General features: G+C 38.9%; 63 protein-coding genes, 2 pseudogenes and 1 riboswitch (2 of these 66 only partly in view). Of the genes and pseudogenes, 55 read left to right on the top strand and 10 right to left on the bottom strand.

The window, feature by feature from the left end; translation table 11 throughout:
* From LJY09_RS22275 to LJY09_RS22250, 6 genes are all read left to right on the top strand, one after another.
* Positions 1-657, top strand: partial view of a DUF92 domain-containing protein gene (locus LJY09_RS22275; RefSeq protein WP_028411619.1) — the 3' portion only. The gene continues 141 nt to the left of window position 1, outside the view; only the last 657 of its 798 coding nucleotides appear in the window; its start codon lies beyond the left edge, outside the window; its stop codon occupies positions 655-657.
* A gap of 51 nt (positions 658-708) precedes the next feature.
* On the top strand, positions 709-885 hold the full coding sequence (locus LJY09_RS22270; RefSeq protein WP_013059186.1) for a hypothetical protein: 177 nt from the start codon (positions 709-711) through the stop codon (positions 883-885).
* A 134-nt stretch (positions 886-1019) separates the two neighbouring features.
* Positions 1020-2540: a rhomboid family protein gene (locus LJY09_RS22265; RefSeq protein WP_028411618.1), complete on the top strand. Its 1521-nt coding sequence runs from the start codon at positions 1020-1022 to the stop codon at positions 2538-2540.
* 181 nt (positions 2541-2721) lie between these two features.
* Positions 2722-2928 carry a YqgQ family protein gene (locus LJY09_RS22260; RefSeq protein WP_028411617.1) on the top strand — a complete coding sequence of 69 codons (207 nt, stop codon included), beginning with the start codon at positions 2722-2724 and terminating at the stop codon, positions 2926-2928.
* Between the two features lie 2 nt (positions 2929-2930).
* Positions 2931-3899, top strand: coding sequence for an ROK family glucokinase (locus LJY09_RS22255; protein ID WP_098112947.1), 969 nt, complete (start codon positions 2931-2933; stop codon positions 3897-3899).
* Positions 3900-4010: 111 nt separating this feature from the next.
* Positions 4011-4913: a M14 family metallopeptidase gene (locus tag LJY09_RS22250; protein WP_028411615.1), complete on the top strand. Its 903-nt coding sequence runs from the start codon at positions 4011-4013 to the stop codon at positions 4911-4913.
* A gap of 35 nt (positions 4914-4948) precedes the next feature.
* On the opposite strand, the gene LJY09_RS22245 is transcribed toward LJY09_RS22250, so the two are convergent.
* Positions 4949-5125, bottom strand: a complete 177-nt coding sequence (locus tag LJY09_RS22245; protein WP_028411614.1) for a DUF2759 domain-containing protein — start codon at positions 5123-5125, stop codon at positions 4949-4951.
* Between the two features lie 209 nt (positions 5126-5334).
* Between LJY09_RS22245 and LJY09_RS22240 the strand changes: the two genes are divergently transcribed.
* A complete protein-coding gene (locus LJY09_RS22240) occupies positions 5335-5967 on the top strand; it encodes an MBL fold metallo-hydrolase (RefSeq protein WP_028411613.1) in 633 nt (210 codons plus the stop codon).
* Positions 5968-6004: 37 nt separating this feature from the next.
* On the opposite strand, the gene LJY09_RS22235 is transcribed toward LJY09_RS22240, so the two are convergent.
* Positions 6005-6241, bottom strand: coding sequence for a DUF2626 domain-containing protein (locus tag LJY09_RS22235; RefSeq protein WP_013059179.1), 237 nt, complete (start codon positions 6239-6241; stop codon positions 6005-6007).
* A 261-nt stretch (positions 6242-6502) separates the two neighbouring features.
* On the opposite strand from LJY09_RS22235, the gene LJY09_RS22230 reads away from it, so the two are divergent.
* The 9 genes from LJY09_RS22230 to LJY09_RS22190 all read left to right on the top strand — a co-directional run bounded on the left by LJY09_RS22230 (position 6503) and on the right by LJY09_RS22190 (position 11344).
* Positions 6503-6886, top strand: coding sequence for a Spx/MgsR family RNA polymerase-binding regulatory protein (locus tag LJY09_RS22230; protein WP_028411612.1), 384 nt, complete (start codon positions 6503-6505; stop codon positions 6884-6886).
* 269 nt (positions 6887-7155) lie between these two features.
* On the top strand, positions 7156-8208 hold the full coding sequence (gene comGA, locus LJY09_RS22225) for a competence type IV pilus ATPase ComGA (RefSeq protein WP_028411611.1): 1053 nt from the start codon (positions 7156-7158) through the stop codon (positions 8206-8208).
* Positions 8199-9245 carry a competence type IV pilus assembly protein ComGB gene (gene comGB, locus LJY09_RS22220; RefSeq protein WP_014458228.1) on the top strand — a complete coding sequence of 349 codons (1047 nt, stop codon included), beginning with the start codon at positions 8199-8201 and terminating at the stop codon, positions 9243-9245. The genes comGA and comGB overlap by 10 nt, the downstream gene beginning before the upstream one ends.
* 14 nt (positions 9246-9259) lie before the next feature.
* Positions 9260-9571 carry a competence type IV pilus major pilin ComGC gene (gene comGC / locus LJY09_RS22215; protein WP_013059175.1) on the top strand — a complete coding sequence of 104 codons (312 nt, stop codon included), beginning with the start codon at positions 9260-9262 and terminating at the stop codon, positions 9569-9571.
* Positions 9513-9995, top strand: a complete 483-nt coding sequence (gene comGD / locus LJY09_RS22210) for a competence type IV pilus minor pilin ComGD (protein ID WP_226554895.1) — start codon at positions 9513-9515, stop codon at positions 9993-9995. The genes comGC and comGD overlap by 59 nt, the downstream gene beginning before the upstream one ends.
* The gene (locus LJY09_RS22205) at positions 9979-10317 is read left to right on the top strand and encodes a type II secretion system protein (protein ID WP_028411610.1); all 339 of its coding nucleotides are present in this window, start codon (positions 9979-9981) and stop codon (positions 10315-10317) included. Before comGD ends, LJY09_RS22205 begins: the two co-directional genes overlap by 17 nt.
* On the top strand, positions 10314-10751 hold the full coding sequence (gene comGF, locus LJY09_RS22200) for a competence type IV pilus minor pilin ComGF (RefSeq protein ID WP_014458231.1): 438 nt from the start codon (positions 10314-10316) through the stop codon (positions 10749-10751). The genes LJY09_RS22205 and comGF overlap by 4 nt, the downstream gene beginning before the upstream one ends.
* Complete coding sequence (gene comGG, locus LJY09_RS22195; RefSeq protein ID WP_013059171.1) at positions 10741-11115, top strand: competence type IV pilus minor pilin ComGG; 375 nt, start codon at positions 10741-10743, stop codon at positions 11113-11115. The genes comGF and comGG overlap by 11 nt, the downstream gene beginning before the upstream one ends.
* A 43-nt stretch (positions 11116-11158) precedes the next feature.
* Entirely contained in the window at positions 11159-11344 is a 186-nt protein-coding gene (locus LJY09_RS22190) for a YqzE family protein (RefSeq protein WP_013059170.1), read from the top strand.
* A 23-nt stretch (positions 11345-11367) separates the two neighbouring features.
* On the opposite strand, the gene LJY09_RS22185 is transcribed toward LJY09_RS22190, so the two are convergent.
* Together LJY09_RS22185 and LJY09_RS22180 are read right to left on the bottom strand one after the other, a co-directional pair.
* Complete coding sequence (locus LJY09_RS22185) at positions 11368-12192, bottom strand: YqhG family protein (RefSeq protein ID WP_014458232.1); 825 nt, start codon at positions 12190-12192, stop codon at positions 11368-11370.
* Positions 12179-13852 carry a DEAD/DEAH box helicase gene (locus LJY09_RS22180; RefSeq protein WP_014458233.1) on the bottom strand — a complete coding sequence of 558 codons (1674 nt, stop codon included), beginning with the start codon at positions 13850-13852 and terminating at the stop codon, positions 12179-12181. The genes LJY09_RS22185 and LJY09_RS22180 overlap by 14 nt, the downstream gene beginning before the upstream one ends.
* Before the next feature lie 180 nt (positions 13853-14032).
* Positions 14033-14125: riboswitch (glycine riboswitch) on the top strand.
* A gap of 212 nt (positions 14126-14337) precedes the next feature.
* On the opposite strand from LJY09_RS22180, the gene gcvT reads away from it, so the two are divergent.
* From gcvT to gcvPB, 3 genes are read left to right on the top strand one after another with little or no spacing between them, the layout of a single operon-like run.
* Complete coding sequence (gene gcvT / locus LJY09_RS22175; RefSeq protein WP_154989694.1) at positions 14338-15438, top strand: glycine cleavage system aminomethyltransferase GcvT; 1101 nt, start codon at positions 14338-14340, stop codon at positions 15436-15438.
* A gap of 20 nt (positions 15439-15458) precedes the next feature.
* Positions 15459-16805 carry an aminomethyl-transferring glycine dehydrogenase subunit GcvPA gene (gene gcvPA, locus LJY09_RS22170; RefSeq protein ID WP_042991888.1) on the top strand — a complete coding sequence of 449 codons (1347 nt, stop codon included), beginning with the start codon at positions 15459-15461 and terminating at the stop codon, positions 16803-16805.
* Positions 16798-18276 (top strand): aminomethyl-transferring glycine dehydrogenase subunit GcvPB, encoded by a 1479-nt coding sequence (gene gcvPB, locus LJY09_RS22165; RefSeq protein WP_028411605.1) that lies wholly within the window; start codon positions 16798-16800, stop codon positions 18274-18276. Before gcvPA ends, gcvPB begins: the two co-directional genes overlap by 8 nt.
* A gap of 44 nt (positions 18277-18320) precedes the next feature.
* On the opposite strand, the gene LJY09_RS22160 is transcribed toward gcvPB, so the two are convergent.
* A complete protein-coding gene (locus LJY09_RS22160) occupies positions 18321-18704 on the bottom strand; it encodes a rhodanese-like domain-containing protein (RefSeq protein ID WP_098112941.1) in 384 nt (127 codons plus the stop codon).
* A gap of 229 nt (positions 18705-18933) precedes the next feature.
* Between LJY09_RS22160 and LJY09_RS22155 the strand changes: the two genes are divergently transcribed.
* The 5 genes and pseudogenes from LJY09_RS22155 to LJY09_RS22135 all read left to right on the top strand — a co-directional run bounded on the left by LJY09_RS22155 (position 18934) and on the right by LJY09_RS22135 (position 24720).
* Positions 18934-19767 (top strand): lipoate--protein ligase family protein, encoded by an 834-nt coding sequence (locus LJY09_RS22155; protein WP_013085005.1) that lies wholly within the window; start codon positions 18934-18936, stop codon positions 19765-19767.
* Between the two features lie 312 nt (positions 19768-20079).
* Positions 20080-20868 (top strand): annotated as a pseudogene (locus LJY09_RS22150) (ribonucleotide reductase N-terminal alpha domain-containing protein); the annotation flags it as partial.
* A gap of 381 nt (positions 20869-21249) precedes the next feature.
* Positions 21250-23019, top strand: a pseudogene (locus LJY09_RS22145) (vitamin B12-dependent ribonucleotide reductase); the annotation flags it as partial.
* 285 nt (positions 23020-23304) lie between these two features.
* Positions 23305-23736: a transcriptional regulator MntR gene (mntR, locus tag LJY09_RS22140; protein WP_013085004.1), complete on the top strand. Its 432-nt coding sequence runs from the start codon at positions 23305-23307 to the stop codon at positions 23734-23736.
* 102 nt (positions 23737-23838) lie between these two features.
* Positions 23839-24720: a patatin-like phospholipase family protein gene (locus LJY09_RS22135; RefSeq protein WP_028411603.1), complete on the top strand. Its 882-nt coding sequence runs from the start codon at positions 23839-23841 to the stop codon at positions 24718-24720.
* Positions 24721-24750: 30 nt separating this feature from the next.
* On the opposite strand, the gene LJY09_RS22130 is transcribed toward LJY09_RS22135, so the two are convergent.
* Together LJY09_RS22130 and LJY09_RS22125 are read right to left on the bottom strand one after the other, a co-directional pair.
* Entirely contained in the window at positions 24751-25149 is a 399-nt protein-coding gene (locus tag LJY09_RS22130) for an SA1362 family protein (RefSeq protein ID WP_013059160.1), read from the bottom strand.
* 48 nt (positions 25150-25197) lie between these two features.
* Positions 25198-26154 (bottom strand): DUF1385 domain-containing protein, encoded by a 957-nt coding sequence (locus LJY09_RS22125; protein WP_014458240.1) that lies wholly within the window; start codon positions 26152-26154, stop codon positions 25198-25200.
* A 313-nt stretch (positions 26155-26467) separates the two neighbouring features.
* Here LJY09_RS22125 and LJY09_RS22120 point away from each other — a divergent pair, with 313 nt between their 5' ends.
* The 26 genes from LJY09_RS22120 to spo0A all read left to right on the top strand — a co-directional run bounded on the left by LJY09_RS22120 (position 26468) and on the right by spo0A (position 48641).
* A complete protein-coding gene (locus LJY09_RS22120) occupies positions 26468-27004 on the top strand; it encodes a YqhR family membrane protein (protein ID WP_028411601.1) in 537 nt (178 codons plus the stop codon).
* Between the two features lie 121 nt (positions 27005-27125).
* Entirely contained in the window at positions 27126-27563 is a 438-nt protein-coding gene (aroQ, locus tag LJY09_RS22115) for a type II 3-dehydroquinate dehydratase (protein WP_013059157.1), read from the top strand.
* A gap of 1 nt (position 27564) precedes the next feature.
* Positions 27565-28623 (top strand): M24 family metallopeptidase, encoded by a 1059-nt coding sequence (locus tag LJY09_RS22110; RefSeq protein WP_155010548.1) that lies wholly within the window; start codon positions 27565-27567, stop codon positions 28621-28623.
* Between the two features lie 19 nt (positions 28624-28642).
* The gene (gene efp, locus LJY09_RS22105) at positions 28643-29200 is read left to right on the top strand and encodes an elongation factor P (RefSeq protein ID WP_013059155.1); all 558 of its coding nucleotides are present in this window, start codon (positions 28643-28645) and stop codon (positions 29198-29200) included.
* Between the two features lie 138 nt (positions 29201-29338).
* The gene (locus LJY09_RS22100; RefSeq protein ID WP_028411599.1) at positions 29339-29620 is read left to right on the top strand and encodes a YqhV family protein; all 282 of its coding nucleotides are present in this window, start codon (positions 29339-29341) and stop codon (positions 29618-29620) included.
* 65 nt (positions 29621-29685) lie between these two features.
* Complete coding sequence (gene spoIIIAA / locus LJY09_RS22095; RefSeq protein WP_028411598.1) at positions 29686-30633, top strand: stage III sporulation protein AA; 948 nt, start codon at positions 29686-29688, stop codon at positions 30631-30633.
* Positions 30634-30639: 6 nt separating this feature from the next.
* Positions 30640-31152 (top strand): stage III sporulation protein SpoIIIAB, encoded by a 513-nt coding sequence (spoIIIAB, locus tag LJY09_RS22090; RefSeq protein ID WP_028411597.1) that lies wholly within the window; start codon positions 30640-30642, stop codon positions 31150-31152.
* Between the two features lie 19 nt (positions 31153-31171).
* Positions 31172-31378: a stage III sporulation protein AC gene (spoIIIAC, locus tag LJY09_RS22085; RefSeq protein ID WP_013059151.1), complete on the top strand. Its 207-nt coding sequence runs from the start codon at positions 31172-31174 to the stop codon at positions 31376-31378.
* Between the two features lie 20 nt (positions 31379-31398).
* On the top strand, positions 31399-31782 hold the full coding sequence (gene spoIIIAD, locus LJY09_RS22080; protein WP_013059150.1) for a stage III sporulation protein AD: 384 nt from the start codon (positions 31399-31401) through the stop codon (positions 31780-31782).
* 24 nt (positions 31783-31806) lie between these two features.
* Positions 31807-32991 (top strand): stage III sporulation protein AE, encoded by a 1185-nt coding sequence (spoIIIAE, locus tag LJY09_RS22075; protein ID WP_013059149.1) that lies wholly within the window; start codon positions 31807-31809, stop codon positions 32989-32991.
* The gene (gene spoIIIAF / locus LJY09_RS22070) at positions 32988-33617 is read left to right on the top strand and encodes a stage III sporulation protein AF (protein WP_224980536.1); all 630 of its coding nucleotides are present in this window, start codon (positions 32988-32990) and stop codon (positions 33615-33617) included. The genes spoIIIAE and spoIIIAF overlap by 4 nt, the downstream gene beginning before the upstream one ends.
* Positions 33614-34276, top strand: coding sequence for a stage III sporulation protein AG (gene spoIIIAG / locus LJY09_RS22065; protein WP_028411595.1), 663 nt, complete (start codon positions 33614-33616; stop codon positions 34274-34276). Before spoIIIAF ends, spoIIIAG begins: the two co-directional genes overlap by 4 nt.
* Positions 34277-34283: 7 nt before the next feature.
* Complete coding sequence (locus LJY09_RS22060; RefSeq protein ID WP_223268967.1) at positions 34284-34934, top strand: SpoIIIAH-like family protein; 651 nt, start codon at positions 34284-34286, stop codon at positions 34932-34934.
* A gap of 352 nt (positions 34935-35286) precedes the next feature.
* The gene (gene accB / locus LJY09_RS22055) at positions 35287-35793 is read left to right on the top strand and encodes an acetyl-CoA carboxylase biotin carboxyl carrier protein (protein ID WP_098112938.1); all 507 of its coding nucleotides are present in this window, start codon (positions 35287-35289) and stop codon (positions 35791-35793) included.
* A 12-nt stretch (positions 35794-35805) separates the two neighbouring features.
* Positions 35806-37158 (top strand): acetyl-CoA carboxylase biotin carboxylase subunit, encoded by a 1353-nt coding sequence (gene accC, locus LJY09_RS22050; protein ID WP_028411593.1) that lies wholly within the window; start codon positions 35806-35808, stop codon positions 37156-37158.
* Between the two features lie 29 nt (positions 37159-37187).
* On the top strand, positions 37188-37589 hold the full coding sequence (locus LJY09_RS22045) for an Asp23/Gls24 family envelope stress response protein (protein WP_013059143.1): 402 nt from the start codon (positions 37188-37190) through the stop codon (positions 37587-37589).
* 221 nt (positions 37590-37810) lie between these two features.
* Positions 37811-38203: a transcription antitermination factor NusB gene (nusB, locus tag LJY09_RS22040; protein WP_013059142.1), complete on the top strand. Its 393-nt coding sequence runs from the start codon at positions 37811-37813 to the stop codon at positions 38201-38203.
* Positions 38204-38287: 84 nt separating this feature from the next.
* Complete coding sequence (xseA, locus tag LJY09_RS22035) at positions 38288-39628, top strand: exodeoxyribonuclease VII large subunit (RefSeq protein WP_034271010.1); 1341 nt, start codon at positions 38288-38290, stop codon at positions 39626-39628.
* A gap of 3 nt (positions 39629-39631) precedes the next feature.
* Complete coding sequence (locus LJY09_RS22030) at positions 39632-39865, top strand: exodeoxyribonuclease VII small subunit (RefSeq protein WP_013059140.1); 234 nt, start codon at positions 39632-39634, stop codon at positions 39863-39865.
* The gene (locus LJY09_RS22025) at positions 39865-40761 is read left to right on the top strand and encodes a polyprenyl synthetase family protein (protein ID WP_028411591.1); all 897 of its coding nucleotides are present in this window, start codon (positions 39865-39867) and stop codon (positions 40759-40761) included. The genes LJY09_RS22030 and LJY09_RS22025 overlap by 1 nt, the downstream gene beginning before the upstream one ends.
* A 320-nt stretch (positions 40762-41081) precedes the next feature.
* Positions 41082-42983, top strand: a complete 1902-nt coding sequence (gene dxs / locus LJY09_RS22020) for a 1-deoxy-D-xylulose-5-phosphate synthase (RefSeq protein WP_028411590.1) — start codon at positions 41082-41084, stop codon at positions 42981-42983.
* Entirely contained in the window at positions 42980-43807 is an 828-nt protein-coding gene (locus LJY09_RS22015; RefSeq protein ID WP_028411589.1) for a TlyA family RNA methyltransferase, read from the top strand. Before dxs ends, LJY09_RS22015 begins: the two co-directional genes overlap by 4 nt.
* Before the next feature lie 161 nt (positions 43808-43968).
* Positions 43969-44418, top strand: coding sequence for a transcriptional regulator AhrC/ArgR (gene ahrC, locus LJY09_RS22010; protein ID WP_013059136.1), 450 nt, complete (start codon positions 43969-43971; stop codon positions 44416-44418).
* Positions 44419-44434: 16 nt separating this feature from the next.
* Complete coding sequence (recN, locus tag LJY09_RS22005) at positions 44435-46162, top strand: DNA repair protein RecN (RefSeq protein WP_028411588.1); 1728 nt, start codon at positions 44435-44437, stop codon at positions 46160-46162.
* 182 nt (positions 46163-46344) lie between these two features.
* On the top strand, positions 46345-47625 hold the full coding sequence (gene spoIVB / locus LJY09_RS22000; protein ID WP_028411587.1) for a SpoIVB peptidase: 1281 nt from the start codon (positions 46345-46347) through the stop codon (positions 47623-47625).
* A gap of 227 nt (positions 47626-47852) precedes the next feature.
* The gene (spo0A, locus tag LJY09_RS21995) at positions 47853-48641 is read left to right on the top strand and encodes a sporulation transcription factor Spo0A (protein ID WP_013084985.1); all 789 of its coding nucleotides are present in this window, start codon (positions 47853-47855) and stop codon (positions 48639-48641) included.
* A 370-nt stretch (positions 48642-49011) separates the two neighbouring features.
* On the opposite strand, the gene LJY09_RS21990 is transcribed toward spo0A, so the two are convergent.
* Positions 49012-50343 (bottom strand): peptide MFS transporter, encoded by a 1332-nt coding sequence (locus LJY09_RS21990; protein WP_098112935.1) that lies wholly within the window; start codon positions 50341-50343, stop codon positions 49012-49014.
* Between the two features lie 313 nt (positions 50344-50656).
* Positions 50657-50809 (bottom strand): YycC family protein, encoded by a 153-nt coding sequence (locus LJY09_RS21985; protein ID WP_013059130.1) that lies wholly within the window; start codon positions 50807-50809, stop codon positions 50657-50659.
* Between the two features lie 124 nt (positions 50810-50933).
* Between LJY09_RS21985 and LJY09_RS21980 the strand changes: the two genes are divergently transcribed.
* The gene (locus LJY09_RS21980) at positions 50934-51662 is read left to right on the top strand and encodes a glycerophosphodiester phosphodiesterase (RefSeq protein ID WP_228307427.1); all 729 of its coding nucleotides are present in this window, start codon (positions 50934-50936) and stop codon (positions 51660-51662) included.
* A 12-nt stretch (positions 51663-51674) separates the two neighbouring features.
* Here the strand turns inward: LJY09_RS21980 and LJY09_RS21975 are convergent, their stop codons facing one another.
* Complete coding sequence (locus LJY09_RS21975) at positions 51675-51926, bottom strand: DUF2627 domain-containing protein (RefSeq protein ID WP_028411584.1); 252 nt, start codon at positions 51924-51926, stop codon at positions 51675-51677.
* 175 nt (positions 51927-52101) lie between these two features.
* Between LJY09_RS21975 and LJY09_RS21970 the strand changes: the two genes are divergently transcribed.
* The 4 genes from LJY09_RS21970 to buk form a co-directional block, all read left to right on the top strand.
* Positions 52102-54171: a sigma-54 interaction domain-containing protein gene (locus LJY09_RS21970; protein WP_028411583.1), complete on the top strand. Its 2070-nt coding sequence runs from the start codon at positions 52102-52104 to the stop codon at positions 54169-54171.
* Positions 54172-54409: 238 nt separating this feature from the next.
* Positions 54410-55321: a phosphate butyryltransferase gene (gene yqiS, locus LJY09_RS21965; RefSeq protein WP_416339290.1), complete on the top strand. Its 912-nt coding sequence runs from the start codon at positions 54410-54412 to the stop codon at positions 55319-55321.
* A 12-nt stretch (positions 55322-55333) separates the two neighbouring features.
* A complete protein-coding gene (gene bcd, locus LJY09_RS21960; protein ID WP_013059125.1) occupies positions 55334-56437 on the top strand; it encodes a branched-chain amino acid dehydrogenase in 1104 nt (367 codons plus the stop codon).
* A 96-nt stretch (positions 56438-56533) separates the two neighbouring features.
* On the top strand, positions 56534-57340 hold the 5' portion of the coding sequence (buk, locus tag LJY09_RS21955) for a butyrate kinase (protein WP_390896062.1). It continues 273 nt past the right edge of the window; only the first 807 of its 1080 coding nucleotides appear in the window; the start codon lies at positions 56534-56536; the stop codon falls past the right edge of the window.

The raw sequence follows: 57340 nt of genomic DNA, 5'->3' as shown, positions 1-57340 counted from the left end.
GGTTTTTTACTCTTACTCTTATTTTTTAGCACTTCTACGTTGTGTAGTAAGTATAAAAAAGAAAAAAAACGCGCATTAGAAGAAAAGCTAGAGAAGCACGACAGGCGAGATTACATTCAAGTCCTTGCTAATGGAGGTGTAGCTGCTGCTTGCGGTTTGTTATATGCTGCAACAGCTTTGCCTGTTTACATGTGGATGTTTATGATTAGTATCTCAGCTGCTAATGCTGACACATGGGCATCTGAAATAGGGTCTCTTAGTAAGAAGCCGCCGTTTTACATTTGGACGTTAAAGAGAGTAGAAGCGGGTACTTCAGGAGCCGTTTCACTTTTAGGTACAGCAGCCGGAGCAGCCGGAACTTTTCTTATTGCTGCCGCTTGTTATTTTGCTTTTCCATCCGTATCGCTGAGTAGTATATTGCTAGTTGGGTGCTTTGGTTTTATTGGAAACGCTATAGACACTCTTCTTGGAGCAAGTGTGCAAGTTCGCTTTCGCTGTCAAAGCTGCGGTATTGAAACGGAACGGAAAGATCATTGCGGCAAGCCAACCGTAAAAGAAAAAGGAATAACGTTCTTTAACAATGATGTTGTGAATCTTGCCGCTATTTTGCTTGCTGCTTTTACAGGCGGAATCCTTATCCTGCTTTTACCTATATAAGAGCATAAAATGTTCGTCATAGGAGCAAAGTAAACGTAAGGAGGCTTGAAAATGAGACATATTGTATTAGTACTTACGCTTTTAGTTGTTGGAACGCTGGGCTACCAAATGAGATACCGTGTTTTAAATTCGCTGTTTGGAAATTCATTTATCCGCAGTCTAGCTGTTCGTTCATTTTTTAATTTGCCGTTTGTTCGGGATCGTTTAATGAAGCAGGTCTTCCGCTAAGAGCGAAAGATACATAAAAAACACCTTACAGACATGTAAGGTGTTTTTTCGTAGAAAAAGAAAAAGGGAAAATCGTTGCTTTTTTCCTGGCTTTCTGCCATCTTTACATATAGAGAGTGTGAGGAGGTGACTATTTGTCTAGGCAAGATTTTTATTATTTGCAGGTGGCACAGCAATTGCTTGGCCATTCTTCATATGAGCTGATTTCGATGAAAGCTGATGCTTCAGAGCTATGGTTTCAATCTCACTATCGCAAAGATAAGTCAATAATCCGCATAGTCCGCCGTAATTTCAAATCAGTCGTTGAGCAGCAAAAAGATGTACTGTATGCATTACAAAGAGCTGAGAATGTGCGAAAGCAGAGCGGTAAATCAACGCTTACTCTTAACACAATTTACTTTGCTGATTTTGATCCTTTTTATACAGAGCAGTCCTTAGAGAGTGCGCCGAGTCCCTCTAAAGTGAATAGTTATGTTGAACAACTAACGGCAGAGAAAGCAAGCGCTTATGAACCTCTATTCGAACGGCTGGGTCTTACATTAGAAAGCGCAGACAATTTCTCTTCCGAAGAAGAAGCTCAGCGGATAGAACAGTGGAAACATAAAATTGTGCTTTTTGTGCAGAAAAAACAAAGCGAAGAACAGCAAATAGCTGGATACGGAAAGCCTATTTTTACATATATATTTTTAGCGATGCAAATCTTAATGTTTCTATTTCTGGAGTGGAAAAGCAGTACGCAAAATACGCTCACTCTGATTCAATACGGAGCTAAATATAACCCCTTAATTATAGAAGGCGAATGGTGGCGTTTTTTTACACCTATAATTTTGCATATAGGACTTCTGCATTTGCTTATGAATAGTGTAGCCCTGTATTATTTAGGAACGCTTGTAGAGAGGATATATGGCAGCGGGCGTTTTGTCTTTATTTATATATTTGCCGGGTTTGCAGGATCTCTAGGAAGTTTTATATGGAATACGTCTATTTCCGCAGGAGCCTCAGGGGCCATTTTCGGTTGCTTTGGAGCTTTACTGTTTTTAGCAAGAACAAATCCACGCTTCTTTTTTCGAACAATGGGATCGAGTTTCATTGTCATCATTGTGATTAACTTGATTTTTGGATTTGTTGCGCCGAACGTCGATAATGCAGGGCATATTGGCGGTTTGGTTGGCGGATTTTTAGCTGCAAGCATCGTCAGTTTACCGAAACAAAAAAAGCTGTATATTCAGATTCCGGCTTTCATTTGCACGCTTTTATTAGTAGGAAGTCTGCTTTTTTATGGATATCATGAGCGTTCTGTTTATCAAGATGAGCCATATGCACTCAGCGTAGCGGCTACGTATCTTCAGCAGAAGCAGTATGAAGAAGCAAAAGACGCCATCAAGCTTTTTATTGAAAAAGGGACAAGCAATAGTGACATATATTTTATCAGTGCTAGCGCAGAACTTTATCTTGAAAATTATAAAGAAGCTAAACAGCAATTGAATCAGGCTGTAAAGTATGATTCAACTTTTCATGAGGCGTATTACTATTTAGCTTTGGTGAATATAAAACTGAACGATATTTCAGCGGCCACACAAAATATCGACAAAGCAATTGCGCTTGAACCACAAAGTAAAAAATATGAAAAGCTGAAGCAACAGCTAGAAAATTAAAACTGTTGAATGACGAATTTAATATTTTATACTTTACTATTGTGAGAACGTTTACTAGAATATTAATATGTAGACCTAGCAGTGGGCGTTAAATACGGCCGCTGTTTATGACTGAATGACTGTTGAGTTATCTCAAAATAAATGAATCATATCACCTAGAAAATAGGATAAAGGTGACAGAATGAATACGTTATATGATGTACAACAATTATTAAAGTCCTTCGGCATTTTTATATACGTAGGCGATCGTACTGCTGATTTAGAGCTGATGGAAGCGGAAGTAAAAGAATTATATCAGTCTAATTTGATTGATGTACGTGATTACCAAATGGCAATTCTTTTGCTTCGTCGAGAGTTAAAACAACAAAAAGAGAAAAAGGATGAATGAACATGGATGACAAATGGTTAGTTGGAGTTGATTTAGGCGGTACAACAATAAAAATGGCCTTTATTAATCATTATGGAGAAATCATTCACAAGTGGGAAATTAATACGGATGTGAGCGAGCAAGGCCGTAAAATTCCAACAGATATTGCAAAAGCAATTGATAAAAAGTTAAACGATCTTGGAGAAGTAAAGTCAAGGTTGGTAGGAATTGGTATTGGTGCACCGGGGCCTGTCAACTTTGCAAACGGTTCGATTGAAGTAGCTGTCAATTTAGGTTGGGAAAAATTCCCTATCAAAGATATCTTGGAAGTAGAAACTTCTCTTCCTGTTGTAGTAGACAATGATGCAAACATTGCAGCCATTGGAGAAATGTGGAAAGGTGCTGGAGACGGAGCAAAAGATTTGCTGTGCGTTACGCTTGGCACAGGTGTTGGCGGCGGTGTCATTGCCAACGGTGAAATTGTACAAGGCGTAAATGGAGCCGCTGGTGAGATCGGGCACATTACTTCTATTCCTGAAGGCGGAGCACCGTGTAACTGCGGCAAAACCGGCTGTTTAGAAACAATCGCTTCAGCAACTGGAATTGTACGTTTAACAATGGAAGAATTAACGGAAACGGACAAACCAAGTGAGCTTCGCACAGTGTTAGAACAAAATGGACAAGTTACATCTAAAGATGTATTTGATGCAGCTCGTTCAAAAGACGAGTTAGCGATGCATGTTGTAGATAAAGTTGCCTTTCATTTAGGTCTAGCACTAGCAAACTCTGCTAATGCATTAAACCCTGAGAAAATCGTTCTAGGCGGCGGTGTGTCTCGTGCAGGCGAGGTATTACTTGCACCGGTAAGAGGTTATTTCAAACGTTTTGCATTTCCTCGCGTAGCACAAGGTGCTGAACTAGCAATCGCTACTTTAGGAAACGATGCGGGAATTATTGGAGGAGCTTGGTTAGTTAAATCTTATTTTGAATAATAAGCAAGAATCTAACTGAGATAAAAAAGCGCTTTGACTAAATGTCAAAGCGCTTTTTTATCATGCATCTTTTCAATCTTTACATATACATAGTGTAAAGGAGTGAAGATTATGCGAATTATAGATATCCAAAAGCCTTACGATTACAAGCGAACCATAAAAGACATACAAACACTTTTGACTTATTATCCCTATGGTTCTCTTGAATGGATAGGGTGCAGCGTGCTTGGAAAGCCGATTCCTCATATTTTAATTGGAAACGGAAAGAGAAAGGTTCATATCAATGCGTCGTTTCATGCTAATGAATGGATTACGACAAATGTTCTTCTACAGTTTATGGAAGATTATTTAGCTGCTCTTCATTATGATCAGGCGTTGAACGGGCAAGATTCAAGAGCTCTTTTTAATCAAATTACGCTTTCTGCAGTTCCAATTGTTAACCCAGACGGAGTAGATCTGGTCTTAAAAGGTCCTGGTGTAGGCGAACCTTATGCGTCTTTTCTTTCTAAAATAGGGAGAGATTTTCCGGATTTTCAAAGCTGGAAAGCAAATATCCGAGGGGTGGACTTAAACAATCAGTTTCCGGCTTATTGGGAAATCGAAAAAAAGCGTAAAGAACCTAAAGCGCCGCATTATCGAGATTTTCCAGGCTATGAATCTCTCTCTGAACCTGAAGCTCAGGCAATGGTAAAACTCGTTGAGCGTCATGATTTTGATTGTGTGATTGCTTTACATACCCAAGGAGAAGAATTTTATTGGGGGTATATGAATGAAGAGCCTGAGGAAGCAGAGGAAATAGCAAGCTATTTTGAAAGGGTAAGCGGTTATAAAGCTGTCAAAACGATTGATAGTCACGCGGGATTTAAGGATTGGTTTATTTTAGAAAAGAAAAAGCTGGGGTTCACCCTAGAATTGGGAAAAGGGATTAATCCGCTGCCTTTATCTCAAATATCGCGCGTATATAATCCGACTAAAGCTATTTTAGTTGCGGCAATGGATTATCTGTCTATTTAAAAAGCCACGCAAAGCATATGCTTTGCATGGCTTTTTTAATGATGTACCGCCGGATAACCGTGATGTATGATGGTCATCACGGTAAACCATCCGAATACACCGAATGTTAGTACCGAAAAACCAATGCCTAATATGTTTTTATTTCTCAAAGATGAAATAGCTGCAAATACGCCTAGCAATGTTGTTAGTGCAAAAATAATCATAAGACCCACTCGAAGAAACCTCCTTTAGGTAACTTAAAATTAAAGCGCTATCATTAGCTTATCCCTTCAATTGTAAAACTTTTCTAACCGTTTGTCGAGATGAAAACCAATCTTTCTTTTGCTTCTTTGGCTTAGAAAGGTCCTTACTTTCATTTATAAGATGATGTGTGTATGATAATGCATATAACGGAAATAAATTTACACAAGGAGGACACATTATGAACTATCATCGTATACCGCTAGGACCTATTCAAACGAATTGTTATGTCGTTGCTAACGAAAAAAAAGAATGTTTAATTTTTGATCCGGGAGCTCAGGGAAAACAGCTCGTTGAATTTCTCGAAAAACAAACGTATAAACCATTAGCTATTTTGCTGACACACGCTCATTTCGATCACATTGGAGGAGTAGATGAGGTGATGAATCACTACTCTATCCCGCTTTATGTACATAAAAACGAAAAAGAATGGCTTCATAATAGTGACTTAAACGGGTCGAAATTTTTTGACCTAGGAGAAATTACAGCTCCAGATGCAACCGATATTATTTCATCAGAAGGCAATTTAACAATCGGTTCATTCCAATTTGAGGTGTATGAAACGCCTGGTCATTCTCCTGGCAGCGTTTCATATTATTTCAAACCGGGTAACTTTGTAGTATCTGGTGACGCGCTTTTTGCAGGCGGCATCGGGCGCACAGATTTACCTGGAGGTAATCAAGCTCAGCTGTTAGAAAGCATCGAATCGAAATTGCTGTCCCTTCCAGAAGATACGCTTGTACTAAGCGGTCACGGACCTGAAACAACTGTGGGACACGAAATGGATCAAAATCCTTTTCTAAATGGGTTTTAAGAATACAAAAAGCGATGGAAGCCCATCGCTTTTCTCTTTACTGTCCTGGTGTCATCATAAAAGTTGACCAGTACGTGAACCCCACAAAAAAGACGGTCAAATATGCTCCAAAAACGTAAATGTACATTCTTTCAGACAGCTTTAAATAACTAAGAATTACAAAAAAACCTGTTTGAGCTAAAAAGAGTAAAGAAGTCTTATGCATGTGACCGAGGTAAAACATTACAGTGAAAATTGCTGTCCAGAACCCCATTACACGGTACATTCGTTCCACGTCCATTTCCTCCTTTATCAAACTTAGTTAGTGTCATGATGAATGTCATCGCTGTGTAAGCACTAGAAAGCACTTATGAAACTATATCGATACTTTTCCATTATAATACATCCTTTCTTTCCTGAAAACGCTATCTTTTCCTTGAAATACGACAGAAGAAAAAAAGTTATACAAAACGTATGCAAAATACTATACAAAGGTTATACAAAACGTGTACAATGTATATAAACAATCTATAACTAAAAAACGGGAGGGTTTCATATGGAAGAAATTAAATTTTATACGTACCCGAGCTGTACATCATGTCGTAAAACGAAAAAGTGGCTAGTGAAGGAAGATGTAAATTTTAAAGAGCGTCATTTATTTAGAGAAACACCTACTCATAAAGAAATGCTTGAACTTCTTTCTATGACAACAGAAGGGATGGATGAACTTCTTGCTAAAAGAAGTCAGGAATATAAAAAGTTAAATGTTGATGTGGACAGCATGACGTTATCACAAGTAGTCAATCTATTAATTGAACATCCTCGTTTGCTTCGCCGCCCCATTTTAACGGATGGCAAAAAGCTTGTAGTAGGTTATAACGAATCTGCACTTAAAAATTTGGTCAAGAAAAAAACAAGTCTTGCGTCTCTAGTTGTGTAAGCATACATGATGAAGAAGCTCAATTCAGTAAATAACGAATAAAACGACAGCGTAGAGTTTTACATCACGTTGTCTTTTTTTATGTAATCCTTTAGAGGTGTACAGAAGTTGTACATCGTGTACAAGGACTGAAGCGAAGAAAAGAAGCGTATACGAAAAAAATTATAAAAAATGAAAAAAGAAGGAGGGAAATCTCGAAAAAGGTCGAAATTACTGTTTCTAGGTGTTTTAAGAATCATCTTCATTACAAATAAAGGAGTGATGATCGTTTGACCGAAATTGAACAGTTTGCTACTTACGTTATACGAGATGCATGTGAGTGTCGAAGTTCTGATGTGCATATTGTGCCCCGAAAGAAAGATGCTGTGATTCAGCTGCGAATTGACCAGGAGCTTATTTTAAAGAGGGTTATTTCAAAGGAAATGTCTGAACGGCTCATTTCGCATTTTAAATTTTTAGGGGGAATGGATATTGGGGAGCGCAGAAAACCTCAAAATGGTGCATTGACCACTTCCGTTGATCACTATCAAGTAAATTTGCGTTTATCAACTCTTCCTACTTCTCATGATGAAAGTCTTGTTATTCGGCTTTTGCCTCATCAACAATCTACCTCTCTCAAACATTTATCTCTTTTTCCTGAACATACTAAAAAGCTTATTTCTCTCTTGAAATTCTCTCATGGATTAATTATTTTTACCGGTCCTACAGGATCAGGTAAAACCACTACTCTATATACTCTTTTACACGAAGTAAAGCACCTTTTTAATCGAAATGTTATTACACTAGAAGATCCTATTGAAAAACCGAGTGAAACCGTGCTTCAAGTGCAGGTAAATGAACGCGCAGGGATTACGTATACGACTGGTTTAAAAGCTATATTGCGCCATGATCCAGACATTATCATGGTGGGAGAAATAAGAGATAGTGAGACCGCCAAAATTGCTGTGAGAGCAGCGCTTACCGGACACTTGGTTTTGACAACGATGCATACTAAAGATACAAAAGGATCTTTGTACAGGCTGCTTGAGTTTGGCGTTAGCTTTCAAGAAATGGAGCAGACTCTTGTAGCAGTAGCTGCACAGCGTCTTGTAGAAATTCGCTGTCCGCTGTGTTCGGGAAAATGCCACCCTGCTTGTAAAAAAATGAGGAAGCATCGTCAGTCCAGCATATACGAATTGCTTTATGGCAAGGAGCTTAGCGCAGTGATGAGAGAAGTGAAAGGAGAAAATGCGGATTATGATTATAAGACGCTCCGAGATGTTATTCTAAAAGGAATCGCGCTAGGCTATTTATATCCGCATTCGCTAGACGGATGGGGGTAAAGACAAATAGACAAAAAAGGTGGTCTCTGGCTCAGCAAGCAAAAATTCTTAAGCAGGTCTCCAAGCTCTTAGAAAAAGGCTACACTCTTTCTCAAGCTCTTTCATTTTTGACGTTTCAAGTATCTAACAAAGAAAAAACGGATATTGAAAAATGTCTTGAGCAGTTAAAACGAGGAGAATCTTTGCACGATGCTTTTGTTAAACTTCAGTTTCACCGTGATATTTTAAGCTATTTATATTTTGCAGAACAGCATGGAAACCTTCAATTTGCTTTAAAAGAAAGTAGCTCAATGATTGAAGAAAAAGTAAGGCATCGTAAAAAATTTCAAAAGCTTGTCCAATATCCCGTATTGCTACTGCTGTTTATTCTTTCCATTTTATTTGTTTTAAGTACGGTTTTACTTCCACAGTTTGAAGCTCTGTACTTATCCTTTGGAAACAAGCAGTCTTCGTTTATCCTTCTATTTATGCAGGCGATGTCGTTCTTTCCTTTTGTGTTACCTGCAGTCATCAGTATGCCAATCATCCTGTATTTGTTTTATGTGATTTACATTAAAAAATTGCCTCCAGTAGTTCAGATGCAGCTCTTTATGAGAGTTCCCGTTATCCGAACGTTCACACGGCTATTTAACTCGTACTTTTTTTCTGTTCATATGAGCAATTTACTAAATGGTGGTTTATCTATTTATGAATGCTTTGCTCTTTTTCAAAAGCAAGAGCATCATCCATTTTTTCAAGTGGAAGCTTTTGCTTTTACAGATCAACTTTCCTCAGGAATGCGATTAGATCATATCATTTCAGGTAAATCTCATTATGAAAAAGACTTGGCTCATGTTATTGTTCATGGCCAGCAAAACGGTGAGCTTTCTCAAGAACTGTATGATTACAGTCTATTTATGATGGAAAGAATGGAACAGTTTATTTTTCGTATTTTAAAATATGTACAGCCGCTTACATTCTTATTCATCGGAATTGTCATTCTGCTTATGTATATGTCCGTTATGCTTCCGATGTTAGAAGTGATGTCGAGCTTGTAGAAAGGTGAAAGAATATGATTCTAAAAGGTGATAAAGGATTTACCCTTATTGAAATGCTCATTGTTATGCTCGTTATTACCGTGCTTTTGCTCATAATGATTCCAAATGTATTAAAGCATAATACGGTTATTAACAATAAAGGCTGCTCAGCTCTTGTCAAAACCGTAGAGGCTGAGGTACAAGTATACGAACTTGAAAATGGCGAAAAACCGAGTCTAGAAGAGCTTGAAGCAGGAGGCTACTTAAAAGAAGGCACCGTGTGTCCAAATGGGCAAGCTATTCAAATTGACGGTACCGGAAAGGTTACAGCTAGTGGTTCTTCTTAAGCAAAAAGGATTTACCCTCATTGAGATGCTGATGGTTTTATTTATTGTGCAAGTGATGATGTTTTCCATTATCGTAGCCATTCGACCGCTTGTGGAATATTACAAAATCACACTATTCTTGCGACAGCTGCAAAGCGACACGTTTTATGTGCAGCAGACAGCCATGAACCGAGAATCTCCAATTAAAATTAACTTCGCACCGAAGGGAACAGAATATATTATTTCTGATTCTCGTGCCGTTCTTTATAAGCGCGCCTATGACTCCACCATTCATATCACGTTTGGAAGCGGCAATTCCACGATACAATACAACAAAAACGGCAATATTTCTCAGGCAAAGACCATTTTTATCAGCAATCAAAAATTTAAATATAAAGTTACTTTTCAAATAGGCAGAGGGCGTTTTTATGTGGACAAGATGTAAGGGTCAGCAGGGCTACACCTTGTTAGAAATGCTTGTTTCATTTAGCATGCTTTTACTCCTAACCGGTACAATTATTCCTTTGTATGTTCAGATGAAGGAAGCAGAAAAGAAGCAATATGTTTCGTATCAAGCTGATGCTATCTTGCACGAAGAGCTATTGAAATATAAATATGAAGCAGGATATAAACGGCGAGAAAAAATCGTAAAAGAAAACGTTGCATTTTATCTGAAGTGGTACGGAGAAAGTGCTCAAAAGCTTTGTGTAGAATGGACAGATTCCGCTGAGAAAATGAAAAAGAAGTGTGATGTGATGTTGAAGTGAAAAGGGAAAAAGGCTTTACGCTTGTAGAGATGTTAGTCAGTTTTACTCTTTTTTTAATTATTGTTTCATTTTTCCCCATTATCATTCCGCTAGCTAAGCAAACATATAATCCGGACTTTAGTATGAATGAAATGGAGTGGGAAATTTTTGTGAATCAACTTGCTATAGAATATCGAGAAGCAAAAGAAGTGGGAATTCATGCGACTACGCTTACGTTGAAAATGGAAAATAATCAGATCATCACTTATGAACGCTACGACGACAAGATAAGAAGACGAGTGGATGAAAGTGGTCATGAAGTGGTGCTGCAGCACATTAAGAATATTATGTATGAACAGCAAAAAGAAAGGCTGTTGATTCGTTCAACAGACGGTGTTAACAAAGTTAGAGAAGAAACCATTACAACGTTTTTGATGCTTGCTCATGAAACATAATGAGCAAGGATTTATTCTCCCGGTCGTTTTGGCATTTTGTGCGCTTTTTCTTCTGTTAGTAGCTCAGCAAACCACTTATTTTGTGACGAAAAGTTCATTTTATCAAGAAGTAGAGCAGAAAAATCGTCTGCAGCATCTTTTAGAAAACGCGGTGGTACATGTAAAAAAAGAAATAAAAGAACATAATAAATCTCCATCTGCATCTTTAGTATTAGAAACTGGTACGGTTTCATACGAAGTAGTAAGTGAAGATGAACAGATGATCATCTTAAAAATAAAATGTCAAACATTGCAAGGAAGAGCATTGACGGAAACGGCATATATTCAAAAAAAGGATCAGCACATTGTGAAGTGGACGGATTAAGTCTCTTTCTCTCCGGATATAATAGTGCTGAGGAGATGATTATATGAAAACGAATGATTATGTAAAATATATGACTCAGCAATTTGTACAATATATGGATCAGCCAAAAGAAGAGAGGAAAACGAAAAAGATTCAAAAAAAAGAAGAGCGAGCACCTTTTGCAAACAGATGGTTTGGAATGATTCCGCTGTCGTTTATGCTGTGGTACCGAAAGAAAAAAGAAAGATGAGCATATCATATGCTCATCTTTTTTTAACCGGCTTGTGTTTTATTAAATTGACGAGACATCGTTTCGGGCGATATGTAAAATAAGCCACCGTTTATAAACTTAAATAAGATAGTCGGTTCGTACAGCTCTTGAAGCGCTGTTTTCTCTGTCACATATATTTCTGGGAGCTCTTCCGCTGTTTCATAAAAATGATCAAGAAGCGCTAAGTCTTCATACCATCTTTCCTGTGCTTTTTCTGCCCATTCAGTCGGTTGAGTTTTAACGTAGTCAGTCACATATGATGTGAGTCGCGCAATCGCACTTTTCGGTTTAATAAAAGGTGAAAGAGTAAAGCAATAGTCCGAGATTTTAGATGACAAATTTTGATTAATGATTAATTCATGAAATGATTCAATGATTTGTCCATTGATTAAATTAATGCCAAGCGACAAGAGCTCGTCTTTTTTACGATCACATTTGTACGAGACTTTAATATTTAACGCAAGCCAAGGATGTAAAGGCTGATTTGTTGGCTGAGCTGATGAAACTTGTTCATACAAGTGAATAAATCCGCCTAGCTTTTGAGTAGAAGCGAAAATTTGATGCAGCCTAGGTGAGCCAAAATGAATTCGTTCTCCTTGAACAGAATCATCTTCAAACGCTGGGTCTGTAATGAAAGTGAGTGAAGCAGGATTTGCTTCTCCGCCTGTCTTTTCAACATAATGCCAATAAAATGGACGATTCATCAACTCTTTGTCAAGTTCGATCGTTAATTGAACCGTTAGATAAGATGGTGTTTCTGTGACAATAGAACAATTATTAGCTAGAAAGTAACGCTTTAAAAATTGATGAATGTCAGTTTGCTGCATGCTGATCCTCCTCGCTGTCTTCGTATTGAATAATAGACGTCAAGTTCTCCATTTTGATTTTTATTTCTCCTTCACTCCGTGAATGAAATAAAATATCCTGAATATGCTCTTCGATATTTTTTAAATCAAGCTTTGTTAAAATATCATCTAACTCTCCAACAACTCGTTCAAAAAGGTTTATTTTTTCGTATAACAATTTTAAAATATGTTCTTCGACCGTATGTTGAATGGCTAAATTGTAAATGTGAACATCATGTTTTTGACCTAAACGATGGACCCTTCCAATCCGCTGTTCTAGACGCATTGGATTCCACGGTAGATCATAGTTAATGATATGATGACAAAACTGAAGGTTGATTCCTTCTCCGCCCGCTTCAGTGGCAATAAATACTTGCGCGTGGCTTTCAAAAAGCTGCTTCATCCAGTCTTTTTTACCTCGCTTAAATCCGCCTCTAAACGGTACAGAGGTAATTCCATGCTGTTTTAAATACCACTGTAAATACAGTTGAGTTGCTCTGTACTCAGTGAAAATAATGACTTTGTCATCAATTTTTTGAACGAGCTCTAGCACTTTTTCTGCTTTTGCATTTTGCGGTACTTGCTGAAGTAGTTCCATTAACGGAGTAATCATATGTTCCGTTAATGCGCTGTTTTGATCTTCCTGACGTTCCAGCATGTTTTTTAATGTCATATATACCGCTTCGCGGCTGCTGCAGGCCTCTCGCTGCAGAGTTAAAATTGAAAAAGCGCTTGAAGGGTGCAGTCCGTTTCCTTTAAAAGACGTAATCGCATCGTATAGCTCGCGTTCTTTTGGCGAGAATTCAACAGGAATGGTTTGAACAATTCGCTTCGTCCATTCGATACCCGTATCGTGGCGGCGATTTCGAATCATAACTTTGTTAACAAGCTCTTTTAAGTGTTCATCGTTTTGCAAAGAACGTTTTTTAGCGGAAAATAATTCTTCGAAATAGTCTTTATTGCCGAGATGGCCAGGCTTTAAAAGAGAGACTAAGTTAAAAATTTCTTCAATTCGATTTTGAATCGGTGTTGCGGTTAGCAACAGACAAAATTTCTTTTTTAGACTTTGCACAAATTCATAGTTTTTTGTTTTGTTGTTTTTAAGTTTATGAGCTTCATCAATGATGATGAGGTCGTAGTCTTGTTCTAGCACAATTTCTCGATGAGGAGAACGTTTTGCTGTATCAATTGAAGACACAACGATGTCACACTGATCCCACACATATGATTTTCTTTGAGGGACCGCGGGAATATAAAATTTTTGATTCAATTCCATAGCCCACTGTGAAACAAGCGAAGCTGGAACTAAAATGAGAACTTTTTTAACAAGCCCGCGAATCATATATTCCTTCAAAATTAACCCTGCTTCAATCGTTTTCCCTAGTCCTACTTCATCTGCTAAAATGGCTTTCCCATTCATTGTTTCGACTACTTGTTTGGCTACTTCGAGCTGATGAGGAAGCGGCGTTAAATCGGCTAGATGTTTTGGGCTTTGTAGTCCTTCAAATTCTGAGATAAGCGTTTGGTCTTCTATTTCATAGGCAAGTTTATACAAATCCCATGCAGACCAAGGGCCGTCTTGCTCCAATTTAGTTGAGAAGGCTGCTTCCCATGTTTCATCGATGTTTAATTTCACTTTCATGATAAAAATGCTCCTTTGTAAAAAATTTTTATTGAACAAATGATAAGAATCAGGTAGGATAAAAATATATTTAGAAAATTTGAAAAAGAAAATAGATTAGCACTTTACAAATGATTGTGTGAATAAAGATAGATACATCTTTCAGTAGTATGCCCAACTTTACCAACTTTATAGAAGCGAATGACGACACGGGGAGAGACTACTTGAATGTAGCGCCGAAGGAGCAAGCAATAAAATTGTGAATCTCTCAGGCAAAAAGACTCTTGTTTGACGCAGCTCTGGAGAGTGTCTATGCGTTTATAGACCACCCACGAGGCAAACCTATTCGTTTATAGGTAAACTTTCAGGTGAAAAGGACAGAGACTTCCTACTAAATACAGTAGGGGGTTTTCTGTCCTTTTTTGTTTGGATACATAGTGATCCCCACACTATTTGAAAACTCCCCGTTATGAAAAGTTTCACGTGAAAAAGAGGAGGACATAAATATGACAACAGAATTACACAAAACGCCGCTTTATGATATCTATCAAAAATATGGTGCCAAAACAATTGATTTTGGAGGATGGGCTCTTCCCGTTCAATTTTCTTCTATTAAAGAAGAGCATGAAGCTGTACGTACAAAGGCAGGTCTTTTTGATGTCTCTCATATGGGAGAAATTCTTGTAACAGGAGCTGATAGCTTAGCTTTTCTTCAGCACACGATGACAAATGACGTTTCTACCCTTGTAGATGGAAAAGCACAGTATACAGCTATGTGTTATGAAGACGGAGGCACGGTAGATGATTTGCTGATTTATAAAAAAGCAGATCAAGAGTATTTGCTAGTCGTAAACGCTGCTAATATTCAAAAAGACTATGAGTGGCTAGTGTCTCACAAACAAGGAGATGTAACGCTCGTTAATCAATCTGATGAAACTGCGCAGCTAGCTTTACAAGGTCCTTTAGCAGAAAAAGTTTTACAAACTTTAACGAACGAAAATTTATCTTCCTTAAAGCCATTTACATTTGCTGATGATGTAGAAGTAGCGAATGTAAAAGCTCTCGTTTCACGTACTGGATATACCGGAGAAGATGGCTTTGAAATTTATTGTTCTTCAGCTGACGCCTCTCACTTGTGGACGGCTATTTTAGAAGCAGGCAGTGACGAAGGTGTGTTGCCCTGCGGGTTAGGAGCTCGCGATACGCTTCGTTTTGAAGCTACTTTGGCTTTATATGGCCAGGAGCTTTCAAAAGATATTACGCCCATTGAAGCTCGAATTGGATTTGCAGTGAAAACGAGCAAAGACAGCTTTATTGGAAAAGAAGTGTTAAAAGAACAGCGTGAAAGCGGAGCGTCCCGTAAGTTAGTGGGAATTGAGATGATTGATAAAGGTATACCACGACACGGTTACGAAGTATTTGCAGGTGAAGAACAAATTGGATTTGTGACAACAGGAACACAGTCACCTACACTAAAGAAAAACATCGGTTTAGCGCTATTATCAGCAGAATATTCAGAGCTTGGTCAAGAAGTGGAAGTGCAGGTTCGAAAAAAACGCTTAAAAGCAAAAGTGGTTTCAACACCTTTTTATAAACGTTCAAAGTAAGCTTTGGGGAGGAATTTAACATGTTACATCGCTATTTACCAATGACAGAACAAGATCAGCAGCAAATGTTAGCAGCAATTGGTGTTTCATCTGTTGATGATTTATTTTCAGATATTCCGCAGCGCGTTCGTTTTCAAGGAGAATACAATATTAAAAAAGCGGCTTCAGAGCCTCAGCTGTTAAAAGAATTAAATAATATGGCTGCTAAAAATGCTCATTTAAAAGACTATGCTTCTTTTTTAGGAGCAGGAGTTTATGATCATTACATGCCGGTTATTGTTGATCATGTTATTTCTCGTTCGGAATTTTATACGGCCTATACTCCGTATCAACCAGAAATTTCTCAAGGAGAACTTCAGGCCATCTTTGAATTCCAAACAATGATTTGTGAGTTAACGGGGATGGACGTGGCCAATTCTTCTATGTATGACGGAGGAACTGCTTTAGCAGAAGCCGCTATGCTCAGTGCGGGTCAAACAAAAAAGAAAAAAGTACTTGTCTCTGCGGCTGTTCACCCTGAATCAAAAGATGTGTTAAAAACGTATGCGAAGGGTCAATACATTGAAGTGGTAGAAATCCCTGCAGCAGACGGAGTAACAGATATGATTGCATTGGAAAAAGAGATGGGGAGTGACGTGGCAGCTGTTATTGTCCAATACCCAAATTTCTATGGGCAAATCGAGCCGTTAAAAGAAATTGAAGAAATGACTCATCAAGAAAAATGCATGTTTGTGGTTTCAAGTAATCCTTTATCATTAGGTTTACTTACGCCTCCTGGAGAATTCGGAGCGGACATCGTCATTGGAGATGCACAGCCATTTGGTATTCCAAGTCAATTTGGAGGCCCCCACTGCGGATACTTTGCAACTACGTCTAAGCTTATGCGAAAAATCCCAGGACGATTAGTAGGGCAAACGGTAGATGAAAACGGTAAGCGAGGGTTTGTTTTAACCCTTCAAGCACGTGAACAGCATATACGCCGCGATAAAGCGACGTCTAACATTTGTTCAAATCAAGCGTTAAATGCTTTAGCGGCATCAGTTGCAATGACAGCTTTAGGCAAGCAAGGTGTAAAAGAAATGGCGCTGCAAAACTTATCAAAAACGCATTATGCATATGAAGCGTTAAAGGCAAAAGGGGTAAATGTAGCATATGAAGGACCGTTTTTTAATGAATTAGTCGTGAAGCTTCCTGTTTCGGTAACAGAAGCAAACAGTCAGTTATTAGCTTCAAAAATAATTGGCGGTTATGATCTTAGCCGTGATAACCAAGAGCTTGAAAATCACATGCTGCTTGCTTTTACAGAGCTCCGTACAAAAGAGGAAATTGACCAACTTGTAAATGAATTGGGGGATCTTCATGCTTAATCAAAATCAATCACTTATTTTTGAAAGCAGTAAAGAAGGGCGAATCGGCTATTCATTGCCGGAGTTAGATGTTCCGCAAGTAAATGCTGAAGAGCTGCTTGGAAAAGCGTATGTCCGTACCGAAGCTCCTGAGCTTCCTGAAGTATCAGAACTCGATATTATGCGTCATTACACCGCGCTTTCAAAACGAAATCATGGAGTGGACTCAGGGTTTTATCCGCTTGGTTCATGTACGATGAAATATAATCCAAAAGTGAATGAACAAGCAGCACGCATTGCTGGGTTAGCGCATATTCATCCGCTTCAAGATGAGCAAACGGTTCAAGGTGCTCTCGAACTTTTATATGATTTACAAGAGCATTTAACAGAAATTACGGGAATGGATGAAGTAACACTTCAGCCAGCAGCGGGTGCTCATGGCGAGTGGACCGGGCTTATGATGATTCGTGCCTATCATGAAGCAAATGGTGAGACGCAGCGAACAAAAGTCATTGTTCCAGACTCAGCTCACGGAACGAACCCTGCTTCGGCAACAGTTGCGGGATTTGAAACGGTAACGGTAAAATCAAATGAACATGGTTTAGTGGACTTAGAGGATTTACGCCGCGTAGTGGGAGAAGATACAGCCGCTTTAATGTTAACAAACCCAAATACGCTAGGGTTATTTGAAGAAGATATTTTAGAAATGGCTGAAATTGTTCACGCAGCAGGTGGAAAACTTTATTATGATGGTGCAAATTTAAACGCAGTATTAAGCAAAGCTCGTCCTGGAGATATGGGATTTGACGTTGTTCATTTAAATCTTCATAAAACCTTTACAGGTCCTCATGGAGGCGGCGGTCCTGGTTCTGGTCCGGTAGGGGTAAAAGCAGATTTAATTCCGTATCTGCCTAAACCAGTGCTTGTGAAAACAGAACAAGGCTATCACTTTGACTATAACCGTCCTCAGTCAATTGGACGCGTAAAGCCGTTTTACGGCAACTTCGGTATCAACGTTCGCGCTTATACGTATATTCGTTCAATGGGTCCAGACGGCTTAAAAGCCGTAACGGAAAACGCTGTGCTAAATGCCAACTATATGATGCGTCGTTTAGCAGAACACTATGAGCTGCCGTTTGACCGTCACTGTAAGCACGAATTTGTTTTATCAGGAAAACGTCAGAAAAAGCTTGGTGTGCGCACATTGGATATCGCGAAACGACTGCTTGATTTTGGCTATCATCCGCCGACTATCTACTTCCCTCTTATCGTAGAAGAGTGCATGATGATCGAACCAACGGAAACGGAGTCGAAAGAAACGCTAGATGCGTTTATCGATGCGATGATTCAAATTGCAAAAGAAGCAGAAGAGACGCCTGAACTCGTACAGGAAGCTCCGCATACAACGGTTGTGAAGCGCCTTGACGAAACGCTGGCAGCGAGAAAACCAGTTCTTCGCTATCAGAAAGAACAGGCTGTTCAAAACGTCTAACAAAAAACCTCGCCCAAAGGCGAGGTTTTTCTATATACATACCATTATTTTTTCTTTTTTACTTTACCGTTCCACATTTTGAAGCCGCCTTTTAAATCATAGATTTCTTGAACACCGTGGCGACGAAGCATTTGTGCTGCACGTCCTGTGCGCATTCCGCTTTGACAATAGATGTACACAGGCTGATCTGGACGAAATTCTTTAATGCGCATACGGAACTGTGAAAGAGGAATATTTCGTGCGCCTAAAATATGTCCGTTTTCGAATTCATTCGGTTCGCGAATATCAACTAGCTGTGCCTTGCGGTAGCCGCTGCGGAATTCTTCTTCAGTTAACGTTTTCATAATGCGACGTTGGATAAAGAACATAACGACAGAGTATATGATGATTACTCCAAGTAAAATGAGTACTGCTGTAATTGGTGACATGCTGATTCTTCCTTTCTTCGACAAAATCCATACTCTTATTATATAAGTGAATGAAATTAGAAGTAAAGCGATTTTGCCTTGAATCTAGCGGATTTCTTCCCCAAAATGAAAAAACTACCACATTTGAATTCGCAGTTTTATGTTGCTCTTTGCTTTTCCTTAGCTCAATCTTTTGGTAGACTAAAAAACGGATTTATTTTTATATTACATATAGCTGAGGATGAGGTAGATGAAAGCAAAGTGGAGATTTATTGATTCCAACAACCGTTCGCCTTATTACAATATGGCGTTAGATGAAGCGTTATTAGAATGGCATAGTAAAGGAGAAATTCCACCTACGATTCGTTTTTACGGATGGAACCCTCCAACGCTGTCAATCGGTTATTTTCAAAAAGCTGAAAAAGAAATTAACTTTGATAAAGTAAAAGAATTAGGATTAGGCTTTGTGAGACGTCCAACGGGCGGCAGGGGCGTGCTTCATGATGAAGAGCTTACTTACAGCGTCATTGTATCTGAAGAGTATCCTAATATGCCTAAGACAGTTACAGAGGCATATCGCGTCATCTCTGAAGGTTTACTGGAAGGATTTCGTTCGTTAGGGCTCGAGGCTTATTTTGCTATTCCTCGTTCAGAAGAAGAAAAAAATAGCTTAAAAAACCCTCGTTCGTCCGTGTGCTTTGATGCTCCTTCTTGGTATGAACTTGTTGTAGAGGGCCGCAAAATTGCTGGAAGTGCCCAAACTAGACAAAAAGGAGTTATTCTACAGCACGGCTCTATTCTGTTAGAGATTGATGAAGATAAATTATTCAGCGTGTTTAATTATCCAAATGACCGCGTGAAAGAAAGAATGCAGCGCGCATTTCGTTCTAAAGCGGTAGCCATCAATGCAATTGCGGGCCGCAAAATTTCTATCGAAGAAGCAAAAGAAGCGTTTTATAAAGGATTTGCTTCTGCTCTTGATATCGATTTAGAACCGTATACACTATCTGAAGAAGAGGAAGCATATGTAGAAGAACTAGCGCGCACAAAGTACGGATCGGATGAATGGAACTTTAAGCGCTAAACGAATGCGGATGGTAAATAGATAAAAGTGCAACTTCTTATAAGTTGCACTTTTTATTGGAATTTTTAGAAACAATGCTTGGCTAATAGAATACATAGGGAAGAAAAGTCAAACACTTTTTTTACGAAAAAAAAAATATTTCACTTGACACCCTTCTATATGTAGATGTTTGGAGAAGTGTCAAATACTATATATTGAATTCGTCCAAGCCGTGTGGTAAGTTATTGATAGTTGATTGAAAAACTCTATTTCCTTTAAAAGGAAATAGAGTTAATAAATTTATAGATGTTCGATAGGTAAGGAGTTGTGAGAATGACTGTTTTGTTAAATCAAAAAGTGAATATGAATGTTGAAAAGCTCAATTCAGATATTGAACGCTTTCCGCAAGTACATCCGATTACACCGGATATGAAGTTAACTCATAAAGGTGTTTCAAGATTGGTAATGTTAGACCGCTATGCGTTTAAAGATACGGAAAAATTAACGTTATCAGAAGGAGATTTTGTTGTTCTAACTGTAAAGGAAGACCCAAAATTTCCAGCACGAGGACTTGGCTATGTGGAAAGCATTAATTTTGAGCAAAAAACCGCTGTTGTCAAGGTAGAAGATGAGTTTAGAGGAGCTTTATCACCTGAAGAAGCAGAAAATGGGTTAATTACTCGTTCTTTAGATGTCATTGAAAAACCTCTAGAGGTCTTCTATGAGCAAATTGCAAAACGTAATGCAACAGGCTTAGCTTCTGTGGAAAAAACAGAAGAAAAGCGCAAAGAGTGGTTTGAAAAGTTCTATCAAGAGCTTGTTCAGCTAAACTTTGTACCCGCTGGCCGCGTTCTTTACGGTGCAGGTGCTGACACGGACGTAACTTACTTTAACTGTTACGTAATGCCTTATGTAAAAGATTCACGTGAAGGTATTTCAGAACACCGCAAACAAGTAATGGAAATCATGAGCCGCGGAGGCGGTGTTGGAACGAATGGTTCAACTCTTCGCCCGCGCAACACGCTGGCTCGCGGTGTAAACGGCAAATCATCTGGTTCAGTTTCATGGTTAGATGATATTGCTAAACTGACGCATCTTGTTGAGCAAGGTGGGTCACGTCGTTAACAAACCGGCGACGTAATCTCGTGAATTGCTGGAACACCCTTAGAGCTTTCTTCACCACAACGTGATCGGCAACGATGAGCGTGATGGTTAGAAAAGAGGAAAGATTGGGCAATCAGCAGCCAAGTGTCTTTGGAAACGAAGATAAAGGTTCAACGACTATTGAAACTTCCTAAAAGTTCTAATGCAATAAAACTTTAGTGAATAAAGTAGGTGTTATGATGGAAGCAAAGGAAGGAGTAAACCATAGCAAACGGCAACGTCGCTATGGGGCACGAGACAAAGGGATTTTCTTCTTTGATGATATAGTCTGATCTTACATGAAAGTGTAAGAGTACGGCAGAAATGACCGTACCCTTCTTAACGAAGAGTAACAAATTGGGGGCTCAAATGATCATGCTTGCCGACTGGCATCCTGACATTGTAGAGTTTATTATTTCTAAAATGCAAAACCCTCGCATTTTACGTTTCTTAATTGAAAACACAAATGACGAAATGATTAAAAAGCACGCTCAAGATAAATTGAAGTTCACGCCGCTAACAGAGTCTGAAGAAGCAATGTACCAAGGAATCATTAACTATAAACAAATTCCTGGCCTTGGTGGATTCAACGAAAAAATCATTAAAGATGCAGAAGAAAAGCTGCAAACAGGCGGGACGTACAGCGTTCATAACTCAGAGTTTTTAACAGGAGCAAACATTTCTGTATGCTTAACAAAAGATTTTATGGATGCTGTTGAAAACGACGGTGAATACGAACTTCGCTTCCCAGACGTAGAAAGCTATTCAAAAGAAGAAATGGCTAACTACAATGAAAACTGGCACGAAGTAGGCGACGTGCGCGAGTGGGCAAAACAAGGAAACAAAGTTCGTACGTACCGTACTATCCGTGCAAAAGAGCTATGGAACTTAATTAATATTTGTGCAACGTACTCAGCTGAACCAGGCATTTTCTTCTTCGACAATGCCAATGACATGACAAATGCTCAAGCATATGGTCAGCACGTTGTTGCAACGAATCCATGTGGTGAACAACCACTTGCACCATTCTCTGTTTGTAACTTAGCTGCTGTTAACTTAGCGCAAATGGCAGATAAAGAAACAAAAACAGTTAACTTTGAAAAGCTACGTCAAACGGTTGAAACGGGCGTTAGAATGCAAGATAACGTTATTGATGCAACTCCTTATTTCTTAGAAGAGAACCAAAAGCAAGCGCTTGGCGAACGCCGCGTTGGTCTTGGTGTAATGGGTCTTCACGATCTTCTTATTTATTGTGAAACAGAATACGGCTCTGACAAAGGCAATGAGTTAGTAGATAAAGTGTTTGAAACAATTGCCACGACGGCTTACCGCGCGTCTGTAGAGCTTGGAAAAGAAAAAGGAAGCTTCCCGTTCTTAGTGGGCGAAACAGATGCTGAAACGGCTTCTTTACGTGAAGCATTCACAAATACAGGCTTCATGAAAAAAATGCCTGAAGATATTCGTGAAAACATTAAAGAGCACGGTATCCGAAACTCTCATTTATTAACAGTAGCGCCAACAGGCAGTACTGGAACGATGGTTGGAGTATCAACGGGTCTTGAACCTTATTTCTCATTCTCATACTTCCGAAGCGGTCGTTTAGGTAAGTTTATTGAAGTGAAAGCTGATATCGTTCAAGAGTATTTAGATCAGCATCCAGAAGCAGATCCAAACAATCTTCCTGAATGGTTCATTTCAGCTATGGAACTTGCACCACAAGCTCACGCGGACGTGCAATGTGTGATTCAGCGCTGGATTGATAGCTCAATTAGTAAAACAGTAAACGCTCCTCGTGGTTACACGGTAGAGCAAGTTCAAAAAGTGTACGAGCGTCTGTATAAAGGCGGAGCAAAAGGCGGTACGGTGTACGTAGACGGAAGCCGTGATGCACAAGTCTTAACGCTAAAAGCAGAAGAAAATACATTTGATGAAGAAATTGAAGCGCCAAAAGAAGAAACAAAACCACACGTTGTGTTAGTTGATACAATTAATGAAATTCGTTCAACTGATGTAACAATCGGTTCTGAAGTAGGTAATACGTGTCCGGTTTGCCGTCAAGGAACGGTAGAGGAAATGGGCGGATGCAACACATGTACAAACTGTGGTGCACAGCTGAAATGCGGCCTTTAATTTTTAATCATGATTGACTAGTAAAAGCTGACTCAAGTGAGTCGGCTTTTATTATGTATGAAAATGGGGCATAAATAAGAAGCGGGAGAGAACGGTTCTTGTATTTGAATAAGCATTGTAGTATGATTTTAATTGAATGTCTTTTATCCAGTTTTATCTTATGACATCGCTTTATTTACACGTTTTTTTCACATAGATTATCAAACATGAACACGATATCACTATAAGAAACAGACATTTATGACTTATTATTAGCAATACATAATATTAATTGGGGGAGATTTCATGCCTACACCGAGTATGGAAGATTATATTGAACAAATATATATGCTAATTGAAGATAAAGGATACGCTCGAGTGTCTGATATTGCTGATGCATTGGCGGTTCACCCCTCATCTGTAACAAAGATGGTTCAAAAACTAGACAAAGATGAGTACTTAATTTATGAAAAATATCGAGGCCTTGTTTTAACAGCTAAGGGACAGAAGATTGGAAAACGTCTTGTTTATCGCCACGAGCTCTTAGAGCAGCTATTGCGAATCATTGGCGTAGATGAGAAGAATATTTATGATGACGTAGAAGGAATTGAACATCATTTAAGCTGGAATTCCATTGATCGAATTGGGGACTTGGTTCAATACTTTGAAGAAAATCATAACCGTATTCAAGATCTTCGCAATGTACAGAAACGAAATGAAGAAGAGCAAAAATTATAAGGAAAAAGCAGCGGCCAATAGCGTCACTGCTTTTTTTCTTTTTATCATAACTTGTTGCTGAGTCGACTACAAATGTAGAGTAGGTAGTTTGGAGGAGAGGCTGTGTACGTCGACGGAGTATTTTCAGGTGGCGGTATTAAAGGGCTTGCACTGATTGGTGCGTTACAAGCTCTAGAAGAAAAAGGCTTTATTTTTCGGCGGTTAGCGGGAACGAGTGCGGGTTCCATTATTTGTGCATTTGTAGCAGCTGGTTATACAAGTGAAGAAATCGTTGAAATGATGAATGAAATTGAGTTATCTTCTTTCCTAGATCAAAGAATGTCCTTTTTACCATCGAGCTTGACAAAATGGCTGTTTTTATATTGGAAAATGGGATTATATAAAGGAGAAAGGCTTGAAAAGTGGATTGCTGAGAAGTTGCGGAGCAGAGGAATTCGTACATTTGCTGATTTGCCTGATCAGTCGCTGCGTATTATTGCGTCAGATTTAACCAACAGTACGATGCTTGTTCTTCCAGATGATTTGCCTAAATATCACATTGATCCGAATCGTTTTTCTGTAGCAAGAGCCGTTCGGATGAGCTGCAGCATTCCATATTTTTTTGAGCCGGTTAAATTAAAATCTACTCCAAGCAGTTTAATAGTCGACGGGGGAGTGTTAAGCAACTTTCCAATTTTTTTATTTGATGATGATAAAAGTTTGAAGAAACGACCGGTAATTGGTGTGAAGCTGAGTCCGAAGGACGAAGAGAGAGAACGGAATAAAATTAAAAATGCCGTTGGTTTATTCAGTGCGCTTTTTGAGACGATGAAAGATGCGCACGATGCAAGACATATTTCAAAACGTCACGAAAAAAATATTATCTTTTTACCTGTTAATCAAGTTTTTGCGACAGAATTTACCCTCACAGAAGAACGGAAGGAAGAGCTGATTGCGTTTGGCAAAAAGCGTACAAGGGCATTTTTGAAAAAATGGTGCTATTAAAAAAACAAGGAGGCTTTTCTCCTTGTTTTTTTAAAAGAATGCTCTATTTTTCTTTTTTCCTTTTTTACCTTCGATGACGGTCAAGTGTGAGTTGTTTTTCTTTTTCTTTAGCGGTTTCGTTGATTTGGATACCGGGCGCTTATTTGAGCTTCGGTACGTATGCATATCAACTTTGTTGCTTCCTCGCTCTTTTTCTTTTTGACGCAGTTTCGATTGCTTTACTGCGCGCACATAGCCTCTATCTTGACCTTTTGTCTGAGAAGGGCGGAGAATAAACCGATAAACTAAGTAAAACAAAATGATAAACAGAAAAATATAACCTGCTTGACGTAATAAAACAGCTGGATCTGTAATCAACGTAAATGCAAAGCCAATGACTCCTAACCCGATTAGACCATATACAAGTGGTTTCACGAATGGACGTCTCATTTTGTTCACCTCCTAAAATAGTAAAAAAAGAAAGCAAAACGGTGTGGATTAGACAACTTGTTCGTCAGTGGTAGAAGAAAGTTCATTTTCAACGCGTAAAAGTTCTTTAAATGAAGCAATCGCAACTTCAACTTGATCATCTTTTGGTTCTTTGGTTGTTAAAAGCTGAAGCCATAAACCGGGATAACCTAAAAAGCGAAGAAGAGGGACATGACGAACTTTATTGGTTAACTGTAACACTTCAAATGATAAACCAAGGACAACTGGAATTAATGCAAGGCGATCCACAATTCGTAACCAAAGAGGATCCGTTGGAACTAGTAGGTAGACAAACATTCCTACAACTACGGTAAAGAGGATAAAGCTACTTCCGCAGCGATAATGAAGTCGAGATTGTGCTTGAACGGCTTCTACCGTAAGTTCAGCATTGTTTTCATATGCATTAATGACCTTGTGTTCTGCTCCATGATATTGAAACACCCGTTTAATAAGTGGCGTTTGTGAAATCACATAAATATAGCCAAGGAGCAATAATAGTTTAAATACTCCTTCAATAAAAACTTGAGCTACACTTGAAGTGAAAACAGGACGTGTCAATTGTGCTAAAAACACAGGAATCAATGTAAATAGTACTTTCCCGAAAAGAAAGGATATTACACCAATAGTTGCAACGCCAAATATTAAAGATAGTTTTGATTCTTTTTTCTCTTTTTGTTGTTCTGCTGCTACTTGAGCATCATCTTCTGGATTCACGTCATAGCGTTCAGAGGAAAAGTTCAAGTGCTGCGTACCGTTTGCACTGGCTTCAACAATAGCAGCAATTCCTCGTAAAAAAGGAATTTTTTTTAAAGCAGTGAGTACGGAATTTGATTTTCTTTTTGAATGAAAATAATCAATAGATTGATCTTTGCGGCGAATAGCCGTCACCATCATACGTTTGCCACCGAACATGACACCTTCTATAACGGCTTGACCACCATACGCAGGTTTTTGTAATTTAGACATTTCAGGCACCAACCTAACTTAACTAGACTAGACTTCTTAGTATTTTATATTCTACAGCAAAATCAAATAAACCTCTAGGCGGATGCATGTTATCTAGTTTAGCCAATATTTTTCATCTCCACACCCTTCATATGAATTTTTTTCCTTTCATTTATAAAATTTGTTTATGAAACTCTGTGCGAAGTAGTTTTAAAATGTCTCTGCGATATCAGGCGCCCTTCTTGCGTATAGGAAGAGTAATAAACGTAAAAACTTAGAAATGAGTCGGTAGGAAATGAGAAAAAAGTTCATACTACATCAAGAGGTGATTAATATGTCAGAACCTAAAGAACAGCATGAAAAAAAACAGGATAACCAACCTACGCATAAACAGGAAATATCTTTTTTATTTAAAGCCATCTTTATTTCCTTTTTTGGAGGGGTTTTCTGGAGCTTTATTGGCTATTTAAATTATCTGTTTAGCTTTAGTGTTATCAATCCAAATATGCTTTTAGATCCATGGGCATTAGGTGATTGGAAGGATAAAGGAATAGGTGTTATCGTCAGTATTTTTCTCATAGGGGTATTATCTATTGTTGTCGGGTTGTTATACTACGTCCTATTAAAGAAGTTTAAAACAATTTGGATAGGTTTTGCTTACGGCTTATTATGGTGGGCAATCGTATTCGTTGTTTTGAATCCGCTCTTTCCTAACTTGAAAACAATTGGAGAGCTTCCAGCTAACACAATTATTTCATCCCTCTGTATTTATATTTTATATGGTGTATTCATCGGATATTCCATTTCTTTTGAAGCGGCAGAGCTTCAAACAAAAGATGAATCTACAGATTTTCAAACGGCGAATAAGTAGTGTGAATGTTCCAACGTATGCTAATATATTCTATATAATGATTTAAAAAGAAAAATAAAATGTAAATTCACACAAGTGAGCTGCATAAAGGGTTCGTAGTAGGGGAGAGTGTTGAAATAAGATGAATAAGATTTTAGTAATAAACGGTCCTAATTTAAACCGTTTAGGCGTACGCGAACCAGCGGTATATGGGACAGATAATCTTCAAAATCTTGAAGAGAAGCTTCAGCGAGCAGGCAGAGACCATGGGGTAGAAGTTGAGTGCGTACAGTCTAATCACGAAGGTGTAATTATCGACTGGATTCACGAAGCGGATGAGAAGTTTGATGGGATTATGATCAATCCTGGTGCTTTTACTCACTACAGTTATGCCATTCGAGATGCGATTGCCAGTATATCTGTTCCTGTTATTGAAGTGCATATTTCGAACGTACATAAGCGTGAAGAGTTTCGCCACCATTCGGTGACGGCACCTGTTACGCATGGTCAAATTGTCGGGTTAGGTTTATACGGATACGAGCTTGCTCTGCAGGCACTTTTACAATTAAGGGGGAAATAAAATGAAAATCGAAAAACTACGCGAACAGTTTTCAAAGTTGAATGTAGACGGTGTTGTCGTTACAAGTGAATATAACAGACGCTATATGACCAATTTTACAGGATCTGCTGGTGTCGTTATCATTTCTGAAGACAAAGCGGCATTTGTAACAGATTTTCGTTATGTTGAACAAGCAACTAGTCAAACAGAAGGTTTTGATATCGTTCAGCACAAGGGTCCTATTGTAGAAGAAGTAGCGAATGTAGTGAAACAATTTGGAATTAAAAAGCTTGGTTTTGAACAGAATTATGTTACATATGGACAGCATCAATTATTTGATAAGCATATCGGAGCGGAACTTGTTCCAATCTCGCACGCAATCGAAAACTTACGCTTGATAAAGAGTGACTCAGAGATTAAGATATTAAAGGAAGCTGCAAAAATAGCAGATGCAGCATATGAACATATTTTAACCTTTGTTCGTCCTGGTTTAACAGAGCTTCAAGTATCGAATGAACTGGAGTTCTTTATGAGAAAACAAGGCGCAACATCTTCATCTTTTGATACAATTGTTGCTTCAGGGCATCGCGGGGCTTTACCGCATGGTGTTGCTTCTGACAAAGTAATTGAAAAAGGGGAACTTGTAACGCTTGATTTTGGCGCATACTATAATGGTTACTGTTCAGATATCACACGAACATTTGCCGTCGGTGAAGTAAGTGATAAGCTAAAAGAAATTTATAATGTCGTACTGCAAGCAGAGCTTAACGGAATGAACGGTATCAAAGCAGGTATGACGGGTAAAGAAGCAGATGCGCTAACGCGTGATTATATTACAGAACACGGATACGGCCAGTATTTTGGACATTCGACCGGTCACGGCGTAGGGTTAGAAGTACATGAAGGCCCATCACTTTCTGTGAAATCTACAGATGTACTGCAGCCAGGTATGATTGTAACCGTTGAACCAGGTATTTACATACCAGACTTAGGGGGCGTTCGTATTGAAGATGATACGATCGTCACAGCAGAAGGTAATGAGGCATTATCGCACTCATCAAAAGAGTTCATTATTTTATAAAATGTAGGAGGATTTCTTCATGATTTCAGTAAATGATTTTCGTACAGGTTTGACAGTAGAAGTAGACGGGGGTATTTGGCGTGTAATGGATTTCCAACACGTAAAGCCTGGTAAAGGCGCTGCATTCGTTCGCTCAAAACTACGTAACCTTCGTACAGGAGCTGTGCAAGAAAAAACGTTCCGTGCAGGTGAAAAGGTAGGAAAAGCTCAAATTGATAATCGTAAAATGCAATATCTATATGCAAGCGGCGATCAGCACGTATTCATGGACAACCAGTCTTATGAGCAATTAGAGCTTCCGGCGAGTGCAATTGAATATGAGCTAAAATTCTTAAAAGAAAATATGGAAGTCGCAATTATGATGTATCAAGGTGAGACATTAGGTGTTGAACTTCCAAACACAGTTGAGCTTAAAGTAACAGAAACTGAACCTGGTATTAAAGGTGACACAGCTTCTGGCGGTACAAAACCAGCAACTGTTGAAACTGGTTTAACAGTAAACGTTCCTTTCTTCGTAAATGAAGGCGACGTATTAATTATTAACACAACAGACAGCAGCTACGTATCACGCGCGTAATTCGGTCGTGTAAGCAAGCTGCAAACACACGAAAAAGGCAGAGAATGATTCTCTGCCTTTTTTGTGTGTTTTTTTGTGCTAACCCTTCCTTATTTTGCATAGGTTGTACTAAACAACGCAGAGATATAGGAGGGGCTTATGAAGCAGTGGTTGGATCATTTAAACGGTACGGTATTAACGATGGCGTGCCTTCGATTTATTTCTTCATTTATTGAGTTTATTGCCGCTATTTTAATTGTCACAAACAATGATGTGAAAAAAGCGTTAATGATTAATGGAATGCTAGCGCTTGTTGGTCCGATTGTAATGGTGAGTTCTTTCACCATTGGCTTAGTGTCCGTAGCAGATCAATTATCTTTTGGAAAATTAATCATGATTGTAATAGGAGTGCTCTTCATTTTAATCGGTGTTTTTAAATAAAAGGTAGGCATAAAATGGTCAAGCTCATAATACATTGAAGTGAGTTCAAATATGAGGGGATGAATATGTTAAACGAAATACTTGCAATTTTTCCGCCTAATTTAAAAAAGACTGTTGAATTTTATGTCACAAACCATTCTCATGTGCTAGAAGAAATTCGAGTGCGCATAGGAAGACCTGTCGAATTTACAATCAACAATCAGCCTTATTTCGAATCGTATCTTCCAAGTGCAGAAGATGCTTTATTTATCTTAAATAAACTAAGCCAGTTTTCGATTTATATGATTGAAGAAGAATTAAAAAAAGGATATGTCACCATTGAAGGCGGACACCGGGTTGGACTAGCGGGAAAAGTTGTAACGGAAAATGGACAGGTTCGTGTGATTCGCGATGTATCATCCTTTAATATCCGGATTGCTAAACAAAAGATTGGCATTTCGAATCAGCTTATTCCTTTTTTATACAATCGCTATTGGCAAAGTACGGTTATTATAGGACCTCCTCAAACAGGAAAAACAACCATGATTCGTGATTTAGCCAGAGTAATAAGCACTGGCATAGAGCGCTCTAAGATTCCTCCGTTTAAAGTAGGGATTGTAGATGAACGATCAGAAATTGCTGGGGCTGTTAAAGGGGTTCCTCAGCATACATTCGGATCTAGAATGGATTTATTAGATAGCTGTCCGAAAGCTGAAGGCATGATGATGATGATTCGCTCCATGAGTCCCGATGTACTGATCGTGGATGAAGTTGGAAGTGAAGAAGATTGTAAGGCCGTACTTGAAGCCGTTAATGCTGGTGTTCGTGTCATTATGACTGTTCATGGGTATGACATTGACGATTTAATGAAGCGTCCCACTTTGCAAGCTTTAATGAAACTTCACGTATTTAAAAAGTATGTTGTGCTATCGAACAGCCGAGGTCCTGGAACACTTCAGGCTATCTATGATGAGCATTATAACTCCATGAAATTGACCGCTGAAAAGTCGCTTATTGAAAATAGTAAAGGGTGATGGTGTATGAAACTGTTTGGTGCCATCTTTATCTTATTTGCTTCCACTTACACAGGATTTGAGTTTGCAAAGCAGCTTAGCGAAAGACCTAGGCAGCTCAGGCAATTAAAAACGGCTCTTCGGTCGTTAGAAGCGGAAATTATGTATAGCAACCGGCCTCTTCAAGAAGTTGCTCATTTGTTATCTCTACAGCTTCCTAACCCTTTAGCTTCTTTATTTAGTGAATTTTCAATGAAATTAAAAGAAGGTACTGAAAGTGTCAAGGAAGCTTGGGAAAAGACGTTGGACCAATTTTGGAAACAAACCGCACTTAAAACAGGAGAACTGGAAATCTTAAAACAATTTGGTGAAACGCTTGGTCAGCATGATCGTTATTCGCAGCAAAAGCATATTTTGCTGACGCTGAACCATCTCGAACGCGAAGAACAAGATGCAGTTGATAAGCAGAATCGCTATGAAAAAATGGTTAAAAGTTTAGGCTTTCTATCTGGATTGCTACTGGTCATCCTATTGATGTAGCGATGGAGGAGGATTGAATGTGGGAATTGATATGAACACCATTTTTCAGATTGCTGGGATTGGTATCGTCGTAGCTTTTTTAGTCACCGTACTCGAACAGATGGGAAAAAAAGATTACGCGAATTGGGTTACCCTCATCGGTTTTATTTATATTTTATTTATGGTTGCTTCGATTGTGGAGGACTTATTTCAAAAAATCAAATCGGTTTTTTTATTTCAAGGGTAGAGGGGTGATTTGCCATTGAAATGCTTCAAATTGTGGGCTTAGGATTAGTAGCGACATTTTTGGCACTCATTTTAAAAGAACATAAATCACCTATTGCTTTTTTACTTGTCGTATTCGTGGGATCCGTGATCTTTCTTTTTTTAATTGATCAAATCTACGAGATTATTAAGATGGTCGAGCGGCTGTCGATCAATGCTCACGTTAACATGATTTATGTGGAAACCATTTTGAAAATCATTGGTATTGCCTATATCGCCGAATTTGGTGCTCAAATTACGAAAGATGCAGGACAAGGTGCCATTGCTTCTAAAATTGAATTAGGTGGAAAAGTGCTGATTCTCTCCATGGCAATTCCTATTTTGACGGTCATTATTGAAACGATTATTTCAATGCTGCCCAATTAATTTTACTTAATATGAGGTGACGAAATGAAGCGGTGGACGTTTAAAGTGAATATACTCGCTCTTCTTTTGTTCCTCTTTTTTTTCTTTCCAGAAAATGTACAAGCTTCCGAACCCCCGAAGCAGCAAGAACTTGTCAATGAACAAATTGATAAGCTCGGTATCGATGAAGTCAAACAGTTTTGGGACGATATTATTACCCAATACGGCGGCTTTTTACCCGAGAGTCAGAAGGGAAGTTTAGTCGATTTTTTAAAAGGAGAAAAAGAGTTCTCTCTTAAAGAATGGCTAGGAGGTCTTGTAAAGTTTTTATTTCACGAAGTATTAGCGAATGGAAAGCTCCTCGGTACACTCATTATGCTAACGGTTTTTAGCGTGTTTTTGCAAACGCTCCAAAGTGCGTTTAATCAGCAAACCGTAAGTAAAGTAGCGTATGCGCTTGTATATATGGTTTTGATCATCATTGCTCTTAATAGTTTTCAAATTGCTATTTCTTATGCAACAGGAGCGATCGAGACCATGACCAAATTCATTTTAGCTCTGGTGCCGCTGCTGCTTGCCTTAATGGCATCATCAGGAGGAGTTGTATCGGCAGCCTTTTTTCATCCGATGATTTTGTTTTTAATGAACACCAGCGGTTTGCTTATTCAATACGTAGTGATGCCGCTGCTTTTTCTTTCAGCACTGCTTAGCATTGTGAGTACGATTTCAGATGAGCATAAGGTTACACAGCTTGCTCAGCTGTTGAGAAATATAAGCATTGGCGTGCTTGGAATATTCCTAACTGTTTTTTTAGGTGTGCTATCCGTCCAAGGTGCCACATCAGCTGTTGCTGACGGTATTACGATTCGAACGGCAAAGTTCGTCACAGGGAACTTTATACCTGTTGTAGGGCGTGTGTTCACAGATGCGGCTGATACAGTCATCAGTGCCTCGCTTCTATTAAAGAATTCAGTAGGGATTGCTGGAGTAGCAGTCTTACTGTTAATCGTCGCATTTCCGGCTATTAAAGTGTTAACGCTCGCTTTTATCTATAAGCTAGCAGCAGCTCTTCTTCAACCCATTGGAGGAGGACCGGTTATTTCCTGCTTGAGCATTATCAGCAAAAGCGTCATCTATATTTTTGCGGCGCTTGCTGTTGTCTCGCTTATGTTTTTCTTATGTTTAACGGTCATCATTACAGCGAGCAACGTCACAATGATGGTGAGGTGAAGAAATTGCAGGCCTTAACGACGTGGATTACGAATATCGTTCTTTTTATCTTATTAGCTACCATTATTAATTTACTGTTGCCCAATTCTAGTTTTCAAAAGTATACGAAGCTGGTGGTTGGACTTCTTTTGATGCTGATTATTATTACACCCGTTTTTCAAATTTTTAAAGTGGATGTTAATCAAATGCTGAAATCACTTAGCTTATCATCTATTCGATCCGATCAACAGGTAGAAAATTCAATAGAAAATCAGAAAAAAGAAATACAAGCTTCACAACGTGCATATATTTTAGAACAAATGGCTGTCCAAATGGAGGCAGATGTAAAAGAGGAGTTGATGGATCAGTATGGTGTAGCAATTGATCGAATTCACATTGAAACAAAAAAGCCGAACGACGAACCTACCGCTGATAATATTAAATCCATTTCAGTTGCCGTAAGTAAAAAAGCATCGGGTGATTCCGAGGTTGTTTCAGCTGTGAAAGTTATTTCTATTGATACCTCCACACCGATCGAAACAAACAAACCAACAGAATCCAAGAAATTATCCAACTATTTAGCAGCAAAATGGGATGTAAAACAAGGCCAAGTTGTTGTGAATATGGAGGAGGGAGACACGAAATGAGTCAAAAGCCAGAAAAAGGTGACCCATCATTTTTTCAGCGGTTCTTTTCACTTAAACAGTCATCAACTACGAAGAAACCTTCAAAGTTAATGTATATAGGTATTTTACTAGCTGCAGGCGTTATCTTTATGGTATTTAGCAACTCACTCACAACATCTATGAATTCAGGCGGATTATTAAAGAGTGCAAGCAAAGAAACCAGCGCACCACCCGTATCACAAGATATTCCCGCTTTTAGCTCCAAAAAGACAACAACGATGACAGGTTATGAAGAGCGGTATGAGGAAGAATTGAAAGATATTTTAGATCAAGTTAGAGGCGTAAGTAAGGTAAAAGTAATTGTGAACCTAGATGCAACAGAATCCAAAATATATGAAAAAAACAGCGTGACAAAATCGCAAACGACCAACGAGACGGACCGTGAAGGAGGGACTCGTAAAGTTGAAGATTCCTCAACAGATGAACAGCTGGTCATTGTAAGAAGTGGAGAACAAGAAAAGCCTGTTGTAGTCAAAACCGAAAAGCCAAAAGTCAGAGGTGTGTTAGTTGTCGCTAAAGGAGCTGATAATATCGAGGTAAAGAAATCTATTATTGAAGCCGTGACAAGAGCGCTCGATATACCAAGTCATAGAGTAGCAGTATTAGCGAAAAAAGGATGAGGGGGAAATGAATATGTTATTAAAAAAGCAAACGGTTTGGTTATTAACAATGTTAAGTTTAGTTGTTGTGTTATCGGTGTACTATATGACAACGCCAGAAAATCCTCAGAGTAATGTTGCGCTAGTAGACAATGAAAAACAAAGCGAAAAACAGGCTGATGACAAGGCTCCTGCAGAAGATACAAAACAACAGGCAGATGAGAAATCAGGAACAAAAGAAGATTCAAAAACCGAAGGCTCAGCAGAAGATGTAAAAAAGGAAACGGCTAAAAATGCAAAAGAATCAGCGGTTGTATCAAGCACAGATAGCGACGAGCTATTTACGGCGCTCCGCTTGGAATTAAATGATGAAAGAAGTCAGCTGAAAGAAGAGTATCAGGAAGTAGCGGCATCAAAAAATGTAACGCCTGCAGAAGTAAGCAAAGCGATGGATAAAATCGATGAATTATCAAAGCTCGGGGAAAAAGAAGCAACGCTGGAAACATTAATTAAAGCAAAAGGATACAGCGACGCGCTAGTAAGAGCAGATGGAAAACAAGTGCAAATTACCGTTAAGACAGAAAAACACTCAAAAACAAAAGCCAATCAAATCATTCAGCTAGTCAAAAAAGAAATGGGTCCAAAAGAAGTAGCGGTAGAGTTTCAGCCAACTAAATAAAGGGAATAAAAGAAGTGTAAAACAGCCGCAAATTGGGGTTGTTTACACTTCTTTTTTTATGAAATGACTAAAATCTAAGCGAGACGGGAAAAATTTTAACATGGCTTTCTTTTTTTACTTCGGTTATAATAGGTTTCATAATCTTATATTAGTACTAGGTGACAAATGTTTTCATAAGTATTGTCATCTGTAAAGCTATGTTTCCATTTATAAAACAATAACGCTAAAAAGTTATTATAGAGTAAGTGGAACTTCTTTTTAATGTTTGCCAAACGAATTGAATGGCTGTAGCCATTTATCGTATTATTAACATTGTAGAGAATTCTATTTTCATGAGGTAGGAGTGTTCAATATGTTAAAAATTCAAGAGATCCGTGAGATCATTAAACTAGTTGATCAATCATCAATCGAGGAGTTCACCTATGAGCACGAAGGCTCCAAAATCAAGATGAAGAAAAAAGACGCAATTGTTTCCAAACAAGCGCAGCAAGTAGTGGTTTCGGCACCTGAACAAGCAGCAGCACCTGCACCGCAGGCAGCAGCGGCTCCAGCGCCAGCCCCGGCAGCACAGTCTGCACAGCCAAAAGAAGAACAAGCGGCCCCAGCGGTTGATGAAAGCTTACATAAAATTACATCTCCGATGGTAGGGACATTCTATGCGTCATCATCGCCAGAAACAGATGTATACGTAACGCCTGGAGATAAAGTACAAAAAGATTCGGTTGTATGTATCGTAGAAGCAATGAAATTATTTAATGAAATCGAAGCAGAAGTTAAAGGTGAAATCGTTGACGTATTAGTTGAAAATGGACAACTTGTAGAATACGGTCAACCTCTTTTCTTAGTAAAGCCTGAATAAGGAGCGGTAAATATGATTAAAAAGCTATTAATTGCGAATCGAGGAGAAATTGCGGTTCGAATTATTCGAGCGTGTAAAGAGTTAGGTGTAGAATCAGTAGCTGTTCATTCTCAAGCTGATCGCGATTCTTTGCATGTACAATTAGCAGACGAAGCGTATTGTATTGGACCAACGTCATCTAAAGACAGCTATTTAAACTTTACAAACATTATGAGTGTTGCGATGCTAACGGGCTGTGACGCTATTCACCCTGGATACGGCTTTTTAGCTGAAAACGCTGATTTTGCAGAGCTATGCAGAGAGTGTAACGTTACATTTGTAGGACCAAGTCCTGAAGCCATTAACAAAATGGGAACAAAAGACGTAGCGAGAGAAACGATGCGTGAAGCGGGTGTTCCAATTGTTCCTGGTTCCACTGGAATTGTAGAGTCAGTGGAAGACGGTATGTCAATCGCTAATGATATTGGCTATCCTGTTATTATTAAAGCAACGGCAGGAGGCGGAGGAAAAGGAATCCGCGTTGCGAAAAATGAACAAGAGCTTATTAAAGGTATTACAATTACGCAGCAAGAAGCTGCTACAGCTTTCGGTAACCCTGGTGTGTACATTGAAAAGTTCATTGAGGATTTCCGTCACGTTGAGATCCAAGTGTTGGCTGATTCTCATGGAAATACTGTACATTTAGGAGAGCGTGATTGCTCGATTCAACGCCGTCTTCAAAAATTAATTGAAGAAACGCCTTCTCCAGCGTTGGACGAAAAAACGCGTGAATTAATGGGCGACGCTGCTGTTAAAGCCGCTCAAGCCGTTAATTACACAGGAGCCGGAACCGTGGAATTCATTTATGATTATCGTGAAAACAAATTTTACTTCATGGAAATGAATACGCGTATCCAAGTAGAACATCCTGTTACAGAGATGGTGACAGGAGTTGACTTAATTAAAGAACAAATCAACGTGGCAAATGGTGAAACTTTACCGTTTACGCAAGAAGAAGTGACGTTTAACGGATGGGCAATTGAGTGCCGAATCAACGCAGAAAACCCAGAGAAAAACTTTATGCCATCACCAGGTACGATTCAAATGTACTTGCCGCCAGGTGGCTACGGAGTGCGCGTAGACTCTGCTGCATATCCGGGCTATGCAATCCCACCTTACTATGATTCAATGGTGGCTAAATTGATTGTTCATGCGCCAACTCGTGAGGAAGCTATTGAACGAATGAAGCGCGCGTTAGATGAATTTGTTATCGATGGCGTTGCGACCACTATTCCTTTTCACCAAAAGCTATTAAATCATGAAAAATTTGTTAGCGGTGAATTCAACACGAAGTTTCTTGAGCTATATGACGTAATGAATTCTTAGTATAATATAAACTATAGGAGGTGCTGTACATGAATGAAAATCATGTATTAGAAATGGAAGAACACCCAAATTCTCTTGGCAAAGTAGAAATTGCTCCTGAGGTTATTGAAGTCATTGCGGGTATTGCTGCTTCTGAAGTAGAAGGCGTTTCTGCAATGAGAGGAAATTTTGCAGCTGGCGTTGTGGAGAAACTAGGAAAGAAAAACCACGGTAAAGGTGTAAAAGTGGACTTAACAGAAAACGGGATAAAAGTAGACGTGTTTTGTATGATGAAGTTTGGTGTGTCTATTCCAAACGTAGCGCAGCAAGTACAAGATAACATTCGTCAAGCCCTTAAAAATATGACAGCTATTGATCTCGATGAAGTAAACATTCATATCGTAGGGATTCAGTTTGATACGCAAAAAACTGATATTGAAGAAGTTGAATAAAACAAACGTTTACCTAACGGCTGTTGCTAAAATGGAATAACGTATGATTACTTGTTCCTTTTCAACACAAGCTATGGTAAAGTGAAAAAGACTGTCTCGTCATAAAGACGGTCTTTTTCGTGTTCTACAAACTTCGTATAAGAACAATCAAGTATCGTTTCATAAACTATGCTATTATCTAGGTATACTAGTTGAAGAAGATAAATAAAGGAGCAAAAATAATGAAAAGACATACAGCACGCCAAAAAGCATTACAAGCACTATTTCAGCATGATTTAGGGCAAACCGAGCCAATGGAGGCAATCGGAAATGTTGTACAAAACGAAAAGTCTGATCAATTTTTAGAAAGTCTTGTGCTAGGTGTAGTTGAGCATCAGCAAGAAATTGATGAACTTTTACGCAATCATTTAGAAAAATGGACGTTAGACCGCGTAGCTACTGTAGACCGCGTAATCCTGCGTATTGCCGTATACGAAATGAAGTATGAAGAAGAAATTCCTACGAGCGTTACGTTAAATGAAGCGATTGAATTAGCAAAAACATTTGGCGATGATCAATCAAGCAAGTTTATCAACGGCGTATTGTCTAAAGTGTTAACAACTTTATCTAAATAAACGTTCATCTTGCCAAATCAAGTGACTAAAATGCTTCTCTCCTTTATATAAAGGGGAGAGGGTGACTGCAAAGGAGGCAAAATGATGAGTGAAGTGCGTTATCTAACCGTTACGGCTCTTACACGATACATCAAGCGCAAGTTTGACGTAGACCCTCACATGCAAGATGTATGGATTAAAGGAGAAATTTCTAACTTTAAACGTCATAGTCGAGGACATATGTATTTCACCTTAAAAGATCAAAATGCTCGTATCGCAGCCGTTATGTTTGCTGGGCATAACCGTCAGCTTAATTTTCAGCCTGAAGAAGGAATGAATGTACTGATTCGAGCTGAAATTTCGGTTTATGAACCAAGCGGAAATTATCAAATGTACGTAAAAGAAATGCAGCCTGACGGCGTTGGAAACTTATACTTGGCCTACGAACAGCTGAAAAAAAAGCTGGAAAAAGAAGGCTTGTTTGATCATGCTAGAAAACGAAAACTTCCGAAGTATCCAACAACAATAGGTGTGATTACATCTCCTACTGGAGCCGCCGTACGTGATATTATTACGACATTAAAGCGCAGATATAACGCGAACATTATTGTTATGCCCGCTCTTGTTCAAGGAGTGAATGCGGCACCGTCTATCATCAAGGCAATTGAAGAAGCAAACCGTCGTAAAGAAGCAGACGTATTAATTGTCGGCCGCGGCGGCGGGTCAATTGAAGAGCTTTGGGCGTTTAACGAAGAAAGCGTAGCTCGTGCAATTTTCACTTCTACTATTCCCGTTATTTCAGCGGTTGGACATGAAACCGATTTTACAATTGCAGACTTTGTAGCAGATTTGCGAGCCCCTACTCCAACGGGTGCTGCGGAGCTGGCCGTACCTCATATCAGTGAAATTACAGAAAGATTGACTCAGCGAAATATCCGTCTTCTTCGTTCGATGAAAGAGATGCTTCAGTCTAGTAGCCGCAGGCTTGAACGATCTCAGAAATCATATGCTTTTCGTTACCCTCAAAAGTTGGTCGAGCAAAAAGAGCAGCAGTTAGATCAGCTGATGGAGCGTTTTTATCGTGAAGGTAGAAGGTACATTGAGCATAAACGGACGAACTACGAGCAGCTAACAGCCGCTTTGTTGCGCAATCACCCCGAGCATCAGTTAACGAAAGCGGCAGACCGTCAACAGCAGCTGACGAAAATGCTGACAAAAGAGATGCAGCAGCTGCTAAAGCAAAAACAGCTTTTATTTGCCACGGCAACGTCAAAATTACATACGCTTAGTCCATTAAAAACAATGGAAAGAGGCTACAGCTTAGTATACGATAAAGAAAAAGAGTTAATTAAATCAACCAAACAAGTATCCAAAGGTGATGTGGTAAACGTTCGTTTGACCGATGGACAGTTGCAGTGTGAAGTTTCGAAAATAGAGGAGCGATGAAAAATGGCGACAAATAAAGAGTATACGTTTGAAGAGGCGATGGAGCAGTTAGAAACCATCGTAAACAAGCTAGAAGAAGGCGACGTGCCTTTAGAAGAAGCAATTCAACAATTCCAAGAAGGAATGACTCTTTCAAAATTCTGTCACGATCGTCTTCAGCATATTGAAAAGCAAATGGAAACTATTTTACGTGAAGACGGAACGCTTGAGCCATTCTCGGTACAGGAGGAAGAGTGATGGTGAATGAAATGAATTTAAAAGAGTATATTTCTTTTACAAAAGATCGAGTAGAAACACGCTTGCCTGAAGTGGTAAAGGCATTACATGCTCCGGTTAACTTAAAGGAATCCATGCTTTACTCGCTTACGGCAGGAGGAAAGCGACTTCGCCCAGTGCTGTTGTTTGCAACGCTACATGCATTTGGAAAAGACGAGAGCATCGGACTAGAAACAGCCTGTGCAGTGGAAATGATTCATACATATTCGCTCATTCATGATGATTTACCTAGTATGGATGATGACGACTTAAGAAGAGGTAAACCGACAAATCACAAGGTGTACGGCGAAGCAACGGCTATATTAGCTGGAGATGCTCTTTTAACAAATAGCTTTCAGCTCATTTCTGAAGCGGTACATCCTGAAATTACATCACATATGAAACTTCAGCTCATTACAGAACTGGTAAAAGCAAGCGGAACAGAAGGTATGATCAGCGGACAGGTTGCAGATATGGAAGGTGAAAAAAAGCAGCTCACGCTAGATGAGCTTGAATATATTCATCTTCATAAAACGGGGAAGCTGCTAGGATTCTGTGTAAAAGCAGGAGCAATTCTTGCAAAAGCTACGCCTCTACAGCAAGAATTATTAGAAGAATTCAGTAAGCATGTAGGGTTAGCGTTTCAAATTCAAGATGATATCTTGGATGTGGAAGGGTCTGAAGAAAAGTTAGGAAAGCCAATTGGCAGTGATACAGAAAATGAAAAAACGACATATCCTTCTTTATTAGGTATGGAAGCGGCCAAAGAAAAGTTACAGTATCATGTTGAACAAGCACTTCTCTCGTTACGTCAAGCTCAAATTAAGCACGGATTACTAGAAGAAATTTGTTTATATATAGCAAAACGTGATAGTTAATGACGATTTCTGTCAGGTTTTTTGAGTGATACAGTAAAATAAGATTGAGTCCCAATAGGGGCTATGCTATAATGATTTTACTACTGTATAAAAGCGTAGTGCATAGGTTTGAAAGACATATACAATATCTTGGTGGCCGTTATCACATTTGTGTTAGCGGCTATTTTTTCACTATTTTCCTTTGAATATCACTGGTTTACTGATAGAATATCAAAGGTATTGTAAGTAATAAGGAAATACTAAAAATTGACTATACGTATAAAACAATAGACAATGTATTAAGGTAACTTTATAACAAGTACGAAAGTGAGTGATCCACCTTGGATCTTACAACGATAAAAAATCCTGAGTTTTTAAAGAAAATGTCAGTAACACAATTAGAAGAACTAAGTGAAGAGATTCGTCGTTTTTTAATTACAAAGCTTTCTGCAACTGGTGGTCATATAGGGCCAAATTTAGGGGTTGTTGAGTTAACGCTTGCACTCCATAAAGTGTTCGACAGTCCAAAAGATAAATTTTTATGGGACGTCGGGCATCAGTCGTATGTCCATAAAATTTTAACAGGACGAGCGGGAGAGTTTGATACAATCCGTCAATATAAAGGATTATGCGGTTTTCCAAAGCGAGATGAAAGTGAGCATGATGTATGGGAAACGGGACATAGTTCTACATCTCTTTCAGCCGCAATGGGAATGGCTGCTGCAAGAGATTTGCAAAAAACAAAAGCTCACATTGTTCCTATCATTGGTGACGGAGCTTTAACAGGTGGTATGGCTCTTGAAGCGCTTAACCACATCGGGCACGAGCAAACGGATATGACCGTTATTTTAAATGACAATGAAATGTCTATCGCTCCTAACGTCGGGGCTGTACACAGCATTCTGGGGCGTTTGCGCACGGCGGGCAAATACAACTGGGTAAAAGATGAGCTTGAAGTTCTACTGAAAAAAGTGCCTGCGGTAGGCGGTAAGCTCGCGGCAACGGCAGAACGTGTAAAAGATGGCCTAAAGTACATGGTTGTGTCAGGCATGTTCTTTGAAGATCTTGGCTTTACGTATTTAGGACCGGTTGACGGCCATAGCTATGACGATTTATTGGAAACGTTACAATATGCAAAGAAAACAAAAGGACCGGTACTTATTCATGTGATTACGAAAAAAGGGAAAGGGTACTTGCCAGCGGAAAGCGATAAAAGCGGAGCGTGGCATGGTACAGGCCCTTACAAAATTGAGTCCGGTGACTTTATTAAAGACAAAAATGTTCCGATTGCTTGGAGTAAATTAGTAAGTGATACGGTATTGAAAATGGCTAGGGAAGATGAGCGTATCGTAGCAGTAACGCCAGCAATGCCTGTAGGTTCAAAACTTGAAGCGTTTCAAAAAGAGTTTCCGCATCGCATGTTTGATGTTGGGATTGCAGAGCAGCATGCAACAACAATGGCCGCTGGTCTTGCAACTCAAAATATGAAGCCCTTTTTAGCTATTTATTCGACGTTTTTACAGCGTGCATACGATCAAGTGGTTCATGATATTTGCCGTCAGAAGCTAAATGTATTTATTGGGATTGATCGAGCTGGACTAGTAGGTGCTGATGGTGAAACGCACCAAGGGGTATTTGACATTGCGTTTTTACGTCATTTGCCTAACCTTGTTATTATGATGCCAAAAGACGAAAATGAAGGTCAGCACATGGTTCACACTGCTTTGACTTATGAAGAAGGTCCGATTGCGATGCGCTATGCGAGAGGAAACGGATTAGGTGTTGAACTAGATTCAGAACTGAAAAACATTCCGATCGGTACATGGGACGTATTAAAAGAAGGTTCGGATACAACCATTTTAACGTTTGGTACAACGATTTCAATGGCGATGGATGCAGCAGCAGAACTTGAGAAGCAAGGAATCAGCGTCAAAGTGGTCAATGCTCGTTTTATTAAACCGCTGGATGAAAAAATGCTTCACGAGATTTTCCAAACGAATAAGCCTGTGATTACGGTGGAAGAAGCGGTACTTCAAGGCGGTTTTGGAAGTGCGGTGTTAGAGTTTGCATCAGAGCACGGCTATTATAATACTCGCGTTGAACGTATGGGTATTCCTGATCGCTTTATCGAGCACGGCAGCGTAACAAAACTTTTAGAAGAAATTGGCTTAACCAAAGAAGAGATTATAAATCGAGTTAAAAAACTCGTAACACCAACACAAAAGAGGCTTGAAGTTAAGTGACAAAAAAAGAACGAGTAGATGTATTATTAGTAGAACGAGGTTTGATTGAAACAAGAGAAAAAGCAAAGCGTACAGTGATGGCAGGACTTGTTTATGCGAATGAAGTCCGTTTGGATAAGCCGGGAGAGAAAATTGAACGCGATACGCCGCTGACAATTAAAGGTGCAGTGATGCCTTACGTCAGCAGAGGCGGCTTTAAGCTTGAAAAAGCGATTAAAGAATTTAATGTCCATGTAGCGGATAAAATCATGATTGATATTGGTTCTTCTACTGGAGGCTTTACCGATTGTGCGCTTCAAAATGGAGCGAAGATGTCCTATGCGCTAGACGTAGGCTATAATCAGCTAGCTTGGAAGCTTCGTCAAGATGAGCGAGTAGAAGTAATGGAACGAACAAATTTCCGTTATGTGACACCAGCTGATTTATCAAGAGGCTTGCCTGAATTCGCTTCTATTGATGTATCGTTTATTTCCTTAAGACTCATTCTCCCTGTGTTAAAAACACTTCTTGTTCCATACAGCGATGTTGTTGCACTTGTTAAGCCACAGTTTGAGGCTGGAAGAGAGCAAGTTGGGAAAAAAGGAATCGTGCGTGACTCAAAAGTGCATGAAGAAGTCCTTCAAGGAATGGTGGATTTCTCCCTTCGTCAAGGATACGATGTATATAATATGTCGTATTCACCGATAACAGGAGGAGATGGAAATATCGAATTTCTTCTTCATCTGAGCTGGAAAGGCGAGCGTGAACTTGGTGAAAATCAAGCTCCGCTTACTGTGCGTGAAGTGGTCGAAGAAGCACATAAGACGTTAAAAGAGAAAAAGTAATAATGGCCAATGTTAAGCAAAAACTTAGCATTGGCGATTTGATTATGACTCTTTATACAAAAGGTGCATAATCAAGTTGAACACATTATGATACTTAATTAGTGAAAGACTTATAAACAACAAAACAAAAAGAAGATTACATATTAATGTGAGGTGCCAACATGAATAAAGGGCAAAGACATATTAAAATTCGTGACATTATCACGAATAATGATATTGAAACACAGGATGAATTGGTAGATATTTTAAAAAACCAAGGTTTTAATGTAACACAGGCAACAATCTCTCGTGATATTAAAGAACTGCACTTAGTCAAAGTGCCTTTGATGGACGGACGATACAAATACAGCTTGCCTGCAGATCAGCGTTTTAACCCCTTACAAAAGTTAAAGCGCTCTCTTATGGACGCATTTGTAAAAATTGATTCAGCCGGGCATATGCTGGTGATGAAAACATTGCCGGGAAACGCAAATGCGATTGGCGCATTGATTGATCATTTGGACTGGGATGAAATATTAGGAACAATTTGTGGAGACGATACATGTTTGATTATTTGCCGTACTCCTGAAGATACGCAAATTATATCAGACCGATTCTTAGAAATGTTATAAAGGTGAGTGAAGCAGGTTGTTAGCTGAATTATCCATTAAAAACTTTGCGATTATTGATGAACTTTCTGTTTCATTTGAAAAAGGCTTAACGGTATTAACAGGCGAAACAGGAGCGGGAAAGTCGATTATTATTGATGCCATTTCATTGTTAGTAGGTGGAAGAGGCTCTTCGGAGTTTGTCCGCCATGGAACAGACAGAGCCGAAATTGAAGGGCTTTTCTTATTTGATGAAGAACAGCATCCGAGTCACGAAAAAGCCAAACAAGTCGGTTTGGAAGTGGAAGATGGAATGATTGTGCTTCGCCGAGATATCACTACAAATGGGAAAAGTATTTGCCGTATCAATGGGAAGCTCGTCACGTTAGCTATCCTACGTGAAGTCGGACAGACGTTAATTGATATACATGGACAGCACGAGCACCAAGATTTAATGAATCAAGATCGTCACTTAACTCTTCTTGATCAATATGGAGGAGAAAAAGTAGAAGAGGCTTTGACGGAGTATCGAGAGGTATTTTCGAGGTATACGTCGCTAAAAAAGCAGTTGGATCAATTAACTGAAAATGAGCAGCAGATGGCACATCGCCTCGATCTTATTCAATTTCAATTAGATGAAATCAAAGCCGCAAATTTGCAGCTCAATGAAGACGAGGAACTAAATGAAGAGCGTTTGAAGATTTCCAACTTTGAAAAGATCTATACGTCGCTAAACGATGCGTACAATGCGCTGCACGGTGAACATCAAGGTCTGGATTGGGTAGGCGTAGCAATGAATCATACGGAGGATATTTCGTCACTGGAAAAAAACTATGCCGAAATTTCGGAGATTATTTCATCGAGCTTCTATCAGTTAGAAGACGCATCTTATAAAATTCGTCAGCAGCTGGATTTATTAGAATTTGATCCGAAACGCTTAGACTTTATTGAAGCGCGTTTAAATGAAATTAATCACTTAAAGCGTAAATACGGTCAAAGTGTAGATGAAATTCTAGAATATGCAGCACAAATTGAAGATGAAATTGATCGTATTGAAAATCGAGATACGCACGTGAGCAAGATCAAAGAACAGTTAAACAGCGTAGCACAGGATTTATTAGTAGAAGCTAACAACGTTTCAGCTATTCGAAAAAAACTTGCTCAGGAGTTAACGGACAGCATCCATCATGAGCTTCAAGAACTCTATATGGCTAAAACCGTATTTCAAATTAAATTCTCTGTCGTAAATGCAGGTAAAAATGACGTTGAAGTAAATGGCGAAAGAATAAAATTCACCAAAGACGGCATTGACAACGTAGAGTTTTATATTTCTACCAACCCTGGTGAACCGTTAAAGCCTCTTGCGAAAGTAGCATCAGGCGGAGAACTGTCAAGGATCATGCTGGCGTTAAAGAGCATCTTCTCTAAGCATCAAGGCGTGACGTCCATTATCTTTGATGAAGTTGATACAGGCGTAAGTGGAAGAGTAGCTCAATCGATCGGTGAAAAAATACATGCCATTTCCGTTGATTCGCAGGTTCTTTGCATATCTCATTTGCCGCAGGTAGCAGCTATGGCAGATACTCATCTCTTTATTGCTAAAGAGATAAAAGGTGATCGTACAACGACATCTGTTCTTCCATTAACTCTTGATGAAAAAGTAAAAGAAATTGGTCGAATGATTGCAGGAGCTGAAATTACAAGCTTAACGAAGGAGCATGCCAAAGAGCTTTTAGATTTAGCGGATAAGATGAAGCAGACCATTTAACAAAACACCTTTTAACACGTAACAGTATGTGTTAAAGGTGTTTTTTTATACAAAATGGAGGAACTGAAAATGTTTCCTTGCACTTCTTTTCATTTTTCTCTGAACTTCTGTTATAAATGCGCTCTAAGAAGGCTAAATTAAATGTGTAGCCATTTAGGCGAGGAAGCGAGGAGAGTGAAAACATGCAAAATCGATACAGACATATAATTGGTGCGATTCTCCTTGTTTCGTTCATTTTTGTAGGATTTATTCCAGTTGTGCAACAATATATACACATTCCAAAACAAATCGTCTTATTTGAACAGCAAAAAGAAAAAATTAATACGACATTACCGCTTAGCGTAGAAGCTTCATCACCTGTTTACGATGTAACAAGTAACAAGGCGAAGCTGACCGTAGCAGGCAAACAGGTAGGCAAAGAAGAGTTGATGCTTCATTTGGCCGGTATTCCTGTAAAGCGTGTAGACGTGCAGGTATTATCTGATTTTAAAGTCATTCCTGGTGGACAATCAATCGGTGTGAAATTAAATTCAAAAGGTGTTCTTGTTGTAGGCTATCATCAGGTAGATACAGCAAAAGGTAAAAAATCTCCTGGCGAAATTGCGGGTATTCAAGTTGGAGATATGATTACGAAGATTAATGGTAAAACCATTGAAAAAATGAGTGATATTACACCGTTTATTCAGCAGGCAGGGAAAACGGGTGAACCATTAAATCTGCATATTTTAAGAGAAAAAAAGCAGTTTGACACGAAGCTGTATCCGTTAAAAGATAAGCAAGATTATGCGTACAGAATCGGTTTATACATCCGTGATTCAGCTGCAGGAATTGGCACAATGACTTTTTATGATCCAAAATCTAAAAAATACGGCGCTTTAGGCCATGTTATTTCGGATATGGATACAAAAAAGCCAATCGTAGTAGAAGATGGACAAATTGTCCGTTCGACCGTTACATCAATTGAGAAAGGTTCGAACGGCGTTCCCGGCGAAAAGCTAGCGAGGTTTTCTGAAGATAGACAAATCATTGGAAATATTACACGAAATAGTCCTTTCGGTATTTTTGGAAAATTGTCTTCAACGATGGAAAACGGAATAATGGATAAAGCAATGCCAATTGCTCTATCTCATCAAGTAAAAGAAGGACCGGCTAAAATTCTAACGGTAGTAGATGATGATCAAGTGGAAGAATTTGATATTGAAATTATGAGTACTATACCTCAAAAGTTTCCGGCTACTAAAGGAATGGTTATTAAAATTACAGATCCTAAATTGTTAAAGAAAACAGGTGGAATTGTTCAAGGAATGAGCGGGAGTCCGATTATTCAAAACGGTAAAGTCGTTGGAGCGGTTACCCATGTTTTTGTAAATGATCCTACCTCCGGTTACGGTGTCCATATTGAATGGATGCTTAACGAAGCAGGAATCGATATTTATAAAAATAATCGAAAAAAAGCGAGCTAATGTTGTCATTAGTTCGCTTTTTTTGATAAAAATTATTGTCGTAAATGTACGAGAAAAACGTCGAAAAACAAAGAAAATAAGAGAAAATCGAATAAATTCCATTTAAAAGACTTTTTTCTAAAAAAATAAAGGAAATAATGTTGCATTGTCGAATTTGTCCTTTAGAATAAAGAATAGAGACACGTAGGAAACGACGTATAACATAAAGGACTGAGGAGGAAGCTGCATTGAAAAAAATTAAAGTATGCTTGGTTGATGATAATCGGGAACTAATTGGTTTGCTTGAAGATTATATTTCAGAGCAAGAAGACATGGAAGTAATCGGAGTAGCTTACAATGGACAAGAGTGTTTATCCATTTTAAAAGATAAAGATCCGGATGTTCTTGTATTAGACATTATTATGCCGCATCTAGATGGATTAGCAGTTTTAGGTCAGTTAAAAGAAATGAAAAAAGAAAATTATCCAAATGTCATCATGCTAACAGCATTTGGGCAAGAAGACGTAACGAAAAAAGCGGTTGATTTAGGAGCTGCTTATTTTATTCTAAAGCCGTTTGATATGGAAAACTTAGTGAATCATATTCGTCAAGTTAGCGGACAAACATCTTCATTTATGCAACGTTCATCTTCTTCCATGCGTTCGCATCGCGACAGCAAACCAGCAAATTTAGATGCAAGCATTACGAGCATCATTCACGAAATTGGTGTACCTGCTCATATTAAAGGCTATTTATATTTGAGAGAAGCCATTTCAATGGTATATAAGGATATTGAGCTGCTTGGGTCGATTACAAAAGTGCTGTATCCTGACATTGCAAAAAAATACAATACAACAGCAAGCCGCGTTGAGCGCGCCATTCGTCATGCCATTGAAGTAGCATGGAGCCGAGGGAACATTGATTCTATTTCTTCATTATTCGGATATACTGTCAGCATGTCAAAAGCAAAGCCGACAAATAGTGAATTTATCGCCATGGTTGCGGATAAATTACGCCTTGAACATAAAGCGAGTTGAAAGGGATAGGACTGCTGGAATTACGGGGTTTTGAGTGAGCTGATACCTTTTGTAATACAGAGTACATGCCGATAAACTTTTGGAATTTACACTAGATAGCAAACTGCAAATCAATAAACTTTTTACTGCAGGGCCGATGAATTTTAATCATTCATGGGTCCTTTCATTTTGTTTTAAGAGTTGGAAATAGGGAGGTTAAGGGAATGTACATCTTGTGATCCATAGTAGTGTATTTTATTGAAATAATTTATTTAATTGTTATGAGGGCTTTGTGTTTGAAAGAAGATTTAGAAGATGTGTTAAAAAATTCATCTACATATATGGATAAGTAAATGATAAAAAAAGCAGCCTTCAGAAAAGGCTGCTTTTTTTAATCCATTAATTTAGCAATCGATTTTGAAAGGAACAAAACAATAATTCCAAGTACAATTGTTACAGCTCCGATTAAGCTGAAGATGTCGAAATAACCTAACGACTGTGTATAAGATGCAAGAACACCCGCTAGCTTATTAGCAACAGCAGAGCTTGCCATCCATACGCCCATTAAAAGAGAAGCAAGCTTTAATGGAGCCAGTCTACTTACCATAGACAACCCTACTGGCGAAATCATAAGCTCAGCTAGCGTGTGCAGGAAGTAAGTGAAAATCATAAATAGGATATTTACTTTTAAAGCTGGGTCATTACCAGTATACATAACGGCTGGAATTAAAATTAAGAATCCTAATCCGACTGTTACAAGTCCCATACCCATTTTTGTTGGTGTTTTAAAATCACCGCGTTTTGAATTTCCTAGCTTGTACCAAACAAGTGACATAATTGGTGCTAAAATCATGATAAACAGTGGATTCAATGATTGGAACCACTCTGTTGGAACCGTAAAACTACCGATTTGACGATCAATTTGATCTTGAGCATATAGCGTTAAAGAACTTCCAGCCTGTTCAAAAGCTGTCCAGAAAGCAATAACAACGAAAGCTAGAATAACGATAGCAACCGTTCTTTTCTTTTCTCGTGCTGTCAGCGGAGCAGTTGATGTTTGAGATGCTGCTGCATGAACTTTTCCTGTAGGCTCTTTCCCAATATCACCTAAATAGCGATTAGCCAGTAGGTTAAATAAAATTTGTCCAACAACCATTCCGATAGCTGCTGTTAAAAATCCGTATTTATAACTCATTAATCCAACAACTAATGGGGCGAAAAATGCACCAAAGTTAATACCCATATAAAAAATGGTAAAAGCACCGTCACGGCGAGGATCATTTTCTGCATAAAGATCTCCGACCAATGTGGAGATATTTGGTTTGAAAAATCCGTTTCCGATAATTAATAAAGCAAGTCCGATATACAAAGCGGCTACGCTTTGATGAATGAAGATGGAAAAATTCCCGAGTGCCATAATCACACCACCGATTGTGATGGCTAGCCTTCTTCCGAGGAAGCGGTCTGTTAAATATCCGCCAATCATCGGCGTAATGTAAACAGCACTAGTGAATGTTCCATATAAGCTCAGTGCAGTTGCTTTATCTACCCCGAGTCCACCTTGAGCAGCGGTAGCAGTTAAATAAAGAACCAGAATGGCTCTCATTCCATAATAACTAAATCTTTCCCATGCCTCAGTCGCGAATAATAAGTACAGTCCAGGAGGGTGTTTTTTCCTAGACTCATTTTGCTGCTGATTTTCGTGTTGTACAGCTGCTTGCATAATGAAGTCCCCCTAAAATTTCTCTCATACTATTTAATTCTTTTATTTGAATTGATCAAAAAATCAGAATATAAGTACTAGAATAAATATAATGTATTTTTATTTTAGTAGAAAAACAATAATTTCGTCAATGAAATTATATGGAAAAATCAAAAAATAATTAAATATACACAAAAAAGTATTAAATTACTTATTTAAAAGCATTTTTAAAAATACATTTATATTATTAAATATTCTAATATATGTTATGGGAAATGAAGTAAGAAAGTAATACTATTTTTGGAAACGAAAATTCGAAAGAAAAAAGGATCTGTTATTCAGATCCTTTTTTATCTTCGCTCGCATTTAATTCAGCAAGTTTCTGTAGCAAAATATGCTGAGGCATATGCATTAATTGCTCGAGAGGGATATTTAATTGTTCTGCTAATTTTACGGCTGTATCCGGTGAAATTTGCAGTGGTCTCATACACAACGACCTCCTTTTGCATATAAAGTAATGAAAGTGAAAAAGTATAAACAGTAAATTCGTGCTTTCACTATTAAGTAATGCTAAAGTTAATAATAAGTGATAATAGAGGAGTTGAGCAAGTATGTTTGTAATAGGTCATCGCGGCGCAGCTGGAACGTTTCCTGAAAATACGATGATTTCCTTCAAAGAAGCAGCGAGAGTCGGAGCACACGGAATTGAACTTGATGTGCATATGACAAAGGATGGAGAACTTGCTGTAATTCATGATGAAAAAGTAGATCGAACGACGAATGGAAAAGGGTATGTAAAAGATTTTACGTATCAAGATTTACAAAAATTAGATGCGAGCTATAAGTTCAAAAAAAAGTATGGAGTATGTAAAATTCCCATGTTAAATGAAGTAATGGAGTGGGCTTCAAGTGAAGGAATTAGCGTAAATATCGAGTTGAAAAACAATATATTTGACTATCCATACTTGGAAATGAAAGTCTTGGATTTAATTTATTTATACAAGATGAAGGATCGAACGATGATTTCATCTTTTAATCATAACAGCTTAGCCCGAATTAGTTCCCTGGATTCTACGATTGAAACAGCTATTTTATATTCTTATCCGATGTATGAGCCTTGGGTATATGCTCAGCATCTTGGCGCAAAAGCTCTTCACCCTAATCAGCGTACCGTTAATGAAGTAAATGTAGCCGCTTCAAAAGATTGTCAAATTCCAGTGCGACCTTACACAGTAAATGATGTAAAAGTAGCTGAGCAGCTTCGGAAATATGGATGTGAATCCATTATTACTGATTATCCTGAAAAAATGGTGAAGCAATTTGGGGGACGCTTTTCGTAAAAAAACATCGCATTAATGCGATGTTTTTTTATCTTTTTGAAATCTGTTTTGAACTTTGTTTCGCTTGCGGTCTCTGTGCAGAATAAAGCCAGCAACAAATCCAAGGCCGATTACAAATAACAGAAGACCGACTGAAAATTGCAAAAATAAAGAAGGGAACGGGGATTGCAGGATGCCAAAAATCATATCTCTCATAAGTTTAATGCCATATCCAGCGAGTATACCAGGAATAAGTAAGATTAGCAGGGCAATAATTCGAACCATAGCTTCTCCTTTCGCTTCTCTTTTTTAAAATGAATGCGTTTACATTATAAAACCGTTATACTTGAATCATAAAAGAACTAAATAAATTGTCAAGAGCGTTTCTTTTTTTATATGATAGGTATATGCAATATTTTGCACGGAACATGTACATATTAAGTGGAAAAGGTGAAAAAATATGCAAAAAGTGTTGATCGTTGGAGGAGGAAAAGGTGGATTAGCTATTCTGAAAATCTTGTTGGAAACCGAATTTATGAAAGTGATTGGTGTAGTAGACGTACGAGCTGACGCGCCGGCTGTTTTGCATGCGAAAGAACAAGATATTTCAACCGGAATGAATTGGGAGCCTTATATGACAAAGCAGCTCGATGTCATTGTTGAAACAACAGGTAAACAAGGTGTTTTTCAACAATTGCAGAGAAGCAAACCTGCTGATGCACTGGTAGTTCCGGGATTGGTTGCTGAAATTATGGCCAATCTGATGGAGGAAAAAGAAGAGTTAATTCAGCGGTTAAAGCAAGAATCGTATAAATATGATCTTATTTTTAACGCGGCTCATGATGCGATGGTCGTGATTGATAAGAATGGATATATTACGCTATTTAATCAAAGTGCCGAGCGTTTGACGAACTTTTCACACAGAGATGTAATTGGTAAGCATCTTCATGAAGTTATTCCAAATAGTAAACTTGTTGATGTTCTTCATACAAAAACGATTGATCAAAATAGTGAATTTGTGTTAGATAGCGGACGGAAGGTCATTACGACTAGAATACCAATACTCGACGAGAATAGAGAGCTGTTTGGTGCCTTTTCGATTTTTAAAGATATTACGGACGTTGTCGGATTGGCAGAAGAAGTTACGAACTTAAAAGAAGTACAAACTATGCTTCAAGCTATTATTCAATCTTCTGAAGAAGCTATTTCGGTTGTCGATGAAGAAGGAAGAGGGATTTTAATTAATCCTGCTTATACGAGAATTACGGGTTTAAAAAAGACGGATATTATTGGTCAGCCCGCGACTGCCGATATCTCTGAAGGAGACAGTATGCACATGAAGGTGCTGCAAACAAGACGTCCCGTTCGAGGTGTAAGAATGAGGCTTGGTCCGAGTAAAAGAGACGTAGTTGTGAATGTTGCCCCTGTTATTGTCGATGGAAAATTAAAAGGCAGCGTTGGCGTTATTCATGATATGTCTGAAATTCAAGAGCTTACAAATGAACTTAAAAGAGCGCGTCAAATTATCCGAACGCTTGAAGCGAAATATTCATTTGCTGATATCATTGGTCAGTCTGAAGAGTTTCAGTTAGCAATTGAGCAGGCTAGACTTGCTGCTAAAACACCAGCTACTGTTTTGCTTAGAGGTGAATCTGGGACGGGTAAGGAGCTGTTTGCACATGCGATTCATAATGCGAGCAGCCGAAAGTTTAATAAATTTGTTCGGATCAACTGTGCTGCACTTTCTGAGTCTTTGCTTGAAAGTGAACTTTTTGGGTATGAAGAAGGAGCTTTTTCCGGGGCAAAACGAGGCGGAAAACGAGGTGTTTTTGAAGAAGCCAATAACGGTAGCATCTTTTTGGATGAAATCGGGGAGCTTTCAGCTCATATGCAGGCTAAGCTGCTTCGAGTGCTTCAAGAAAAAGAGCTTATTCGCGTTGGAGGCACGACCCCCATTCCGGTGAATGTTCGCGTGATTGCAGCTACGAATGTGAATTTAGAAAAAGGAATGGCTGATGGAAGCATCAGACAGGACTTGTATTATCGGCTAAACAAAATTCCGATTCACATACCTCCTCTTCGGAAGAGAAAAGAGGATATTGGAGCGCTTGTTACACACTTAATTACAAAAATTAATCAAGATTACGGCCGACATGTTGAAGGGGTAACAGATCGGGCCTTACAATCATTGAGATCATACGACTGGCCAGGAAACGTCAGAGAGCTTGAAAACATATTAGGAAGAGCTATTATTTATATGCACTATACGGAAACAATGATTGATTCTGTTCATCTCCCTTCACTTGAAGGCAAGGGCAAAAAAGAAAAAAATCAGGCGAATGAAGAGGTAGTATTCGAAGGGAAGACTTTAGCGCACATGATGGAAAATTATGAAGCTGAACTTATTCAAAAAGTGCTGATTGCAAACAAGTATAACCGAACGAAAACAGCAAAACAGCTCAATATTTCCCTGCGTTCTCTGTATTATAAGTTGGAAAAATACAATCTTGCAAATAACAGCATGCAATAAAATGCATGGTGTGCAAGTTATTGCATATAAATAGAGAGGTATTCTTTTTTTCTGTTTGTCGTTAGAATCAATAAAAAAAATTTTTTGTGCGTAGAAACGGATATAAGCAGCTATATTATGTAATATATGCAGAGTGTGGCACAAATCTTGCATATATTTTAAGTGACTGCATAAACGCGCAGTATGCTCTTTAAAAAGGGGCAAAAGAAAGAATGAAAAAGGAGAGGTCGAACATTCCATGACTCTTGCTACCATCTTATCTCGGGTTGCTAAGCAGTCTTCTTTGACTGTTGCTGTTGCTGCAGCTGAAGACTTAGAAACAATTGAGGCAGTGTATGAAGCTGTGTCAAGGGAAGTTTCTGAATTTATTTTGTTTGGCAACGAAACAACAATTAATGAATTATTCAGGCAGTACCGCCCATCCTTACTCACTCATAAGGCTGTGACGGTCGTACATACGGAGTCCGTTTTAGAAGCGGCTCAATTGGCTGTGCGTTCAGTTCAGCAAGGTCAAGCTCATATCGTAATGAAAGGGAATTTATCCACATCGCTTATTTTAAAAGCTGTGTTAAATAAAGAGCATGGTTTGCGTACGGGAAATGTTTTATCACACGTAGCTGTGTTTGATGTTCCTCACTATGACCGTCCTATTCTTGTAACAGATGCAGCTATGAATATTACGCCATCTCTGGAAGAGAAAGTTCAAATCATTCAAAACGCGGTGAACGTTGCTCACTCGATTGGGATAGAGATGCCAAAGGTAGCTCCTGTTGCAGCGGTTGAAGTTGTGAACCCTTTGATGCCTGCCACAGTAGAGGCTGCACTTCTTACACAGATGAACCGCAGAGGACAAATTAAAGGCTGCGTTATTGATGGACCTTTAGCACTCGACAATGCCATTAACATAGAAGCAGCCAAGCAAAAAGGCATTCAAAATGAAGTTGCCGGTCAAGCAGATATATTACTCGTTCCAGCAATTGAAACAGGGAACGTCTTATATAAATCCCTTATTTATTTTGCTAAAGCAAAAGTTGGAGCTATTCTAGCGGGAGCAAAAGCTCCGGTCGTCTTAACATCCAGAGCAGATTCATCAGAAAGTAAATTATACTCACTGGCGCTTGCTATCAGCGTCGCTCAACAGAATTCTTAGGAGGCACTAACAATGAAAATTTTTGACTATATGGAAACATACGATTATGAGCAGTTATTATTTTGCCAAGATAAAGATTCAGGCTTAAAAGCCATTATTGCGATTCACGATACAACAATTGGACCAGCCCTAGGCGGTACGAGAATGTGGACATATGAATCAGAAGAGGCTGCAATTGAAGATGCGCTTCGTCTATCACGCGGAATGACTTATAAAAATGCAGCAGCAGGCTTGAATTTAGGCGGAGGGAAAACGGTTATTATCGGAGATCCTCGCAAAGACAAAAATGAAGCGATGTTCCGTGCATTTGGTCGCTTTATTCAAGGATTAAATGGTCGATATATTACAGCAGAAGATGTGGGCACAACGGTAGAGGATATGGATATTGTATATGAGGAAACGGATTATGTAACGGGTGTATCTCCTGCTTTTGGTTCATCAGGCAATCCATCACCGGTCACAGCCTACGGTGTATACCGAGGAATTAAAGCAGCAGCAAAAGAAGCATTTGGAACAGATATGCTTGAAGGAAAAGTAGTAGCTGTCCAAGGCGTAGGAAACGTAGCATATAATTTATGCCGCCACCTTCACGAAGAAGGAGCGAAACTTATTGTAACGGATATTAATAAAGAAGCTGTTCAGCGTGCGGTAGAAGAATTTGGTGCGCAAGCAGTAGACCCAAATGATATTTATGGTGTAGAATGTGATATCTATGCTCCTTGTGCACTCGGAGCAACGATTAACGATGAAACGATCCCTCAAATAAAAGCAAAAGTTATTGCAGGGGCAGCTAATAATCAATTAAAAGAAACGCGTCATGGTGATTTAATCCATGAATTAGGCATTGTATATGCACCGGACTATGTTATTAACGCAGGAGGCGTTATTAACGTAGCTGATGAGCTAGTTGGATATAACCGTGAGCGTGCGCTGAAAAAAGTTGAAGGTATTTATGATAATATTGAAAAGGTAGTTGAAATCTCAAAGCGAGATGGCATTCCAACCTATCTAGCAGCAGATCGCTTAGCTGAAGAAAGAATTGAAAAGCTGCGTCGTTCACGCAGTCAATTTTTACAAAATGGACAGCATATTTTAAGTAGACGTCATACGCGCTAATGTTTGAGCTGAAGGCTAGGCAAAAGGAATAAATGAAATCCTTTCGACCTAGCCTTCGTTTATGAGAATGATAAGGTAGGAGGACATGTGTTGGATATGCACGAATATCGAATGCTGATAATAAATCCGGGTTCAACGTCCACAAAAATTGGCGTATTTCACAACGATAAACCAATTTTTGATCGAACAATCCGCTACGATTCACAGCAAATGAATCAGTTTGAGACGATATATGCACAGTATGAGTTCCGTAAAAACTCGATTTTAGAGGCACTTGATGAAGAAGGGATTAATTTATCTAAATTAAGTGCAGTATGTGGAAGAGGAGGGCTTTTACGCCCGATTGAAGGCGGCACATACGAAGTAAATCAAGCCATGCTCAAAGATTTAAAAGACGGTTATGCCGGCCATCATGCTTCCAATTTAGGCGGGATTTTAGCGTTTGAGATTGCATCTGGATTAAATATTCCAGCGTACATTGTTGATCCAGTGGTGGTAGATGAGCTAAGTGACACCGCTCGTATCTCAGGAACTCCTTTTATGGAAAGGAAAAGCATCTTTCATGCGCTGAATCAAAAATCGGTGGCTCGAAAAGTGGCCAAAGAAATGAATAGCACATACGAACAAATGAACGTTATTGTTACCCATATGGGCGGAGGCATTACAGTTGGAGTTCACAAGTGTGGAAAAGTAATTGATGTGAACAATGGCCTGCACGGCGACGGTCCTTTTAGTCCAGAGCGCGCTGGCGGTGTACCGGTTGGTGAATTAGTTCGTCTTTGCTTTTCAGGTCAGTATTACCGCGAGGAGATTATGAAAATGCTTGTAGGAAAAGGCGGGCTTGTCGGTTATTTGGGTACATCTGACGTGCAGAAAGTCGAAGCGCTAGTGAAAAATGGAAAC

Source organism: Priestia sp. J2 (assembly GCF_020790095.1).
Taxonomy (GTDB): Bacteria; Bacillota; Bacilli; order Bacillales; family Bacillaceae_H; genus Priestia; species Priestia zanthoxyli.
The sequence above is the reverse complement of the archived record's forward strand: the minus strand, read 5'-3'. Positions and strand labels throughout refer to the sequence as shown.

Coding starts and splice junctions, on each gene's coding strand:
- LJY09_RS22270 (WP_013059186.1), top strand. CDS start 709: ATGAGACATATTGTATTAGTACTTACGCTTTTAGTTGTTGGAACGCTG.
- LJY09_RS22260 (WP_028411617.1), top strand. CDS start 2,722: ATGAATACGTTATATGATGTACAACAATTATTAAAGTCCTTCGGCATT.
- LJY09_RS22255 (WP_098112947.1), top strand. CDS start 2,931: ATGGATGACAAATGGTTAGTTGGAGTTGATTTAGGCGGTACAACAATA.
- LJY09_RS22250 (WP_028411615.1), top strand. CDS start 4,011: ATGCGAATTATAGATATCCAAAAGCCTTACGATTACAAGCGAACCATA.
- LJY09_RS22240 (WP_028411613.1), top strand. CDS start 5,335: ATGAACTATCATCGTATACCGCTAGGACCTATTCAAACGAATTGTTAT.
- LJY09_RS22230 (WP_028411612.1), top strand. CDS start 6,503: ATGGAAGAAATTAAATTTTATACGTACCCGAGCTGTACATCATGTCGT.
- comGB (WP_014458228.1), top strand. CDS start 8,199: ATGGGGGTAAAGACAAATAGACAAAAAAGGTGGTCTCTGGCTCAGCAA.
- comGC (WP_013059175.1), top strand. CDS start 9,260: ATGATTCTAAAAGGTGATAAAGGATTTACCCTTATTGAAATGCTCATT.
- comGD (WP_226554895.1), top strand. CDS start 9,513: ATGGGCAAGCTATTCAAATTGACGGTACCGGAAAGGTTACAGCTAGTG.
- LJY09_RS22205 (WP_028411610.1), top strand. CDS start 9,979: ATGTGGACAAGATGTAAGGGTCAGCAGGGCTACACCTTGTTAGAAATG.
- comGG (WP_013059171.1), top strand. CDS start 10,741: ATGAAACATAATGAGCAAGGATTTATTCTCCCGGTCGTTTTGGCATTT.
- LJY09_RS22190 (WP_013059170.1), top strand. CDS start 11,159: ATGAAAACGAATGATTATGTAAAATATATGACTCAGCAATTTGTACAA.
- LJY09_RS22185 (WP_014458232.1), bottom strand. CDS start 12,192: ATGCAGCAAACTGACATTCATCAATTTTTAAAGCGTTACTTTCTAGCT.
- LJY09_RS22180 (WP_014458233.1), bottom strand. CDS start 13,852: ATGAAAGTGAAATTAAACATCGATGAAACATGGGAAGCAGCCTTCTCA.
- gcvT (WP_154989694.1), top strand. CDS start 14,338: ATGACAACAGAATTACACAAAACGCCGCTTTATGATATCTATCAAAAA.
- gcvPA (WP_042991888.1), top strand. CDS start 15,459: ATGTTACATCGCTATTTACCAATGACAGAACAAGATCAGCAGCAAATG.
- gcvPB (WP_028411605.1), top strand. CDS start 16,798: ATGCTTAATCAAAATCAATCACTTATTTTTGAAAGCAGTAAAGAAGGG.
- LJY09_RS22160 (WP_098112941.1), bottom strand. CDS start 18,704: ATGTCACCAATTACAGCAGTACTCATTTTACTTGGAGTAATCATCATA.
- LJY09_RS22155 (WP_013085005.1), top strand. CDS start 18,934: ATGAAAGCAAAGTGGAGATTTATTGATTCCAACAACCGTTCGCCTTAT.
- mntR (WP_013085004.1), top strand. CDS start 23,305: ATGCCTACACCGAGTATGGAAGATTATATTGAACAAATATATATGCTA.
- LJY09_RS22130 (WP_013059160.1), bottom strand. CDS start 25,149: ATGAGACGTCCATTCGTGAAACCACTTGTATATGGTCTAATCGGGTTA.
- LJY09_RS22125 (WP_014458240.1), bottom strand. CDS start 26,154: ATGTCTAAATTACAAAAACCTGCGTATGGTGGTCAAGCCGTTATAGAA.
- LJY09_RS22120 (WP_028411601.1), top strand. CDS start 26,468: ATGTCAGAACCTAAAGAACAGCATGAAAAAAAACAGGATAACCAACCT.
- aroQ (WP_013059157.1), top strand. CDS start 27,126: ATGAATAAGATTTTAGTAATAAACGGTCCTAATTTAAACCGTTTAGGC.
- LJY09_RS22110 (WP_155010548.1), top strand. CDS start 27,565: ATGAAAATCGAAAAACTACGCGAACAGTTTTCAAAGTTGAATGTAGAC.
- efp (WP_013059155.1), top strand. CDS start 28,643: ATGATTTCAGTAAATGATTTTCGTACAGGTTTGACAGTAGAAGTAGAC.
- LJY09_RS22100 (WP_028411599.1), top strand. CDS start 29,339: ATGAAGCAGTGGTTGGATCATTTAAACGGTACGGTATTAACGATGGCG.
- spoIIIAA (WP_028411598.1), top strand. CDS start 29,686: ATGTTAAACGAAATACTTGCAATTTTTCCGCCTAATTTAAAAAAGACT.
- spoIIIAB (WP_028411597.1), top strand. CDS start 30,640: ATGAAACTGTTTGGTGCCATCTTTATCTTATTTGCTTCCACTTACACA.
- spoIIIAD (WP_013059150.1), top strand. CDS start 31,399: ATGCTTCAAATTGTGGGCTTAGGATTAGTAGCGACATTTTTGGCACTC.
- spoIIIAE (WP_013059149.1), top strand. CDS start 31,807: ATGAAGCGGTGGACGTTTAAAGTGAATATACTCGCTCTTCTTTTGTTC.
- spoIIIAG (WP_028411595.1), top strand. CDS start 33,614: ATGAGTCAAAAGCCAGAAAAAGGTGACCCATCATTTTTTCAGCGGTTC.
- LJY09_RS22060 (WP_223268967.1), top strand. CDS start 34,284: ATGAATATGTTATTAAAAAAGCAAACGGTTTGGTTATTAACAATGTTA.
- accB (WP_098112938.1), top strand. CDS start 35,287: ATGTTAAAAATTCAAGAGATCCGTGAGATCATTAAACTAGTTGATCAA.
- accC (WP_028411593.1), top strand. CDS start 35,806: ATGATTAAAAAGCTATTAATTGCGAATCGAGGAGAAATTGCGGTTCGA.
- LJY09_RS22045 (WP_013059143.1), top strand. CDS start 37,188: ATGAATGAAAATCATGTATTAGAAATGGAAGAACACCCAAATTCTCTT.
- nusB (WP_013059142.1), top strand. CDS start 37,811: ATGAAAAGACATACAGCACGCCAAAAAGCATTACAAGCACTATTTCAG.
- xseA (WP_034271010.1), top strand. CDS start 38,288: ATGAGTGAAGTGCGTTATCTAACCGTTACGGCTCTTACACGATACATC.
- LJY09_RS22030 (WP_013059140.1), top strand. CDS start 39,632: ATGGCGACAAATAAAGAGTATACGTTTGAAGAGGCGATGGAGCAGTTA.
- LJY09_RS22025 (WP_028411591.1), top strand. CDS start 39,865: ATGGTGAATGAAATGAATTTAAAAGAGTATATTTCTTTTACAAAAGAT.
- ahrC (WP_013059136.1), top strand. CDS start 43,969: ATGAATAAAGGGCAAAGACATATTAAAATTCGTGACATTATCACGAAT.
- spoIVB (WP_028411587.1), top strand. CDS start 46,345: ATGCAAAATCGATACAGACATATAATTGGTGCGATTCTCCTTGTTTCG.
- LJY09_RS21990 (WP_098112935.1), bottom strand. CDS start 50,343: ATGCAAGCAGCTGTACAACACGAAAATCAGCAGCAAAATGAGTCTAGG.
- LJY09_RS21985 (WP_013059130.1), bottom strand. CDS start 50,809: ATGAGACCACTGCAAATTTCACCGGATACAGCCGTAAAATTAGCAGAA.
- LJY09_RS21980 (WP_228307427.1), top strand. CDS start 50,934: ATGTTTGTAATAGGTCATCGCGGCGCAGCTGGAACGTTTCCTGAAAAT.
- LJY09_RS21975 (WP_028411584.1), bottom strand. CDS start 51,926: ATGGTTCGAATTATTGCCCTGCTAATCTTACTTATTCCTGGTATACTC.
- LJY09_RS21970 (WP_028411583.1), top strand. CDS start 52,102: ATGCAAAAAGTGTTGATCGTTGGAGGAGGAAAAGGTGGATTAGCTATT.
- yqiS (WP_416339290.1), top strand. CDS start 54,410: ATGACTCTTGCTACCATCTTATCTCGGGTTGCTAAGCAGTCTTCTTTG.
- bcd (WP_013059125.1), top strand. CDS start 55,334: ATGAAAATTTTTGACTATATGGAAACATACGATTATGAGCAGTTATTA.